This window comes from Streptomyces sp. 796.1 (assembly GCF_047525675.1).
In the GTDB taxonomy this organism is placed as follows: domain Bacteria; phylum Actinomycetota; class Actinomycetes; order Streptomycetales; family Streptomycetaceae; genus Streptomyces.
The window spans coordinates 70,313-127,983 of sequence record NZ_JBLIWA010000019.1; the positions used below are offsets into that span (position 1 = coordinate 70,313).

The 57,671-nt window shown below is 71.7% G+C and carries 44 protein-coding genes and 1 pseudogene (1 of these 45 cut by a window edge); 14 read left to right on the plus strand and 31 right to left on the minus strand.

The window, feature by feature from the left end:
* Positions 1 to 122: 122 nt before the first annotated feature.
* Positions 123 to 2,738, minus strand: a complete 2,616-nt coding sequence (locus tag ACMA1D_RS14970; RefSeq protein WP_414724456.1) for an ABC transporter permease/substrate binding protein — start codon at positions 2,736 to 2,738, stop codon at positions 123 to 125.
* The gene (locus tag ACMA1D_RS14975) at positions 2,731 to 3,996 is read right to left on the minus strand and encodes a quaternary amine ABC transporter ATP-binding protein (protein ID WP_414724457.1); all 1,266 of its coding nucleotides are present in this window, start codon (positions 3,994 to 3,996) and stop codon (positions 2,731 to 2,733) included. The genes ACMA1D_RS14970 and ACMA1D_RS14975 overlap by 8 nt, the downstream gene beginning before the upstream one ends.
* Positions 3,997 to 4,255: 259 nt before the next feature.
* Between ACMA1D_RS14975 and ACMA1D_RS14980 the strand changes: the two genes are divergently transcribed.
* A complete protein-coding gene (locus ACMA1D_RS14980; protein ID WP_414724534.1) occupies positions 4,256 to 5,194 on the plus strand; it encodes a 5'-3' exonuclease in 939 nt (312 codons plus the stop codon).
* 47 nt (positions 5,195 to 5,241) lie between these two features.
* Positions 5,242 to 6,099, plus strand: coding sequence for a siderophore-interacting protein (locus tag ACMA1D_RS14985; protein WP_414724458.1), 858 nt, complete (start codon positions 5,242 to 5,244; stop codon positions 6,097 to 6,099).
* Positions 6,100 to 6,330: 231 nt separating this feature from the next.
* On the opposite strand, the gene ACMA1D_RS14990 is transcribed toward ACMA1D_RS14985, so the two are convergent.
* The 12 genes from ACMA1D_RS14990 to ACMA1D_RS15045 all read right to left on the minus strand — a co-directional run bounded on the left by ACMA1D_RS14990 (position 6,331) and on the right by ACMA1D_RS15045 (position 18,972).
* Entirely contained in the window at positions 6,331 to 9,159 is a 2,829-nt protein-coding gene (locus tag ACMA1D_RS14990) for a DEAD/DEAH box helicase (protein ID WP_414724459.1), read from the minus strand.
* A gap of 106 nt (positions 9,160 to 9,265) precedes the next feature.
* Entirely contained in the window at positions 9,266 to 10,156 is an 891-nt protein-coding gene (locus ACMA1D_RS14995; RefSeq protein WP_414724460.1) for a diacylglycerol kinase, read from the minus strand.
* Between the two features lie 17 nt (positions 10,157 to 10,173).
* Positions 10,174 to 11,151 (minus strand): twin-arginine translocase subunit TatC, encoded by a 978-nt coding sequence (gene tatC, locus ACMA1D_RS15000; RefSeq protein WP_414724461.1) that lies wholly within the window; start codon positions 11,149 to 11,151, stop codon positions 10,174 to 10,176.
* 63 nt (positions 11,152 to 11,214) lie between these two features.
* Positions 11,215 to 11,514 (minus strand): Sec-independent protein translocase subunit TatA, encoded by a 300-nt coding sequence (tatA, locus tag ACMA1D_RS15005; protein WP_414724462.1) that lies wholly within the window; start codon positions 11,512 to 11,514, stop codon positions 11,215 to 11,217.
* 231 nt (positions 11,515 to 11,745) lie between these two features.
* A complete protein-coding gene (locus ACMA1D_RS15010) occupies positions 11,746 to 11,949 on the minus strand; it encodes a hypothetical protein (RefSeq protein WP_414724463.1) in 204 nt (67 codons plus the stop codon).
* A 154-nt stretch (positions 11,950 to 12,103) separates the two neighbouring features.
* Positions 12,104 to 12,352 (minus strand): hypothetical protein, encoded by a 249-nt coding sequence (locus tag ACMA1D_RS15015; RefSeq protein WP_414724464.1) that lies wholly within the window; start codon positions 12,350 to 12,352, stop codon positions 12,104 to 12,106.
* A 274-nt stretch (positions 12,353 to 12,626) separates the two neighbouring features.
* Positions 12,627 to 13,580 carry a helix-turn-helix transcriptional regulator gene (locus ACMA1D_RS15020; RefSeq protein ID WP_414724465.1) on the minus strand — a complete coding sequence of 318 codons (954 nt, stop codon included), beginning with the start codon at positions 13,578 to 13,580 and terminating at the stop codon, positions 12,627 to 12,629.
* 16 nt (positions 13,581 to 13,596) lie between these two features.
* Positions 13,597 to 14,601, minus strand: a complete 1,005-nt coding sequence (locus ACMA1D_RS15025; RefSeq protein ID WP_414724466.1) for a helix-turn-helix transcriptional regulator — start codon at positions 14,599 to 14,601, stop codon at positions 13,597 to 13,599.
* Between the two features lie 186 nt (positions 14,602 to 14,787).
* Positions 14,788 to 15,159 (minus strand): FKBP-type peptidyl-prolyl cis-trans isomerase, encoded by a 372-nt coding sequence (locus ACMA1D_RS15030; protein ID WP_414724467.1) that lies wholly within the window; start codon positions 15,157 to 15,159, stop codon positions 14,788 to 14,790.
* A gap of 40 nt (positions 15,160 to 15,199) precedes the next feature.
* Positions 15,200 to 16,198, minus strand: coding sequence for an FKBP-type peptidyl-prolyl cis-trans isomerase (locus ACMA1D_RS15035; protein ID WP_414724468.1), 999 nt, complete (start codon positions 16,196 to 16,198; stop codon positions 15,200 to 15,202).
* Between the two features lie 131 nt (positions 16,199 to 16,329).
* Positions 16,330 to 17,691 carry a Pup--protein ligase gene (gene pafA, locus ACMA1D_RS15040; protein ID WP_414724469.1) on the minus strand — a complete coding sequence of 454 codons (1,362 nt, stop codon included), beginning with the start codon at positions 17,689 to 17,691 and terminating at the stop codon, positions 16,330 to 16,332.
* Between the two features lie 9 nt (positions 17,692 to 17,700).
* Positions 17,701 to 18,972: an MFS transporter gene (locus ACMA1D_RS15045; protein WP_414724470.1), complete on the minus strand. Its 1,272-nt coding sequence runs from the start codon at positions 18,970 to 18,972 to the stop codon at positions 17,701 to 17,703.
* A 638-nt stretch (positions 18,973 to 19,610) separates the two neighbouring features.
* Between ACMA1D_RS15045 and ACMA1D_RS15050 the strand changes: the two genes are divergently transcribed.
* The gene (locus tag ACMA1D_RS15050) at positions 19,611 to 20,639 is read left to right on the plus strand and encodes a LacI family DNA-binding transcriptional regulator (RefSeq protein ID WP_414724535.1); all 1,029 of its coding nucleotides are present in this window, start codon (positions 19,611 to 19,613) and stop codon (positions 20,637 to 20,639) included.
* Positions 20,640 to 20,738: 99 nt separating this feature from the next.
* On the opposite strand, the gene prcA is transcribed toward ACMA1D_RS15050, so the two are convergent.
* The 5 genes from prcA to arc all read right to left on the minus strand — a co-directional run bounded on the left by prcA (position 20,739) and on the right by arc (position 26,672).
* Positions 20,739 to 21,635 (minus strand): proteasome subunit alpha, encoded by an 897-nt coding sequence (gene prcA, locus ACMA1D_RS15055; RefSeq protein ID WP_414724471.1) that lies wholly within the window; start codon positions 21,633 to 21,635, stop codon positions 20,739 to 20,741.
* Between the two features lie 56 nt (positions 21,636 to 21,691).
* Positions 21,692 to 22,537, minus strand: coding sequence for a proteasome subunit beta (prcB, locus tag ACMA1D_RS15060; protein ID WP_414724472.1), 846 nt, complete (start codon positions 22,535 to 22,537; stop codon positions 21,692 to 21,694).
* Between the two features lie 243 nt (positions 22,538 to 22,780).
* Positions 22,781 to 22,999 carry a ubiquitin-like protein Pup gene (locus ACMA1D_RS15065; RefSeq protein ID WP_176164861.1) on the minus strand — a complete coding sequence of 73 codons (219 nt, stop codon included), beginning with the start codon at positions 22,997 to 22,999 and terminating at the stop codon, positions 22,781 to 22,783.
* Between the two features lie 130 nt (positions 23,000 to 23,129).
* Positions 23,130 to 24,641 (minus strand): depupylase/deamidase Dop, encoded by a 1,512-nt coding sequence (gene dop / locus ACMA1D_RS15070; protein ID WP_414724473.1) that lies wholly within the window; start codon positions 24,639 to 24,641, stop codon positions 23,130 to 23,132.
* A 264-nt stretch (positions 24,642 to 24,905) separates the two neighbouring features.
* Positions 24,906 to 26,672, minus strand: coding sequence for a proteasome ATPase (gene arc / locus ACMA1D_RS15075; protein WP_414724474.1), 1,767 nt, complete (start codon positions 26,670 to 26,672; stop codon positions 24,906 to 24,908).
* A gap of 241 nt (positions 26,673 to 26,913) precedes the next feature.
* Between arc and ACMA1D_RS15080 the strand changes: the two genes are divergently transcribed.
* The gene (locus ACMA1D_RS15080) at positions 26,914 to 27,264 is read left to right on the plus strand and encodes a ferredoxin (protein WP_414724475.1); all 351 of its coding nucleotides are present in this window, start codon (positions 26,914 to 26,916) and stop codon (positions 27,262 to 27,264) included.
* Between the two features lie 532 nt (positions 27,265 to 27,796).
* Here ACMA1D_RS15080 and ACMA1D_RS15085 read toward each other — a convergent pair.
* From ACMA1D_RS15085 to ACMA1D_RS15095, 3 genes are all read right to left on the minus strand, one after another.
* Positions 27,797 to 28,420: a hypothetical protein gene (locus ACMA1D_RS15085; RefSeq protein WP_414724476.1), complete on the minus strand. Its 624-nt coding sequence runs from the start codon at positions 28,418 to 28,420 to the stop codon at positions 27,797 to 27,799.
* 327 nt (positions 28,421 to 28,747) lie between these two features.
* Entirely contained in the window at positions 28,748 to 29,722 is a 975-nt protein-coding gene (locus ACMA1D_RS15090; protein WP_414724477.1) for a tRNA (adenine-N1)-methyltransferase, read from the minus strand.
* A 232-nt stretch (positions 29,723 to 29,954) separates the two neighbouring features.
* On the minus strand, positions 29,955 to 31,190 hold the full coding sequence (locus tag ACMA1D_RS15095) for a site-2 protease family protein (protein ID WP_414724478.1): 1,236 nt from the start codon (positions 31,188 to 31,190) through the stop codon (positions 29,955 to 29,957).
* A gap of 312 nt (positions 31,191 to 31,502) precedes the next feature.
* Here ACMA1D_RS15095 and ACMA1D_RS15100 point away from each other — a divergent pair, with 312 nt between their 5' ends.
* A complete protein-coding gene (locus tag ACMA1D_RS15100; RefSeq protein ID WP_414724479.1) occupies positions 31,503 to 32,429 on the plus strand; it encodes a RecB family exonuclease in 927 nt (308 codons plus the stop codon).
* A 13-nt stretch (positions 32,430 to 32,442) separates the two neighbouring features.
* Entirely contained in the window at positions 32,443 to 33,114 is a 672-nt protein-coding gene (locus ACMA1D_RS15105) for a response regulator (RefSeq protein ID WP_414724480.1), read from the plus strand.
* 233 nt (positions 33,115 to 33,347) lie between these two features.
* Here the strand turns inward: ACMA1D_RS15105 and ACMA1D_RS15110 are convergent, their stop codons facing one another.
* The 3 genes from ACMA1D_RS15110 to metH all read right to left on the minus strand — a co-directional run bounded on the left by ACMA1D_RS15110 (position 33,348) and on the right by metH (position 40,269).
* Entirely contained in the window at positions 33,348 to 34,952 is a 1,605-nt protein-coding gene (locus tag ACMA1D_RS15110) for an ABC transporter substrate-binding protein (protein ID WP_414724481.1), read from the minus strand.
* Between the two features lie 624 nt (positions 34,953 to 35,576).
* On the minus strand, positions 35,577 to 36,305 hold the full coding sequence (locus ACMA1D_RS15115) for an HAD family hydrolase (RefSeq protein ID WP_414724482.1): 729 nt from the start codon (positions 36,303 to 36,305) through the stop codon (positions 35,577 to 35,579).
* Between the two features lie 457 nt (positions 36,306 to 36,762).
* Entirely contained in the window at positions 36,763 to 40,269 is a 3,507-nt protein-coding gene (gene metH / locus ACMA1D_RS15120) for a methionine synthase (RefSeq protein ID WP_414724483.1), read from the minus strand.
* 245 nt (positions 40,270 to 40,514) lie between these two features.
* Between metH and ACMA1D_RS15125 the strand changes: the two genes are divergently transcribed.
* The 5 genes and pseudogenes from ACMA1D_RS15125 to ACMA1D_RS15145 all read left to right on the plus strand — a co-directional run.
* Positions 40,515 to 41,279 (plus strand): IclR family transcriptional regulator, encoded by a 765-nt coding sequence (locus tag ACMA1D_RS15125; protein WP_414724484.1) that lies wholly within the window; start codon positions 40,515 to 40,517, stop codon positions 41,277 to 41,279.
* Positions 41,280 to 41,885: 606 nt separating this feature from the next.
* Entirely contained in the window at positions 41,886 to 42,683 is a 798-nt protein-coding gene (locus ACMA1D_RS15130; protein WP_414724485.1) for an MIP/aquaporin family protein, read from the plus strand.
* Between the two features lie 41 nt (positions 42,684 to 42,724).
* Complete coding sequence (gene glpK, locus ACMA1D_RS15135; RefSeq protein ID WP_414724486.1) at positions 42,725 to 44,284, plus strand: glycerol kinase GlpK; 1,560 nt, start codon at positions 42,725 to 42,727, stop codon at positions 44,282 to 44,284.
* Between the two features lie 2 nt (positions 44,285 to 44,286).
* Positions 44,287 to 45,888: an FAD-dependent oxidoreductase gene (locus tag ACMA1D_RS15140; RefSeq protein ID WP_414724487.1), complete on the plus strand. Its 1,602-nt coding sequence runs from the start codon at positions 44,287 to 44,289 to the stop codon at positions 45,886 to 45,888.
* Positions 45,889 to 46,404: 516 nt separating this feature from the next.
* Positions 46,405 to 47,337 (plus strand): annotated as a pseudogene (locus ACMA1D_RS15145) (PAC2 family protein); the annotation flags it as partial.
* A gap of 977 nt (positions 47,338 to 48,314) precedes the next feature.
* Here the strand turns inward: ACMA1D_RS15145 and mshC are convergent.
* The 4 genes from mshC to ACMA1D_RS15165 form a co-directional block, all read right to left on the minus strand.
* Positions 48,315 to 49,544: a cysteine--1-D-myo-inosityl 2-amino-2-deoxy-alpha-D-glucopyranoside ligase gene (mshC, locus tag ACMA1D_RS15150; protein ID WP_414724488.1), complete on the minus strand. Its 1,230-nt coding sequence runs from the start codon at positions 49,542 to 49,544 to the stop codon at positions 48,315 to 48,317.
* A gap of 96 nt (positions 49,545 to 49,640) precedes the next feature.
* Positions 49,641 to 50,540, minus strand: a complete 900-nt coding sequence (locus ACMA1D_RS15155; protein WP_414724489.1) for an SCO1664 family protein — start codon at positions 50,538 to 50,540, stop codon at positions 49,641 to 49,643.
* Positions 50,504 to 51,094 carry a DUF3090 domain-containing protein gene (locus ACMA1D_RS15160; protein WP_349994129.1) on the minus strand — a complete coding sequence of 197 codons (591 nt, stop codon included), beginning with the start codon at positions 51,092 to 51,094 and terminating at the stop codon, positions 50,504 to 50,506. The genes ACMA1D_RS15155 and ACMA1D_RS15160 overlap by 37 nt, the downstream gene beginning before the upstream one ends.
* A 150-nt stretch (positions 51,095 to 51,244) precedes the next feature.
* On the minus strand, positions 51,245 to 51,946 hold the full coding sequence (locus tag ACMA1D_RS15165; RefSeq protein WP_414724536.1) for a histidine phosphatase family protein: 702 nt from the start codon (positions 51,944 to 51,946) through the stop codon (positions 51,245 to 51,247).
* A 64-nt stretch (positions 51,947 to 52,010) separates the two neighbouring features.
* On the opposite strand from ACMA1D_RS15165, the gene corA reads away from it, so the two are divergent.
* Positions 52,011 to 53,003 carry a magnesium/cobalt transporter CorA gene (gene corA, locus ACMA1D_RS15170; protein WP_414724537.1) on the plus strand — a complete coding sequence of 331 codons (993 nt, stop codon included), beginning with the start codon at positions 52,011 to 52,013 and terminating at the stop codon, positions 53,001 to 53,003.
* 93 nt (positions 53,004 to 53,096) lie between these two features.
* Here corA and ACMA1D_RS15175 read toward each other — a convergent pair whose 3' ends face one another.
* Both ACMA1D_RS15175 and ACMA1D_RS15180 read right to left on the minus strand, forming a co-directional pair.
* A complete protein-coding gene (locus tag ACMA1D_RS15175; RefSeq protein ID WP_414724538.1) occupies positions 53,097 to 53,885 on the minus strand; it encodes a ferritin-like domain-containing protein in 789 nt (262 codons plus the stop codon).
* A gap of 384 nt (positions 53,886 to 54,269) precedes the next feature.
* Positions 54,270 to 55,319: an LLM class F420-dependent oxidoreductase gene (locus ACMA1D_RS15180; protein WP_414724539.1), complete on the minus strand. Its 1,050-nt coding sequence runs from the start codon at positions 55,317 to 55,319 to the stop codon at positions 54,270 to 54,272.
* Between the two features lie 129 nt (positions 55,320 to 55,448).
* On the opposite strand from ACMA1D_RS15180, the gene ACMA1D_RS15185 reads away from it, so the two are divergent.
* Together ACMA1D_RS15185 and ACMA1D_RS15190 are read left to right on the plus strand one after the other, a co-directional pair.
* Positions 55,449 to 56,432 (plus strand): aldo/keto reductase, encoded by a 984-nt coding sequence (locus ACMA1D_RS15185; RefSeq protein ID WP_414724490.1) that lies wholly within the window; start codon positions 55,449 to 55,451, stop codon positions 56,430 to 56,432.
* Positions 56,429 to 57,671, plus strand: partial view of a helix-hairpin-helix domain-containing protein gene (locus ACMA1D_RS15190; protein WP_414724491.1) — the 5' end (the start) only. The gene runs 1,877 nt beyond the window's last position; only the first 1,243 of its 3,120 coding nucleotides appear in the window; the start codon lies at positions 56,429 to 56,431; its stop codon lies beyond the right edge, outside the window. The genes ACMA1D_RS15185 and ACMA1D_RS15190 overlap by 4 nt, the downstream gene beginning before the upstream one ends.

Below are 57,671 nucleotides of genomic sequence, written 5' to 3' on the forward strand. Positions count from 1 at the left end.
GCCACGGCGGCGTGGGGTGCCCCGCGGCGGTGCGGCGCCGGCGCCGGCCGCGCGCGATGCGCTGCCGGCGCCGGGCCGCCTGGTGAGCGGCCGTGCCGCGGGACCGGGTTGGACCGTGTGGGTCAGGCGACCGGAGCCATCTTGTCCACGATTCCGGGGTGGGCGTCCATCCACTTCTGGACGCCTTCTTCGACCTTGCCCTTGCCGGCGTCCTGAATGGCCGCCTCAAGGCTGCCGAGTTCCTCCTCGGTCATGTGCCAGTTCTTCAGCCACCCGTAGAACTCCGGGTATTTCTTCGGAAAGGACTTGTGGCCGAGCGAATGCAGTTGGTTGTTCTCGCCGAACGCCTTCTTCGGGTCGGCGAGCTTCGTCAACTCGTACTTGCTGTAGGCCCAGTGCGGCGACCAGAGCACGGCCACGATCGGCTCGCGCTTCTTGTACGCGCGCTCCAACTCGGCCAGCATCGCGGGCGAGCCCGCGTCGGTGACCTCGTACTCCCCGTCCAGGCCGTAGGCCGGCAGCACCTTGTCCTTCAGCAGCTTCATCTCACCGGTGCCCGGCTCGATGCCGACGATCTTGCCCTTGAACTTCTTCGACTTGCCCTTGAGGTCGGCGAGCGACTTCACGTCCTTCACGTAGGAGGGCACGGCCAGTTCGAGGGAGGTCTTGTCGTACCAGGCGCCGATGTCGACGAGGTCCTTCTTGTACTTGTCCCAGTACTGCTTCTGCGCGACCGGCAGCCAGCCGTCGAATTCGACGTCGATCTGCCCGGCTGCCATTCCGGTGAACATCGAGCCGACGTCGTACTGCTTGACCTTCGGCTGGTATCCGCGGCGTTCCAGGACGTTCTTCCACAGGAAGGTGGTGGCGACGTCCTCGTCCCACGGGAAGTAGCCGATCCGCGGCGCGGCGCCGGCGTCCTTGCCCTTGGCCTCGGCGCCGTCGACCGGGGCGATCTTGTCGACCATGCCGGGGTTCTTCTCCAGCCAGGCGCGCACGCCCTGCTGCTGGTTGCCCTTGCCGGCCTCCTGGATCTCCTGCTCCAGCGTGGTGAGCTGCTTCTCGTCGAGCTTGAAGTCCTTCATCCACTGGGCGACCTGCGGCTCCTTCTGCGCGAAGCCCTTGCGCGCCAGCAGGTGGATGCCGTCGCCCGAGCCGAACGCGCCCTTGGGGTCGGCCAGCTTGGTCATCTGGTACTTGCTGTAGGCCCAGTGCGGCGACCAGAGCGCGACCGCGACCGGCTCCTGCTTGGCGTAGGAGCGCTCCAGTTGCGAGAGCATCCCGGCGGTCGAGCCGCTGATCAGCTTGTACTCCTTGTCGAGCCCGTAGCCGGGCAGCACCTTCTCCTTGAGCAGCTTCATCTCGCCCGCGCCGGGCTCGATGCCGATGAGCTTCCCGTCGAAGGTGCCGGCCTTGCCCTTGAGGTCCGCCAGCGTCTTGACGCCCTTGACGTAGGAGGGCACGGCGATCTCCAGCGACGTCGGCCCGTACCAGGCGCCGAGGTCATCCAGCTTGTCCTGGTAGCTCTTCCAGTACGACTCGTGCGTCACCGGCAGCCAGGAGTTGGTCTGTACGTCGATGTCGCCCGCGGCCATGCCGGTGTAGAGCGCGCCCACCTCGTACGACTGGGTCTTCGGCTTGAAGCCGCGCTGCTCCAGGACCTCCTTCCACAGGTAGGTGGAGGCGACGCCCTCGTCCCAGTTGATGTAGCCGATGTTGACCGAGCGGCCCTTGCCGACGTCCGCGGTGACCTGGCGGCCCTCGTCGTCGTCGCCGAAGACGTTGAGGCCGCCGGCGACCAGGGCGAGCACGACCACGCCGACGGTGGCGAGCGAGGTCGCCGGGCGCCACTGGAGGACGCGCAGGCCGTGCGTGGCGTTGGCGTTGCGCTTGGCGATGGCGCGGCGGCCCAGCGGCGAGACCCGCTCGCCGAGCGCACCGGTCATCCGGTCCAGGTACATGGCGAGGATGACGACCGCGAGGCCGCCCTCGAAGCCGAGCGCCACGTCCACCGAGCTGATCGCCTCGAAGACGGAGGAGCCGAGCCCGCCGCCGCCGACCATGCCGGAGATGACGACCATGGACAGGGCCAGCATGATGGCCTGGTTGACGCCGGCCATGATGGTCGGCAGGGCCAGCGGGAGCTGCACCCGGAACAGGGTGCGGCGCGGGCTGGTGCCGAACGCGTCGGCCGCCTCCACCAGTTCCTCGTCCACCTGCCGGATGCCGAGTTCCGTCATGCGCACGCTGGGCGGCATGGCGAAGACGACGGTGGCGATGGCGCCGGGCACCACACCCACGCCGAAGAAGAAGATGCCGGGGATCAGGTAGACGAAGGCGGGCATCGTCTGCATGAAGTCGAGGACCGGTCGCAGCACCGCGCTCACCACGCGGTTGCGCGCCGCCCAGATGCCCAGCGGCACCGCCAGGACGATGGTGATGAAGCCGGCGACCAGCACCAGCGCCAGCGTCTCCATCGCCTCGTCCCACTGCTGGATCGAGTCGATCAGGGCGAACCCGGCGAAGGCCACCACGCCCGCGACGACCCCGCGCAGCCACCAGGCGATGACCGCCAGGATGCCCGCGAACAGCAGCGGTTCGGGCGCCGCCAGCACGTCGTGCAGGCCCTGGTACATGCCGTCGACGACCTTGGCGATGAAGTCGAAGAGCCAGTCGAGGTGTTCCCGCAGGTAGGTGATCCCCGAGTCGATCCACTTGCCGATGTTGAGCCTAGGCACCCGCGGTCACCTTGCCCCCGGCCGTGCCCTTGTCCGCGCCGTCGCCGGTCTTCACTGCCACGTCTTGCTGGTCCTTCTGGTCTTGCGGGTCCTTGGCGCCCCCGGCGCCCTGTCCGCCCCCGGCGCCCGGTGCAGCGTTCGCGCCCGGTCCGCCCTGCTCGTCCTTGGTCAGGCCCGGCGAGGCGGGTTCGGTGGACCGGGTGGGCTCGCCGAGCACGGCCAGCAGCCGGGCGGCCGGCACCACGCCGATCAGCTCGCCGGCCTCGTCGACCACCGCGATCGGCTCGGAACTGGCCGAGCAGGGGACGAACAGCTCGACGATGGGGGTGTCGACGGTCACGATGGCCGGCGCGGCGGCCAGCACCTCGCGTGCGGTACGGGGCGTGCCGCCCTCGCCGGGCGTCAGCGCGCTGGCCGGGTCGGCCATGATGGCGCCGGCCGTGAGCACCCGGGTGCGGTCCACGTCCTGGGTGAAGGAGGCCACGTAGTCGTTGGCGGGGGTGACCAGGATGTCGCGCGCGGTGCCGATCTGCACGATCCGCCCGTCGCGCATGACGGCTATCTGGTCGCCGAGGCGCATCGCCTCGTTGAGGTCGTGGGTGATGAAGACGATGGTCTTCTTCAACCGCTTCTGGAGTTCCAGGAGCTGGTCCTGCATGTCGCGCCGGATCAGCGGGTCGAGCGCGCTGAAGGACTCGTCCATCAGCAACAGGTCGGCGTCGGTGGCCAGCGCGCGGGCCAGCCCCACGCGCTGCTGCATGCCGCCGGACAGCTCGTCGGGCCAGGAGTTCTCCCACCCGGCGAGGCCGGCGAGTTCCAGGGCCTCCTTGGCGCGCTCCTCCCGAGCCGCCTTCGGCACGCCCTGCACCTCAAGCCCGTACGCGGCGTTCTCCAGGACGCTGCGGTGCGGGAACAGCGCGAAGTGCTGGAAGACCATGCTGATCTTCCGCGAGCGCACCTCGCGCAGTTCGCGCGCGCCCAGTTCGGTCAGGTCCTGCCCGTCGTAGCTCACGCGCCCCGCGGTCGGTTCAAGGAGGCCGTTGAGCATCCGGAGCAGGGTCGACTTGCCCGACCCGGAGAGCCCCATGACGACGAATATCTGGCCCGCCTCAACGGAGAACGAGGCGTCGATGACGGCCGCCGTGGTCCCCTGGGAGCGCAGCTCCTCGCGGCTCGCGCCGCCTTCAAGGGCCGTCACGGCCGCCTTCGGTCGCCTACCGAAGACCATGTACAAGTGCTCGGCTCGCAGCCTGGACACATACACCTCTCGGGTCGAAGTCACATAACGACCCGGGCCCCGCCGAGGGGCTTCCCGCCGGAGCGGGAGGTCAGGTCGTGGAGCGGGCGGTTTCGGCCCGGCTGCCCAGATGCCCAATGCAATAGTTGAATGCGCTACAGGGTCCGCTCCGGGACCGCGCCTGCCCCGACCCCCCGAAGGCAAACCCCTTCGTGGCCCAGCTCACATTCCGCTCAGGTTTGCCGGGTGCGGCATGATCGGTCCCGTGACCCGACGCCTGATGCTCCTCGACACCGCCTCGCTGTACTTCCGCGCCTACTTCGGCGTGCCCGACTCGGTCCGCGCCCCGGACGGCACGCCCGTCAACGCGGTGCGGGGGCTGCTCGACTTCATCGCCCGACTCGTCCAGGACCACCGCCCCGACGAGCTCGTCGCCTGCATGGACGCCGACTGGCGGCCCCAGTGGCGGGTCGAGCTCATCCCCTCCTACAAGGCGCACCGGGTCGCCGACGAACCCGCCGCGCCGCTGGCGGCCGACGAGCACGCCCCGCACACCGGCGACTACGCCGAGGAGGTCCCCGACACCCTCGCGCCGCAGGTCCCGGTGATCGAGGAGGTGCTGGACGCGCTGGGCATCGCCCGGGTCGGCGTGGCCGGCTACGAGGCGGACGACGTGATCGGCACCCTGGCGACCGCGGCGTGCGGCCCGGTCGACATCGTCACCGGCGACCGCGACCTCTACCAACTCGTCAGCGACGACCGCGCGGCGCGCGTGCTCTACCCGATCAAGGGCGTGGGCACCCTCCAGATCGTGGACGAACCGTGGCTGCGCGAGAAGTACGGCGTGGACGGCTCCGGCTACGCGGACCTGGCCCTGCTGCGCGGCGACCCCAGCGACGGCCTGCCGGGCGTACCGGGCATCGGCGAGAAGACGGCCGCCAAGCTGCTCGCCGCCCACGGCGACCTGGCCGGCATCATGGCAGCGGCGGCCGACCCCGCCTCCAAGATCACCCCGGCCCAGCGCAAGCGGCTGATCGAGGCCCGGGAGTACGTCGCCGTCGCACCCCGTGTCGTACGGGTCGCCACCGACGTGCCACTGCCGCCGTTCGACCCCGCCCTACCCAGGACTCCGCACGATCCCACGGCCCTGGAAAAGTTGGCCGAACGCTGGGGCCTGGGCAGCTCACTGCACCGGGTGATCTCCACACTCGAAGCCTGAGCTGTTAGGTTAGGTAAACCTAACTTCTCTCTTAAAGTGGAGGAACCGTGACAGAACGTCCGGTCCGTAAGCAGCCGCAGCTCCACCGGGGCCGCGTGAGCCGCACCGAGCAGCTCACGCCCCACATGGTCCGCGTGGTGCTCGGCGGTGAGGGGCTAGCGAACTTCAGCGCGGGCGAGTGGACCGACCACTACGTCAAGTTGCTCTTCCCGATAGAGGGCGTCAGCTACCCCGAGCCCTTCGACATCCAGCAGATCCGTGCCGAACTGCCGCGCGACCAGTGGCCGGTCACCCGCACCTACACCGTACGGAGTTGGGACCCGGCCAAGGGCGAGGTGACCATCGACTTCGTGGTGCACGGCGACGAGGGCGTGGCCGGCCCGTGGGCCAGCAGCGTCAAGCCGGGCGAGGAGATCTACTTCCTCGGCCCCGGTGGCGCCTACGCGCCCGCGCCCGATGCCGACTGGCACCTGCTGGTGGGCGACGAGAGCGCGCTGCCGGCCATCGCGGCGGCCGTGGACCGGCTCGCCGCCAGCGGCGGGGCGAACGCCCACGTCTACGTCGAGGTGGCGGACGAGAGCGAGCACCAGCCGCTCGCCGATGCGCCCGGCGTCACGGTGAACTGGCTCTACCGGGACGACGCCCGGGTCGGCGCCAAGCTCACCGAGGCCGTCCAGGCGCTCAGCTTTCCGGCCGGTGAGGTGCACGCCTTCGTCCACGGCGAGGCGGGCTTCGTCAAGGAACTCCGCCGCCACCTGCGCATCGAGCACCAGATCCCCCGCGAGCGACTGTCCATCTCGGGCTACTGGCGGCTCGGCCACAACGAGGACGGCTGGCAGGCGTCCAAGCGCGAGTGGAACGCGCAGGTCGAGGCGGAGCAGGAGCAGAACACGACGGCCGGCTGACTCGGCGCCGGCCCCGGGCACCCCGCCACGCGGCGTGCCGGCGGCCGGCCCGACCCGGCTCCCCGAGGCCCTCCCGCCTCCCCCGCGACCCTCGGTCTCCGCAGTTCCTGCGTGGTGCCGAGTTCCCGCGCCGTCAGCGATTCCCGCGATCCTCGCGTCTCCCGCGTGGCCGTGGCGTGGCCCGACTGCCCGGCCACGCCACGCCCTGCTAACGCCACGCCCTGCTAGACGTCAGCCGACCGACGAGTAGGCCACGACCCCGCGCAGCAGCCCGTCGACTGCCCGGCGTGCATTGCGCGGGACCGTGCCCTCCGCAGGCGCGGCCACCGCTATCTGGCCCAGCACGTCGATGAGCTGCTTGCACCAGCGCACGAAGTCGCCGGCCGGCATCTCCACCTCGCGCAACACGTCGTCCAGGCCGTGCCCGGACGCCCAACGGTAGGCCGCCCAAGCGAAGCCCAGATCCGGTTCGCGCTGGCCGACACCCTCCGCCTGGCTGATCTTGTGGTCCTCCTCCAGGGCGTCCAGCCGGCCCCAGATCCGCACCATCTCCGCCAGCGCCTGCTTCGACGCCCCGGTCGGCACCTTGGGCGCCGCCACGTCGTCCGCCGCCCGCGCCTCGTACACCAGCGCCGAGGCACAGGCCGCCAGCTCGGCCGGCTTGAGCCCCTCCCAGACACCGTCCCGCAGGCACTCGCTGGCCAACAGGTCGAGCTCGCCGTACAACCGCGCCAGCCGCCGCCCGTCCTCGGTCACTTCCTCGTCCTGCAAGTAGCCCAGCTCCGTCAGGAGTGCGCAGATGCGGTCGAAGGTGCGCGCGATGGTGTTCGTACGGCCCTCGATGCGGCGTTCGAGCTGCCGGGTGTCCCGCTGGAGCCGGTGATAGCGCTCGGCCCACCGCGCGTGGTCCTCACGCTCCGCGCAGCCGTGGCAGGGATGCGCCCTGATCTCCGCACGCAGCCGGGCGATCTCGGTGTCGTCGGCCGCCGCCGCCCGCTCCTTGCGCCGCCGGTGCGGCTCGTGGTGGCCCGCCTTGGTACGCAGCGCGGAGGCCAGGTCGCGGCGGGACTGCGGGCTGCGCGCGTTGAACGACTTGGGGATGCGCATCCGGTCCAGCGCCTCCACCGGCACCGGGAAGTCCATCGCGGCCAGCCGCTTGACCTGCCGCTCCGCCGTGAGCACCAACGGCCGCGGCCCGTCGTGGTGTTCAAAGCCGCGGTGGCCGTTGGTCCGCCCGGCCGGCAGCCCGGGGTCGAGCACCAGCGCGAGCCCGGCGTACTTGCCCGCCGGCACGTGGATCACGTCACCGGTCTTCAGCTTCTCCAGCGCCGTGGCCGCCGCGGCACGCCGCTGCGCGGCCCCCTGCTTGGCCAGCTCCGTCTCCCGGTCGCTGAGCTCGCGGCGCAGCCGGGAGTACGCGTCGAAGTCGCCGAGGTGACAGGTCATCGAGGCGCGGTAACCCGCCAGCCCCTCCTCGTTGCGCTGCACCTGCCGGGAGATGCCCACGACCGCCTTGTCCGCCTGGAACTGGGCGAACGAGGTCTCCAACAGCTCGCGCGAGCGGTGCCGCCCGAACTGCGCGACCAGGTTGACGGCCATGTTGTACGAGGGGCGGAAGGAGGAGCGCAGCGGATAGGTGCGGGTGCCGGCGAGCCCGGCGAGCGCCACCGGGTCCATGGCGCGCTGCCACAGCACCACAGCATGGCCCTCGACGTCGATGCCCCGCCGCCCGGCCCGCCCGGTGAGCTGCGTGTACTCACCGGGGGTGATGTCGGCGTGCTGTTCGCCGTTCCACTTGACCAGCTTCTCCAACACCACCGAGCGGGCCGGCATGTTGATGCCGAGCGCCAGGGTCTCGGTCGCGAAGACCGCCTTGACCAGGCCCTTGACGAAGAGTTCCTCAACGACCTCCTTGAAGGTCGGCAACATGCCGGCGTGGTGCGCGGCGATCCCGCGCTCCAGGCCCTCAAGCCACTCGAAGTAGCCGAGGACGTGGAGGTCTTCGTCGGGGATGGAGGCCGTGCGCTCCTCCACGATGGTCCGCACCCGGGCCCGCGCCTCCTCGTCGTTGAGCCGGAGCCCGGCGAACAGGCACTGCTGGACGGCGGCCTCGCAACCCGCGCGGCTGAAGATGAACGTGATCGCGGGCAGCAGCCCCTCGGCGTCCAGCCGGTCGATCACCTCGGCCCGGCTCGGCGTCCAGATCCGGCTGCGCTGCCGGCGCTCGCGCTCCCGGTCGGCCTCGCGCATGACCTTGCCGCGCCGTTTGTCGCGGCCGAAGCTGGGCCGGCTGTTCTCCATCCGGGCCAGCCGCACCAGATCCGGGTTGACCTCGCGGCGACCGGCCCCGGGCGCGCCCTCGGGGCTGTCCTTCTCCTCGAAGAGGTCGTATATCCGGCGGCCGGCCAGCACGTGCTGCCACAGCGGCACCGGCCGGTGCTCGGAGACGATCACCTGGGTGTCACCGCGGACGGTATCCAGCCAATCGCCGAACTCTTCGGCGTTGGAGACCGTCGCGGACAGTGACACCAGTGTCACGGACTCCGGCAGGTGGATGATGACTTCTTCCCAGACGGCGCCGCGGAACCGGTCGGAGAGGTAGTGCACCTCGTCCATGACCACGTAGCCGAGGCCGTCGAGCGAGCGGGAGCCCGCGTAGAGCATGTTCCGCAGCACCTCGGTGGTCATCACGACCACCGGCGCGTCGGAGTTCACGCTGTTGTCGCCGGTCAGCAGGCCGACCTTCTCGGCGCCGTAGCGCGCCACGAGGTCGCCGAACTTCTGGTTCGACAGCGCCTTGATCGGGGTGGTGTAGAAGCACTTGCGGCCCCGGGTCAGGGCCAGGTGGACGGCGAACTCGCCCACGATCGTCTTGCCCGAGCCGGTGGGGGCGGCGACCAGCACGCCCTTACCGGATTCGAGTGCCTTGCAGGCCTCGATCTGGAAGGGATCGAGGTCGAATTCGTACATCTCGCGGAACGGAGCGAGCGCCGTGGCCTGGTCGGCCGCCCGGAGGCGGGCCTGGGCGTATCGCTCGGCGGGAGAGAGCTCGTCGGTCATCGTACGTACGAGCCTACCGGCGACCTCTGACAACGCACTCGATCTTTTACCAGCACCTGGCGAGGGACGACCCGTGCCGTCACGCCGCGCACGGGCCGGCCGGGGATCAGCCGCCCAGCAGCCGCACCGCCCCGGGCACGGTCTCGGCCGTCAGGGGCAGCGGGCCCAGCGGCTCGCCGTCCGCGTACCCGGTGAGCCCGGGCGCCGCGAGGGAGATCTTGGCCACCCGGTGCACGGTCACCGCCGGATGGCGGAGGTGGGTGCCCCGGTAGACCCGCGGGAAGACGCGCAGCAGGGTCCGCCGCGAGCAGGGGCCGACGACCGTGACGTCGAAGAGACCGTCGTCCAGCCGGGCCCCGGCGCATATCCGCATCCCGCCGCCGTACGAGGAGCCGTTGCCGACCGCGATCAGCGTCGCCTCCACCTCGGTCTCCGGCCCGTCGTCCAGGCGCATCCGGTACCGGACGGTGCGCAGTGCGGCCAGTTCGGCCAGCATCGCCAGGTCGTAGCGGAACCGGCCGGAGGGCCAGCGCATCCGGTTGCCCCGGTCGTTGACGCGCGAGTCGAAGCCGGAGGCGAGCACCGTGCCGAAGTAGCTGCCGCCGGCGGAACCGACGTCCACCGGCCGGCCGCCGTCGGACTTGAGCGCGGCGGCGATCAGGCGGGCCGCGCCGTCCGGGTCGCGCACCGGCAACCCGGCGGCCTGCGCGAAGTCGTTCCCGGTGCCCACCGCCACCACCCCGAGCGGGGTACCGGTGCCGACCACGGCCTGGAGCGCGAGCGAGACCAGGCCGTCACCCCCCACGGCCACCAGCGCCCCGGTGCCGCCGGCGACCGCCGCCCTGGCCCGCCGCAGCGCGTCAGCGGCGTCGCTGCCCAGCACGGTCCGCACCCGGAACCCCGCGTCGCGGAGCACCCGTGCGGCCGGCTGGGCGGCCCGTGCGCCGCGACCGCGGCCCGCCGTGGGATTGACGAAGAGAGTGATGTCGCTGGTCACGAACGGAATCTACCGGGTTAAGTGAAGTCGTCGTAGCCGTTGCGCCGGTCCGTATTCCGGTCCTGCGGGCCGTCGTCCGCATCGCCGGACCCGCGGCCCGCCGAGATCGGCTCGACGTCGTCGAGCGATTCGGGTACGTGGCCCTGGGACGCCTCGTCGTCATCGATGCCGAAGTCCGGATCGTTGGCCCGCCGCTTCGCCTTGCGCCGGTCGTTGATCATCGAGACGCCGACGGCCAGGAAGTAGAGCAGGGTGACCGGGCCGGCCAGCGCGAACATGCCCACCGGGTCGGTGCTCGGGGTGGCCAGGGCACCGAAGACGGTGATGCCCATGATCATCCCCCGCCACCAGCCCAACATCCGGCGCCCGGTGACCACGCCGCCGAAGTTGAGCAGCACGAGCACCAGCGGCAACTCGAAGGCGAGGCCGAAGACGACCACCATGCGGGTCAGCAGGTCGATGAAGTCATCGAGCGGCAGCAGGTTGTCGGCACCGTCCGGGGTGAAGTCGAGCAGCACCTCGGCGGTGGTGGGAAGGATCGCGTACGCGAAGAAGCCACCGCCCACGAAGAGCGGCACCCCGGCGGCCACGAAGGCCATCGAGTACTTCTTCTCCTGCTTGTGCAGGCCGGGCGCGAGGAACGCCCACAACTGGTAGAGCCAGATCGGCGTGGAGAGCACCAGGCCGGTCATGAAGGAGACCTTCAACATGATCGTGAACGGCGACAGCAGGCCGTTCACGGTGAAGTAGGCGCACTTCTGGTTGCCGTCCTTGGCCTCCAGGTCGGAGACGGAAAGTCCGCCACATCCCACCGAGTCCAATACCGGCTTCATCAAAAAGTCGACGATGTCCTTGTAGTAGAACAGCGCGACGGCCGTCACCAGACAGATCGCCAGGACCGCTTTGAGGAGCCGATTGCGCAATTCACGCAGGTGCTCCGCGAGAGGCATCCGCCCCTCTGGGTCCTTCTCCTTCTTGCGGGCAGGCTTGAGCAACCCACGTCCTCATCTCGTGCGGCAGGCGGCGGCCCTCGGCCACCGCCCCAGTCGGCCCTGGATTTAGCGCTGTGTCGTACGGTCGCTCGGCTCGTTCACCGGGCGGGAGCTGCTCACGTCGCCCGGCGCCGCCTGGATGGTGCGGTGCCCACCGGCCTGGTCGGCCTTCTCCTCGGGGTGCGCGGGCTCGGCCGGGGCGGGCTGCTTGCCCTCCGACTTCATCGCCTTCGCCTCGCTCTTCAGGATGCGCGCGGACTTGCCGAGCGAACGCGCCATGTCCGGGAGCTTCTTCGCGCCAAAGAGCAGGATGACGACGACAAGAATGAGGATGATCTCGGGAGCACCGATCTTTCCACCGAACATAAGATTTACCTTCTCACCGAGGCGGCTGGGGGTGGCTGTCCGACCGGTCGGACGCGGGAGTCCGGCAGCCGTTGTGGCAGCGATCGTAACGCGGCGGGGTAAACGGGTGGCAATGCCCGGGCGTACTCCCGATTGCGTCCCCGGGCCTCGATTCCAGGGCCGCGCCACATAGCGTACCGCTCACTTGTTCCCCAGAGGAGAGCGCCTGAACTGCGAAAACGCCAACGGCGTTCAGCGCCGGCGCCATCCGTCGACCTGTGCGGCCAGTGGTCCGGTGGCTCGTTCCAGGTCTTGCGCGGCCCGCGTGATGCGCTCCGAGCTCTCCCCCACCTGCCGTGCCAGCCGACGGACCTCCCGGTACACCCGCGCCGCGGCGAAGGCGAGAACGACGAGCCCGGAAAAGGCAAGGGCGAGAGCACACATCGGCCAGAACATGGGAGGCAACTTACCCGGCGCCGCCCGCACCCCGGCAACCACCCGTACGCCGACGCCCCCGTACTCCACCGGCCGCCCGCACCCCCACAGCCAGCCGCACCCCGGCAACCCCCCGGGCCGCCGGCCGCCCGCTCGGCCGGGCCGGGCACCGGGTTCAGAGCGTGGAGTGCAGCCGCAACGTGCTGACCCCGCCGCCGATCAGCAGCTCCACGATCCGCTCGCCCGCCGGCTTGCGGACCGCGCTGGCGCAGTCCGGGCAGGTGAAGGAGTAGAAGGTGGTGCGGCTGGTGCCGCCGACCACCAGCCGCAGGGCGTCCGCCGGGAGCTCGAAACTGCTCCGGCACTGCGGGCAGGCGGCCTTGAAGACCACCGGGGTGGCTCGCCGTGTCGTCCGCGTCGTCATCTGTGCCCTCCACTCGACGTACGTCCACTGCACCGCCCGCGCACCGGCCCCGCGTCCGCCGCGCGCCGGCCCCGCACCCGGTCCCCGGCCGCCACCGCCCGCGTGCGCCCGGGCCCGCAGGACGCCACCGCCGTGGGCGGCGCCCATCCGATCACGCGGGACGGCCACCGTGCATCCACCGCGTTCCCTTTCGCCCCGTACGCCCCGGACATCCGCACCGCAACGGCCAGCGCCGTCACCACCTGCCGCCCGGCGGTCACCTGCCGTAACGCACTCACGCGTCGTAGCCGGCCAGCGCGCTGCGCGCGGCGTCCCGGGCGCTGTCGGCCAGCTCCAGCGGGGCCACGATCCGGCCGTCCTTGCCGAGGCGGAGCGCGAGGCGGCGCAGCGAGCCCGGGTCGGGGGTGCGCAGCGTGATCCGCAGGCCGCCGTCGGCCAGTTCCTCGGCGTCGTCGTGCGGGTAGTACTCGGCGACCCAACGGCCGGCCGGCGTCACCTCGATGACCACCTCGGGGTCCTCGGCCGCCGGCTGCACCAACCCCGCGGACAGGTCGCGCAGTTCGATCGGCGGCGGGTCGGACACCTCGTCGAGCAGCTTGATCTCGGCCACCCGGTCGAGCCGGAAGGTGCGCCGCGCCTCGGAGAGCCGGCACCACGCCTCGACGTAGGTGTGCCCGACGACGAACAGCCGGATCGGGTCGACCTCGCGCTCGGTCAGCTCGTCGCGGGCGGGCGAGTAGTAGCGCAGCCACAGCCGGCGCCGTTCGGCGATGGCCCGGTCCACGTCGGCGAAGACCCCGCCCTCGGATTCGAAGATGACCGAGAGGCGGGAGCTGGCCCCGGCCGCCTCGCCGGCCGCCGCCTCCAGCTTGGCCGTGGCCCGCACCAGCGCCTGCCGGTCCCCCTCGCGCAGCCCCGGCAGGGTGGCCACCGCGCGGGCGGCCACCAGCAGCGCCGTGGCCTCGTCGGCCGCCAGCCGCAGCGGTTCGGTCTCCGCGCTGCCCGGGTTGTGCCACCAGATCCGGTCACCGTCGGTGTCTATGTCGAGCAGGTCCCCGCCGCGGAAGCTGGTGCCGCACATGGGCAGCACGTTCAGGTCGGCGATCAGCTCGTCCTCGCTGATGCCGAAGGCGCGGGCGACGTCGCTCACGTGCGCGCCGGGGCGTTCGCGTAGGTAGGTGACCAGGGAGAGCATCCGCCGGGTCTGGTCGATGGCGTTGGTAGCCATGGGTCTTCCGTCCCTCTCAGCCGTTGGCCACGGCGCGCAGCCGCTCCACCACGTCCGCCCGCAGTTCGGCCGGTTCCAGGACCACCACGTCGGGCCCGAACTCCACCAGCCAGGCGTCGAGGCCGTGCCCGTACGGAATCTCCAACTCGTCCCAGCCGTCGGCCGCCGCTGCCTCCGGCTGGCCGGCCGGCGGGTCCACAGCCGGCCGGACGCTGATCGCCTTGGCCCGCAGCGGGTAGCCGTGGCCGGCCCGCAGCCTGATCCGGGCGGTGCCGGTGGCGGTCTCGCCGGCCCAGCTCTCCACGGTCTCGCGGACCGTGACGTGGTCGGGGACCTCGGCGGTGAAGGCGCCGGCCCGCGAGCGCACCCGGCCGGTGATGCGGGAGAGCCGGAAGACGCGTTCGGCCGCGCGGTCGCGGTCCCAGCCGGCCAGGTACCAGTGGCCGCGCCAGCACTCCAAGATCCACGGCTCGACGGTGCGCCGCTCGGGGCGGGCCGCGGTGGACTTGCGGTAGTCGAAGACGACGGGGCGGCGGTCCCGGCAGGCGAGCATCAGCGGCTCGAACGCCGCCTCGTGCGCGGGGATGTGCGGCTCCAGTGCGCTCTGCGGCTGGTTCTCGTACGGCTCCTCCGCCAGCGGCATGCCCGCGGCCCGCAGCTTCTGGAGCGCGCCGCTGGCCGCGCCGGCGAGCCGGGCCTGCTGCCACACCTTGGCGGCCAGGCCGAGCGCGGCGGCCTCTTCGGGGTCGAGGGTGATGGGGGGCAGCCGGTTGCTGTCGCGCCGGGCCAGGTAGCCGAGCTCGCCGTCGATGCCGTCGACCGTCTCGATGACCAGGCCCAGCTCGCGCAGGTCGTCCTTGTCCCGCTCGAACATCCGGTTGAGGGCCTCTTCGCTGCCGGTGGCGTCGGCCTCCAGGTACGCCTCGATGGACGACCTCAACTCCCGCTTGGTGAGCGGGCGCCGGGTTTCGAGCAGACACAAGGCCAGGTTCATCAACCGCTCGGCCTTGGCAATGGCCATCGATGCCTCTTCTCGCAGTGCAGCTCCTACGACGGTGACCGTACCGCCCCCGGGAGCGCGGGGAAAAGCCGAGGGCCCGCGCCCGGGCTGGGTGCCCGGGCGCGGGCCCTTGAATCGGTCACCGTCGGCGACCGGCGTTCGGCTCGGCGCACCGCGCTGCGGCGGCCGAGCGGATCGCCGGGCTGGTCAGACCGAGACCAGGTCGCAGACGAAGATCAGCGTCTCGCCGGGGGCGATGCGCCCGCCGGCGCCCCGGTCGCCGTAGGCCAGGTGCGGCGGGATGACGAGCTGACGACGGCCGCCCACCTTCATGCCCTGCACGCCCTGGTCCCAGCCGGGGATGACCTGGCCGGCGCCGAGCTGGAAGGCCAGCGGGGTGCCGCGGTTCCAGCTCGCGTCGAACTCCTCGCCGGTGCTGAAGGCCACCCCGACGTAGTGGACGCGGACGTTGTCCCCGGCCTTCGCGACAGCGCCGTCGCCCTCCCAGATGTCCTTGATCTCAAGGCCCGCCGGCGGCTCGCCGCCCGGGAAGTCGATCTCAGGCTTGTCGATGCTCACGAAAAACTCCTCGCTTACGGTGTGGGCAACCTGGACAGTCTTACAGAATGGCCAGGATGTCGACGGTGAAGACCAGCGTGGAGTTGGCCGGGATGCCGCCCTTGGCCTGCTTTCCGTAGCCCATGTCCGGCGGTACGACGATGAGCACGCGGCTGCCGGTCTTCTTGCCGGCGAGGCCCTTGGTCCAGCCGGGCACCACCTGCTGGAGCGAGAACTGGGCGAGCTGCTTGCTGGCGTAGCTGGAGTCGAACTCCTTGCCGCCGTCCCACAGCACGCCCTTGTACTGGACCATGACGGCGTCCGACTCCTTCAGCTCGTCGCCGTCGCCCTCCAGGACGTAGTTGGAGACCAGCTTGGTCGGCGCCTTGCCCTTCGGTAGCTCGATGGTGGGGGCCTTGCCGTCGGTGTTGGTGCTGACGACCGGCAGCGCCTCGTCCTCCTGCTTGACCTCCTTGCCGTTCGCCGAGCTCTTGGTGTTGAAGGTGCCGATGATGTCCACCACGAAGACGAGGGTGTCATCGCCCTTGATGCCGGCGTCGGCGTTGCCCTCGCTGCCGTAGCCGAGCGCGGGCGGCGCCGCGAGCTGGACCCGGCTGTTCACCTTCTTGCCGACCAGCGCCTGGTCCCAGCCCGGGATGACCTTCCCGATGCCGATCGGGAAGATGGCGGGCTTGCCCCGGTCGTAGGAGTTGTCGAAGACCTTGCCGTCCTTCCAGATCTGACCGAGGTAGTTCACCTGGAGGAAGTCGCCCTTGACGACGGTCTCTCCGCGCCCGGGGATGAGCGTCTTGACGGCCAGGTCGGGCGACGGCTTGCCCGGGCCCTTGGCCACGGTCGGCTTCTGTCCGAACTCCGTGCCCTTGGTGATCTCGGGCAGCGGCCCGGTCACGATCTTCCCTGACGGCTGCGCCTCGGGGGACTTCGACGTATCGGCCTTATCGGCCTTGACCTTCTTGTCCTTGTTGTTCTCGTCGTCACCGCAGCCCGCGAGCGTGAGCAGGCCGGCGGGCACGGCGAGGAGTACGGAGCGTCGGCGCACGGAATTCCTCGATTGGTCGGGAGGGGCTGGGGGCAATGGGCGCCACTCTACGACGTGCGCAGGGCCTCGCACGATATACGCGGCGAGGCCCTGCGGGGTGCCCTGGGGCACGGTCGTAGCGGTGTGCCGGGTTACATTCCGGCGATCAGCTTCTCCACCCGGTCATCCACCGACCGGAACGGGTCCTTGCACAGCACGGTGCGCTGTGCCTGGTCATTGAGCTTGAGGTGCACCCAGTCGACGGTGAAGTCGCGGCGCTGTTCCTGGGCCCGGCGGATGAAGTCGCCACGCAGCCTGGCCCGCGTGGTCTGCGGCGGCACCGACTTGCCCTCGAAGATCTTCAAGTCGTTGCACACCCGGGCCGCTTGTCCCTTGCGCTCCAGGAGGTAGTAGAGCCCCCGGCGGCGGTGGATGTCGTGGTAGGCGAGGTCTATCTGGGCGACCCGCGGATGCGACATGGTGATGTTGTTCTTGGCTCGGTACCGCTCGATGAGCCGGTATTTCATCACCCAATCGATCTCGGTGGAAACGCGGTCGAGGTCCTCGGTGCGCACGGCCTCCAGCGTGCGGCCCCACAGTTCCAGTACGCGTTCCACGGTGCCGGTCCTGATGCCGCGCCGCTCGCAGAAGTCGACGGCCTTCTCGTAGTACTCCTGCTGGACTTCGAGTGCGGACGCCTCGCGCCCACTGGCCAGCCGCACCTTGCGCTGACCTGTGATGTCGTGGCTGACCTCGCGGATGGCGCGGATCGGGTTCTCCAGGGTCAGGTCGCGCATCACCGTGCCCGCCTCGATCATGCGCAGCACGAGGTCGGTCGCCCCGACCTTGAGCAGCATGGTCGTCTCCGACATGTTGGAGTCGCCCACGATGACGTGCAGCCTGCGGTACCGCTCCGCGTCGGCGTGCGGCTCGTCCCTGGTGTTGATGATCGGACGCGAACGGGTGGTGGCGGAACTGACGCCCTCCCAGATGTGCTCGGCGCGCTGACTGACGCAGTACACCGCGCCGCGCGGCGTTTGCAGCACTTTGCCTGCGCCGCAGATCAACTGTCGCGTGACGAGGAAGGGAATGAGAATATCGGCGAGCCGGGAAAACTCCCCGTGGCGGGCCACGAGGTAGTTTTCGTGGCAACCGTAGGAGTTGCCCGCCGAATCGGTGTTGTTTTTGAACAGATAGACGTCGCCCGCGATTCCCTCCTCGTGCAGGCGGCGTTCCGCGTCGACCAGCAAGCCTTCCAGGATGCGCTCGCCGGCCTTGTCATGGGTGACCAACTCGGTCACGTTGTCGCACTCGGGAGTTGCGTATTCCGGGTGCGAGCCCACGTCAAGGTAGAGGCGGGCGCCGTTACGCAGGAAGACGTTACTGCTGCGGCCCCAGGAAACGACACGGCGGAAGAGGTAGCGCGCCACTTCGTCAGGCGACAGTCGGCGCTGTCCCCTGAACGTGCACGTGACGCCGTACTCGTTCTCCAGCCCGAAAATGCGGCGGTCCATGACTGAACATTACGCCTGATGGTCCGCTCTGAAACCGGGTTCGACGGCACCGTTTCGATCATTTTCCGCCCGCGCGTCACCGTCCGTTGAAACCTGTGCCCCTGCGGTGTCACCAGCGAGGAAGCGTCGGCAGCAGACCAGCACCAGCAGCGCGGCGGCCCCGGCGACGCCCGGGGCGGCGAATCCGGCCACCACTCCGCCCAGTTCGACGGCGGGGCCGGCGGCGGCCGTTCCGACCGCCGCGCCCACTCCGAAGGTGGTGACCAGCCAGGAGAACGCCTCGGTGACGGTGCCGGCCGGCGCATGCCGGTCCACCACGACGAAGGCGCAGGCCAGGGCGGGCGCCAGGAAGACACCGGCGAGGCCGGCCAGCGCCGTCATGGGCACCACGCCGGGAACCAGGGCCAGCGGTAGGTACCCCACGGCCAGCGCCGCAACGAGGAACTGGAGCCGCCGTTCGGGTGCGCCGGGCCAGGTGCGCGCGCCGTACCAGACGCCGCCGAGCAGCGCCCCGAGGCCGAGGGCGGAGAGCAGGTAGCTGGAGACCATCCCGCCGCCGTGCTCGTCGGCGTACGCCACGGCCGCCACGGCGATCGAGCCGAGCGCGAGCCCCACGAAGAAGAACGAGCCGATCAGGACGCGTATCCCGGGCGAGCGCAGGGCGCCGAGCCAGTGCGCCTCGCGCGGCGCCGACCGCCAGGCGCGGGACGGCTCGGAGGCGGTGACGGAGAGCGCGCCGAGCACCCCGACCACATTGATGACCAGCAGCGCCGCCGCCTCCGACCAGGCCGCCACCAGCAGCGTGACCATCAGCGGCCCGACCGAGAACATCACTTCCTGGGCCACCGCGTCGAGCGCGTAGGCGGCGTGCACCTGGTCGGCGCGCGGCAGCACGTGCGGCCACAGCGCGCGCAGCCCGCCCTCCAACGGCGGCGTGGCCACCCCGGCGATCACCATCGCGCCGTACGCGACGGGCAGCGGATCCAAACCCACCACGGCGAAGAGCACCATGCCAAGGCCCGAGACGACCGCGGCGGGCAGCATGACGCGCGGCTGCCCGTAGAGGTCGACGGCCCTGCCGAGAAGCGGCTGCCCGATGGCGGTGCCGACCCCGTAGACGGCGGAGAGCGCACCGGCGAGCGCATAGCTGCCGCCCTCCGAACGGGTGAAGAGCACGATGGCGAGTGCGGCCGTGGCATTGGGCAGCCGCCCGATGAGCGTGCCGACGAGCAGCCGCGCCGCGTGCCTGGTCCGCAGCAGTTCGCCATAGCCGGTGGCCATGCCCCGCTCCCTCCGCTCCGCGCCGTCAAGCGTCCGGAAGCCGTACGTTTTACGTATAACTAAGTCCCGCCATACGTACCATGGCCGCTGGCGGCGGGTCTACTCGGAAAGGCGGGCCGCCCGCCCCGGCGCTGCTCGGCCGGCCACCGGCAAACAGCAGCGGCGGTCGCTGACACCGCCGGCGGTGACGGTCGGCAGGCTCCGAAGGCGAGGCGAACGAACGGCGGGTCCGATCGCGGTGGCCGGTCGGCTCGGCAGATCTGGGAGCCGAAGGCAGCCAGGGCGCGCAGGCGCCAAAGGCAGTCGGCAGCCCCGGTCGCCGAAGGCGGTCGGCGCGGGCAGGCACCCCAGGCGGCCCCGCCCGAAGGTCGCGGCCGAGGCGGCCAGCCGGTGGTCGCGTCCGGGGCACCCGCCGACGGTCGGCACCGCGCAGGGACCGGGCTACGGCCCCGGCACCCACCGCGGCACTCGGGACGGAAGAGCAAGGCGAGGCGGACCATGAACCTGGCACGGGAACGGGCACGGCGCGGAGACGGACGACGGTGACGGAAACGACGGGCCCCGGCCCCGAACACGTTCCGCCCGCGGCGGGGCGCACCGCCGCGGACCCGGACGCGGCCCGCCCCGCTCCCCCGCGCCTGCCGCCCACCCGGGCCGCCACGGGCCGCCCCACCAGCCGGGACGTGGCGCGCGCCGCGGGCGTCTCGCAGGCGACCGTGTCCCTGGTGCTCGGCGACAAGTGGCGCGGCCGGGTGTCGCCCGGCACGGCACAGGCCGTACGGCAGGCCGCGCGGGACCTCGGCTACCGGCCCAACCTGGCCGCCCGGCACCTGCGCCTCGGGCGCGCCCGTACGGCACTCCTCGTGGTGCCGGCGCTGAGCAGCGAGTTCTTCGCCCGGGTGTACACCGGCGCCGCCGAGGTCGCCGCGGCGCACGACGTCGGCGTGGTGCTCTACCCGTCGCCCGAGGGGGTCGGCCCGGCCCCCGACCCGTTCGGCCCGGCGCGGGCCGCGCTCGACGGGGTCATCGCCTCGTCCATGGCGGCCGATGCGCTGGCGGCCCTGCGCGGCGACGGGCTGCCGCTGGTCATGCTCGACAGCGACCCGGACCGCGCCGGGTCCGCCGCCACCGTGAACGTGGACATCGCGGCCGGCATGCGGCAGTTGACGGAGCACCTGCTCGCCCTCGGCCACCGCCGTCTGGTGCACGTCGCCGCCGCGGTGGACTCCTGGACCTTCCGGGTACGCGCCGGGGCGCTGGCCACGGCGCTCGGCGGGGTGCCGGGGGCGAGCGTGCACACCGAGCCGGCGCCACTGTCCGTCGCCGGCGGACTGAGCGCGGCCGAGCGCGCCCTGACCCGCCCCGGCCCCCGCCCCACGGCGCTGGTCTGCGACGACGACGTGCTGGCCGCGGGCGCGTGCAAGGCCGTACGGCGGCTCGGGCTGCGGGTGCCGCACGACGTCTCGGTCACCGGCTTCGACGACATCTCGCTGGCGACCGCGGTCGATCCCGAACTGACGACGGTACGGCTGCCCGCCGAGGCGGTGGGGGCGGCCGGCATGCGCGCCCTGCTCACGGTGGTGGACGGCGGCGTGGCCGAGGTGACCACCCTGCCGGTCGAGCTGGTCACCCGCACATCGACGGCCCCACCACCCACACCTGCCTGACCCCTCGGGGCTGCCCTGACGACCACGCGCCCCGGCACACGGGGGTGAGCCGTGTGCCGGGGCGCCGGATGATGCTTGCGGGCTGCGGCCCGCCGCGGGCTACTCCGCGGCGTCGTCCTGGTCGGCCGCGTCCGGTTCGCCCTTCGGGGTCTTGTCCGCCTTGTCGGCGGCACCCTTGGCGGCGCCCTTCGTCTTGCCGGCCGGCTTGTCGTCGGACGCCTCGTCCGCGGCGCCGGCCGCATCGCCGTCGGCCGTGGTCCCGTCCGCGGCGTCGTCGGCCGCCGGGGCGTCCGCGCCGTCCTCCTCAAGCAGCCGGGCGAGCTGGCTGCCGAGCAGGCGCTTGAACTTGCGCTGCTGGGGGCGGGTCCGGTCGAGCACCGCGACCTCTAGCTGTTCGGCGGTCAGGCTGCGCTCGCCACCGTTGTTGTCGCGCGAGAGCGACTCCACGGCGAGCTTCAGCGCCTCACCCAGGGTCATGCCGTCGCGGTGCCGCTGATCGAGGTAGCTACCGATCTGATCGGAGTTGCCACCGACGGCCACCGAACCGTGCTCGTCCACGATCGAACCATCGTGCGGGAGGCGGTAGATCTGGTCGTCCTCCGGCCCCGGCCCGACCTCGGCGACGATCAGCTCGACCTCGTACGGCTTCTCGGCGTTGCTGGAGAAGATGGTGCCGAGCGTCTGTGCGTACACGTTGGCGAGGCCGCGGGCGGTCACGTCCTCACGGTGGTACGTGAAGCCGCGCAGGTCCGCGTAGCGCACCCCGCCGATGCGCAGGTTCTCGAACTCGTTGTACTTGCCGACCGCCGCGAAGGCGATCCGGTCGTAGATCTCGCTGACCTTGTGCAGCGCCCGGGACGGGTTCTCGGCCACGAAGACGATGCCGTCGGTGTACTGGAGCACGACGACGCTACGGCCCCGCGCGATGCCCTTGCGGGCGTACTCGGCGCGGTCGGCCATGGCCTGCTGGGGTGAGACATAGAACGGCGTCGACACCGGCTATCCGTCCCTTTCTGTCAGTGGCGAATGCATTGGCGGACCTTCCCTGCCCGTCAGAGGACGTCGGCCCGGGGGCCGTCCGGCTGTTGCAGTCGCCGGTCGTAGACGGCCCGCGCGATGTCGGACACCTCGGACTCGGCGAGGCGCCTGAAGCCCTCGTCGGTGATGACGGTGACGATCGGGTAGATGCGCCGGGCCAGGTCGGGCCCACCGGTGGCGGAGTCGTCGTCCGCCGCGTCGTAGAGCGCCTGCACCACGGCGGTGGCGGCCTGCTCTTCCGTCAGGTCGGCGCGGTAGAGCTTCTTGAGCGCGCCGCGGGCGAAGACCGAGCCCGAGCCGGTGGCCGCGAAGCCGTGCTCTTCGGAGCGCCCGCCGGTGACGTCGTACGAGAAGATGCGGCCCTTGCCGCGGTCCACGTCCCAGCCGGTGAACAGCGGCACCACGGCCAGGCCCTGCATCGCCATGCCGAGGTTGCCGCGGATCATGGTGGAGAGCCGGTTGGCCTTGCCCTCCAGGGAGAGCTGGACGCCCTCGACCTTCTCGAAGTGCTCAAGCTCCAACTGGAAGAGCTTGACCATCTCGACGGCGAGCCCGGCCGTGCCGGCGATGCCCACCGCCGAGTACTCGTCGGCCGGGAAGACCTTCTCGATGTCGCGCTGGGCGATGACGTTGCCCATCGTGGCCCTGCGGTCACCGGCGAGCACCACGCCGCCGGCGAAGGTGGCCGCCACGATCGTCGTCCCGTGCGGGGCCTCGACGACGCCGCGCACCTCGGGCAGCGGGCGGTTGCCCGGCAGCAACTCGGGCGCGTGGTCGCCGAGGAAGTCCATGAACGAGGAGGACCCGGGCGTCAGGAAGGGTGCAGGTAGACGCCCAGTGATACGAGTGTTGGCTTCCACAAGTTTCCTTCCAGATATGCGACGGCCCGGCGGCGAGCCCCCCGGGCCACCTCAACGTCCCCATGGCCACATCGCGGTTGAGCACCGTACGTCCGGGACCCTACCCGCCCCATGACGTTGATCCACATGTGTGGCGGAAACGGCCGGGAGGAACACCAAGACCTCGCCCGGCCGTCGCCACCGCGGCCCGCGGCGAAGCGGACCCGCGCCCCTCCTCAGGAGGGTCGATCAGCTACGGACGGCCTACTGGCCGCCCTTCTGCACGAAGGACCGCACGAAGTCTTCGGCGTTCTCCTCCAGGACGTCGTCGATCTCGTCCAGTACGGAGTCCACGTCGTCCGAGAGCTTCTCCTGCCGCTCCTTCAGGTCCTCAGCGGCCTGCGCGTCCTGGGCCTGCTCGTCGACCTCCTCCTTGGAACGCGTCGCTCGCTGCTGCCCACCGTCGGTGTCCTTGGTCGCCATATCCCTCACCCCGCTCGGTTCGACGTACAAGATCAGACCCTACAAGCCGGGCCCGACATCGGGCCCGTACTTGCTACAACGTTCGAGAACCACCTCGATGATTCCCTGCTCACCGAGGTCTCAGACCCGCTCAGCCGCCCGACAGCACCCGGACCAGGTCCTCTGCGGTGCGACAGCGGTCCAGGAGTTCCTTGACGTGGTTGCGGGTGCCGCGCAGGGGCTCAAGCGTGGGCACCCGTTGCAGTGAGTCGCGACCCGGCAGGTCGAAGATCACCGAATCCCAGGACGCCGCCGCCACGTCGTCGGCGTACTGTTCGAGGCAGCGCCCGCGGAAGTACGCCCTGGTGTCCTCCGGCGGCTTGCGCTCGGCCCGCTCGACCTCGGCCTCGTCCAACAGGCGGGTCATCTTGCCGCGCGCCGCCAGCCGGTTGTACAGGCCCTTCTCGGGGCGTACGTCCGCGTACTGGAGGTCCACCAGGTGCAGCCGGGCCGCCTCCCAGTCCAGGCCGTCGCGGCGCCGGTAGCCCTCAAGCAGCTCGCGCTTGGCGACCCAGTCCAGCTCGCCCGCCAGGCTCATCGGATCGCGTTCCAGCCGGCCGAGCACGTCCTCCCAACGCGCGAGGACGTCCTTGGTCTGCTCGTCCGCGTCGGCGCCGTACCGATCCTCCACGTACTTGTGCGCCAACTCGAAGTACTCCATCTGGAGCTGCACCCCGGTCAGCGTGCGTCCGCTACGCAGCGTCACGAGCTGTCGCAGGGTGGGGTCGTGCGAGACCTGGTGCAGTGCACGGACCGGCTGGTCGACGGCGAGGTCGACGGCGATGAACCCGTCCTCGATCATGGAGAGCACCAGCGCGGTGGTGCCCAGCTTGAGGTACGTCGAGATCTCGGAGAGGTTGGCGTCGCCGATGATCACGTGCAGCCTGCGGTACTTCTCGGCGTCCGCGTGCGGCTCGTCCCTGGTGTTGATCAGCGGGCGCTTGAGCGTCGTCTCCAGGCCCACCTCGACCTCGAAGTAGTCCGCGCGCTGGCTGATCTGGAAGCCGTGGTCGTGGCCGTCCTGCCCGATGCCGACCCGGCCGGCGCCGGTGACCACCTGCCGGGAGACGAAGAACGGGGTGAGGTGGCGAACGATGTCCGAGAACGGCGTCGCCCGCTTCATCAGGTAGTTCTCGTGGGTGCCGTAGGAGGCGCCCTTGTTGTCCGTGTTGTTCTTGTACAGGTGGATCGGCTGGGCGCCGGGCAGCGCGGCGGCGCGCTCGGCGGCCTCGGCCATGATCCGCTCGCCCGCCTTGTCCCACAGCACGGCGTCCCTGGGGTTGGTGACCTCGGGCGCGCTGTACTCCGGGTGGGCGTGGTCCACGTACAACCGTGCACCGTTGGTGAGGATGACGTTGGCCAGGCCGATGTCCTCGTCCGTGAGCTGGCTTGAGTCCGCCGTCTCGCGGGCGAGGTCGAAGCCGCGGGCGTCCCGCAGCGGGTTCTCCTCCTCGAAGTCCCAGCGGGCGCGGCGCGCCCGGTGCATCGCCGCCGCGTAGGCGTTGACGATCTGGGACGAGGTGAGCATGGCATTGGCGTTCGGGTGGCCGGGGACGGAGATCCCGTACTCCGTCTCGATGCCCATTACTCGCCGTACGGTCATGCGGCCCTCCTTGCCCGGCGGCGCCCACCGGTGAGGTCGGCGCTCAAGTACCGCTGCGCATCCGGTGCGTATGCGGTGCCCGATCCCCACCCGCGGCGCTGCGGTACGAAGAGCCTAGAACGGCTGAGCGGCGCTGGGGAGATCATTACGGTCATTGCTCCGGTCGTTCGTTCGCCGACCGGCCGGAGAAAAGCATCCGGCTGCGGACGCCCCCAGGGTCCCCGTCGAGACGGGGATAGGACATCCGCAGCCGGAGCGCGGTTCTTACAGGTACTGGCCGGTGTTGGCCACGGTGTCGATGGACCGACCCGTGTCCGCCCCCTGCTTTCCGGTGACGAGCGTACGGATGAAGACGATCCGCTCGCCCTTCTTTCCGGAAATCCGGGCCCAGTCGTCCGGATTCGTGGTGTTCGGCAGGTCCTCGTTCTCCTTGAACTCGTCCACGCAGGCGGCGAGCAGATGGGAGACCCGAAGGCCCTTCTGGTCGTGATCGAGGAATGCCTTGATGGCCATCTTCTTGGCCCGGTCGACGATGTTTTGGATCATCGCGCCGGAATTGAAGTCCTTGAAGTACAGGACTTCCTTGTCACCATTGGCGTAGGTGACCTCAAGGAACCGGTTCTCCTCGGATTCCGCATACATCTGCTCGACGACCGACTGGATCATGCCGCTGACGGCTGCCTGCCGCGATCCGCCGTGTTCGGCCAGGTCGTCGGTGTGCACCGGCAGGGTGGCCGTGAGGTACTTCGAGAAGATGTCCTTGGCGGCCTCCGCGTCCGGCCGCTCGATCTTGATCTTCACGTCGAGTCGGCCCGGCCGCAGGATCGCCGGGTCGATCATGTCCTCGCGGTTGGAGGCGCCGATGACGATGACGTTCTCCAGGCCCTCCACGCCGTCGATCTCGGAGAGCAACTGGGGAACGATGGTGTTCTCCACGTCCGAGCTGACGCCGGAGCCACGGGTGCGGAACAGCGAGTCCATCTCGTCGAAGAAGACGATGACCGGCGTGCCCTCGCTGGCCTTCTCTCTGGCCCGCTGGAAGACCAGCCGGATGTGGCGCTCGGTCTCACCGACGTACTTGTTGAGCAGCTCCGGCCCCTTGATGTTGAGGAAGAAGCTCTTGCCCGCCGGCTTGCCGGTCACCTCGGCGACCTTCTTGGCAAGGGAGTTGGCGACGGCCTTGGCGATCAGCGTCTTGCCGCAGCCGGGCGGGCCGTAGAGCAGCACGCCCTTGGGCGGCCGGAGTTCGTGCTCCTTGAAGAGGTCGGGGTAGAGGTACGGGAGCTCGACCGCGTCCCTGATCAGCTCGATCTGGTTCCCCAGGCCGCCGATCTTGGTGTAGTCGATGTCGGGGACCTCTTCGAGGACGAGCTCTTCGACCTCGCTCTTCGGGATGACCTCGTACACGTACCCCGAGCGCGGCTCAAGGAGCAGGGCGTCGCCCGACCTGATCGTCACGTCGAGCAGTGGCTCGGCCAGTCGCACCACGCGCTCTTCGTCGGTGTGCCCGACCACCAGGGCCCGCTCGCCGTCCTCAAGGACCTCCTTGAGGGTGACGATGTCCCCGGCGCGCTCGAAGGCCATGGCCTCGACCACGTTGAGCGCCTCGTTGAGCATGACCTCCTGGCCACGCCTGAGCTCGTCGAGATCGACGCTGGGGCTGACGTTGACCCGGAGTTTCCGTCCTCCGGTGAAGATGTCTGCCGTGCCGTCCTCGTTCTGATGCAGGAAGACCCCGAAGCCGGCCGGTGGCTGGGCCAGCCGGTCGACCTCCTCCTTGAGCGCCACGATCTGATCGCGCGCCTCACGGAGGGTATTGGCGAGCCGCTCATTTTGCGCGGACACGCCTGCGAGGTTGGTCTGCAACTCGACGATCCGCTCTTCGAGAATCCTCGTGTGCCGCGGAGAGTCGGCGAGCTTGCGTCGCAGGACGGCGATTTCCTGCTCTAGATAGGCAACCTGGCCGGCTGGGTCCTCAGACCCCCGCCCCGGCCGGATGCCGCGGTTGATGTCGTCGTCGTGGGCTGCCACGGTCCTCACCTCCTCCAAGGGGAGCTGGACGCTTCCAGACCCTACCTGGGCCGGTGCAGGTTGAAACCCCTAGATCACAAACCGTTCGGGGTGTGTCCGATCTTCACCCTTGCGCACGTCCTCTCGCCTGCTGAATACCCACCCAACAACATCCGAAAGCGGGCGGTTGTATGGTCGAGATGGTCAACACCCGTCAGGGCTGGCTTCAATTGGTTCACCCCGCGCAGGAACGGCAGGCGAAATGACCGCGCAGAACACCGCGCACGACGAGGTCTCCGACACCGAAACGACGGCCGCCGCATCCGAGGCCCTTGAGGTGTGGATCGACCAGGACCTGTGTACCGGCGACGGCATCTGCGCCCAGTACGCGCCTGAGGTCTTCGAGCTCGACATCGACGGCCTGGCGTACGTCAAGGCGCCCGCGCTCGCGGGCGAGGAGGCCGAGCTGCTGTCGGCACCCGGTGCGACGGCCCCGGTGCCGTTGCCGCTGCTCATCGACGTCCGGGACTCGGCCAAGGAGTGTCCCGGCGACTGCATCCACGTACGACGGGTGGCCGACAAGGTCGAGGTGTACGGGCCCGACGCGGCCTGATCCTCTCGCCCCCCCCGCTCGACGCCCCTACTCGACGCCTCCCCTCCCTCGCTCGGTACCGGCCGCTCCCGTTTCCCTTCGCGTTCTTCGCTGTGTCCCTCTTTACGTCTGCCCAGCTCAGCGACGTGCTGACCGCTCGCTGGCCCCGTACGGCAGCGGCTGCTGCCGGGGCTGGCGGACCTGCGTCCCGGCGCTCTCGTGGGTGGGGCGGCGGCCGGCGGCGGAGCGTTGCGGTGGGCTGTGCCCGGGTGTGCACCACGGCCGGCCGTGCCGTGGGGGTGGCCTGTCGGATGGCCGGTCGGGGCGGACCGTGCGTGCTTCCCGCGGGACCGCCGCCTTGGGCGCCTGCCGGGCGTGCGGTGGTCGGCCGCGCCCGTCCTGGGCCGCCCCGGAGGTGGGTGGGAGCGGCAGGGTTACTCGTGTCGTACGGGCCCGTGGGTGGGTCGGGGGCGGCTCGCGGCGGGCGAGCTCAGTGCGGTGGGTGGGTGGTGCTCAGGGTGGTGGGTGGGTCACACCCTGAGCGGTGGGTGGGTCACACGCTGCCCGGGACGGGTGCCGCCTTCAGCTCGAACTTGCCGTTGCGCCAGCGCCAGTTGACGTCCCGCTGGAGGTCCGGGCAGCAGCGCGGGACGTCCAGCGACGAGTAGCCCACCAAGGTGGCCGAAACCGTGCCGTCGGCCACCGCGAGGCGCTGCACGCTCATCTTCTCGGTCGGTTTGAGGAAGGTGCTCACCACGCGCGGCTTGGACCCTTGCTTGCCCGCGGAGTTGCGCGCGGCGGCCACCACGTAGATCCCGCTGGGCGGAGTGCCCGCCTCCGCGTGGCAGCGCACCACGGCCACGGTCTCCGGGCGCCCGTCGCCGTCCAGGTCGCCCGAGGCGTGGCGTACGACGTCCACCGGGGCCGGTCCGCACTCCAGCGGATAGGCGACGGCGCGGGCGTCGGGGGCCGGCACCGGGCTCGGTGGCGGGGTTGCGGCGGCCTCGGGGGTCGCCTTGGCGTCCGAGGGTTGGAAGGCGATCGCGCCGGTGACGACGGCTCCGAGGGCGAGCGCGGTGGTGATCCAGTGCACCCAGCGGGTGCGGGTGTGAGGGAGGCCAGGTCCGGGGGCCGCATCGGGCGCAGGGGTGGACGCAGGGCCTGCCGAGGGCTGCACGCGGATAACTCCTGTGAGCGTCGTGGCGTCGGGGGTGGCCAGCATGGTGCCACACGTCACAGCCGGCGGATACAGCCGGGTGGGGGACGGGGGCACCTGGAGAACGAAGCGGCGCCGCCGACGGTTCCCCGGTGGGAAGTCGTCGGCGGCGCCGGGTAGTTCACGGTGGAGCGTCAGCCAGCTACCGATGCGCCGCGCGCGCCGGGCGCGCGCGGTGGTTCCGTGCGCCGGTGGTGGCCGGGTGGCCGTGGCCTGGCCGGTCGAACCGGTCGCGCCCGTTGGACTGGTCGCGCCGGTGCGGCTGGTCGCGCCGGTGGGATCGTTGGATCAGGCGTCGGTCGCCGTGGAATCGGTGTCCTTGCCCGCCGAGCCGCCGGCGGAACCGGCTGCCCGGCCGTTGGACTGGCCAGCGGTCTGGTCGCGGCCGGGGCCGGTGTAGTCCTCGCCGTACGCGCCCTTGGCCGGGCGGCGGCGGCGCAGCGGCGGCTCGACCCCGTCGGCCAGGCGGCGGGCGGTGAGCAGGAAGCCGGTGTGCCCGATCATGCGGTGGTCGGGGCGGACGGCCAGGCCCTCCACGTGCCAGGTGCGGACCATGGTCTCCCAGGCCGACGGCTCGTTGAAGGTGCCGTGCTCGCGGATCGCCTCGACGGTGCGGGCGAGCTGGGTGGTGGTGGCGACGTACGCACACAGGATGCCGCCGGGCACCAGCGCCTTGGAGACGGCCTCCAGGCACTCCCAGGGTGCCAGCATGTCCAGGATGACCCGGTCGACGTCGGTGTCCGACAGGTTGTCCTGGAGGTCGCCGACGGTGAGCTGCCAGGCGGGGTGCGGTCCGCCGAAGTAGCGCTCGACGTTCTGGGTGGCGATCTCGGCGAAGTCGGCGCGGCGCTCGTAGGAGTGCAGCATTCCCTGGTCGCCGATGGCGCGCAGCAGGAAGCTGCTGAGCGAGCCCGAGCCCACCCCCGCCTCGACGACCCGGGCCCCGGGGAAGATGTCGGCCATCGCCAGGATCTGCCCCGCGTCCTTGGGGTAGACCACGGCGGCTCCGCGCGGCATGGACAGGACGTAGTCGGGGAGCAGCGGGCGCAGCGCGAGGTAGGCGACGTTCCCGGTGGTACGGACAACACTGCCCTCGGGAGCACCGATCAGCTCGTCGTGCGGGAAGGCACCCTTGTGGGTGTGGAAGCTCTTCCCGGCTTCGAGCGTGAAGGTGTAGTGGCGTCCCTTGGGGTCGGTGAGCTGGACCTGGTCCCCGACCTGGAAGGGCCCGCGACGGCGGGCGGCACCGGTCGGTTCGGACATGTGACCAGCCTACCGGTCTGACGCGGGACCGCCGACCGGCCCCGGTAGGGCCCCGGTGTGGGCCCGGGCCCCGGCGGGCCGGCGGGGCGACTGGGGTGCGGGGCGGCCCACCGCACGTACGGCGGTGATCGGGCGCGCACGGGCGCGTACGGAGCGTTCCGGGGGCCGCAGCCGGACCAGGCGGGGCGGGCGGGCCAGCCGGGGCGAGCGGCGGACGGGGCGCGGCCCTGGGCTAGAAGGGGCGGGCCATCGCGGCCATGAAGGCGCGCTCCACGTCGACGGTGGAGAGCACTCCGTAGATCTCGCCGGTCTCCTCGACGACCAGGTATTCGGTGGCGGGGGTGGCCCGCAGGGTCTCCAGGAGTTGTTCGCCGGTCAGCTCGGCGGAGACGCGCATGCCCTCCTTGAGGTCCTGGGCGAGGCCGCTGACCGCGACCCAGGGGCGGCGGTGTTCGGGGATGCCGACGATGGCGGCCTCGCGGACCAGGGCGGTCGGGGCGCCCTGGCCGTCGACCACGACCAGCGCCCTGGCCCCGGCCTCGTTGGCGCGGCGCAGCGCCTCGGAGAGCGGGGTGTCGGCGGTGACCGGCACCGCGCGCCGGGTGAGGGTGCGGGCCCGCAGGTCCGGAAGGCGCTCGCGGAGCCTGGCCATCCGCAGGCTGTTGCCGGCGCCGGTCCAGATGATGGCGGCCAGGATGGCGGCGAGCAGCGCGTCGGTGAGGGAGTCCACGCTGCCGAAGCCGTCGGTGTCGCCGAAGCCGCCGGAGTGGGTGATCAGCGGCAGGCCGATCAGCACCGCGACCGCGAGCGCGCGGCCGGTCCAGGCCGCGGCGATGGTGCCGGTCATCGGCTTGCCGCTGATCTTCCAGACCACGGCCCGCAGCATCCGCCCGCCGTCCAGCGGCAGGCCGGGCAGCAGGTTGAAGGCGGCCACGATCAGGTTGGAGATCATCAGGCCGGCGAGCAGCACGCCCGGCACGGTGCCCGATTCCACGGTCTGCATGCCCAGGTAGAACAGGCCGGCGAGGACCAGCGAGAGCAGCGGTCCGACGAAGGCGAGGACGAACTCGCGCCCGGGCGTCTCCGACTCCTTCTCGATCTCCGATACGCCGCCGAAGAACTGCAACTGGATGCGGCGCACCGGCAGTTTGAAGCGCAGGGCGGCCACCGTGTGGGCCAGTTCGTGCACCAGGACCGACGCGTAGAAGGCGATGGCGAAGAAGAGCGAGACCAGGTAGCGCGCGGTGCCGAGCTCCGGCAGCACGCGGTCGAGCTGGCCGCCGAACACCCAGGTGATCAGGGCCGCCACCAGGAACCAGCTCGGCGCGACGTAGACCGGGACGCCGAACGGCCGGCCCATCAAAAAGCCGCCGCCGACCTCCTTGGGCCGCTCGGGCCTGCGGTCCCCGGGCTCGGTCGGGTGGTCCGGCCCCCCGCTGCCGGACTGCCGCTGCCCGCTGTTGTCCACGGTGTCCTCTCGTCTGTGCGTTCCTCGTGCCGCCGACGCTGCCGCGCGGCCATCTGGCGTGAGGTGTTCTGCCGTCGATGGTATGCGTCTGCCTGGGCTTCGCTCGGCCTCGGCTCCCCCTTTACCCGCACGGGGTCCCGCGCCCTCGCCCGTAACGGGGCCCCGCAGGGGGTCCGCCGGCGCGTGGCCCGGGCGGTGGGGGCCGTTCGCAGGGCGCATGCCCGGCGGGGCCGGGGATGATGCGCGGGTCCCGTGTGGTCCACCGGTGGTCGGTCGCCTCGATTGTCAGTGCGGGGCCGTAAGGTCGGCGCCATGGGAACCACGGAGCAGACGGAACGTACGGACCAGACGGGGCGGCCGGATCGGGCGGCGTCGCGGGCGCCGCTGTCGTCTTCGCTGTCGCCGTCGCGGGCGGCGGACTTCATGCGCTGCCCGCTGCTGTACCGCTTCCGCGTGATCGACAAGTTGCCGGAGAAGCCGAGCCCGGCCGCCACCCGGGGCACGGTGGTGCACGCCGTCCTTGAGCGGCTCTTCGACTCCCCGGCGGCCGACCGTACGGCGCCGCGGGCGCGGTCCATGGTGCCCGGCGAGTGGGAGCGCCTGCTGGCCGCGAAGCCGGAGCTCGCCGCGCTGTTCGCCACGGACGACGGCGGCCAGGACACGGAGCGGTTGGCGGGCTGGCTGCGCGAGGCGGAGCAGTTGGTCGAGCGGTGGTTCACGCTGGAGGACCCGACCCGGCTTGAGCCCGCCGAGCGCGAGCTGTACGTGGAGACGGAGCTGGAGTCGGGCCTGACGCTGCGTGGCTACATCGACCGGGTGGACGTGGCGCCCACCGGGGAGGTGCGGGTCGTCGACTACAAGACGGGCCGGGCGCCGTCCCCGCAGTACCGGGGCGACGCACTGTTCCAGATGACGTTCTACGCGCTGGTGCTGTGGCGGCTGCGCGGCGTGGTGCCCAAGCGGCTCCAGCTCGTCTACCTGGGCAGTGGCGACGTGCTGACGTACGACCCGGAGGCGGCGGAGCTGCTGGCGCTCGAACGCAAGCTGCTGGCGCTGTGGGCGGCGATCCGGGAGGCGACCGAGACGGGGAACTGGCAGCCGCGGCAGACCAAGCTGTGCGGCTGGTGCGACCACCAGGCGGTGTGCCCCGAGTTCGGCGGCACTCCCCCGCCGTACCCCCTCAAGGTCATCCCCGCGCAGTCCGACCCGGCGCGTCAGGGCAGAATGGGCCAGGTCTAACGAAGGAGATCCCGTGGCTATCCGCGTCCTGCTCGTCGATGACCAACCGCTGTTGCGCACCGGCTTCCGGATGATCCTGGAGGCCGAGCAGGACCTCGCGGTCGTGGGCGAGGCCGGCGACGGCCTCCAGGCCCTGGACCAGGTCAGGGCCCTTCAGCCGGACGTCGTCCTGATGGACATCCGGATGCCCCGGATGGACGGGGTGGAGGCCACCCGGCAGATCACCGGCCCCGGGCGGGACGGGCCGGCCAAGGTGCTGGTGCTGACCACCTTCGATCTCGACGAGTACGTGGTGGAGGCGCTGCGCGCCGGGGCCAGCGGCTTCCTGCTGAAGGACGCGCCGGCCAACGAGCTGGTGCAGGCGATCCGGGTGGTGGCCGCGGGCGAGGCCATGCTGGCCCCCAGCGTCACCCGTCGGCTGCTGGACAAGTACGCGGATCACCTGCCGTCGGGCGAGGAGCAGGTGCCCGACACGCTGCACACCCTGACCGACCGCGAGGTCGAGGTCCTCAAGCTGGTGGCCCGCGGGCTGTCCAACGCGGAGATCGCCGCCGATCTGTTCGTCAGCGAGACCACGGTCAAGACCCACGTGGGCCACGTCCTCACCAAGCTCGGCCTGCGGGACCGGGTGCAGGCGGCGGTGTACGCGTACGAGAGCGGGCTGGTCCGGCCGGGAGCGCAGTAGCGGTAGCGGCGCGGCGCCGCAGGCGCCCGGAGCCCAGTAGGCGCCCGGCACCGGCACCACCTGCCGGCAGGGCCGCTGCCCATCAGCGCGATAGCGCCAAAGCGCCCCCGGCCCCGCAGCATCGAAGCGCTGCGGGGCCGGGGGCGCACGTATCGAAGCGCCGCGAGGCCGGGAGTCGGCACAGCGCCGAAACGCTGCGGGCCGGGGGTTCGGCGGCCCCGGTGGCGGGGGCGTCAGTCCTTGACGCCGCGGCCCAGCTCCCAGAGGCGGAGCTTGCCCGCGTCGTCGACCGACCACTCGGCCCCGGTGATGCCGTCCCGGGTGGCCACGTACTGCTTGCCCTGCCACAGCGGCAGCACCGGCACCTCGTCCGCGACGACGTTCTGTACGTGCTGGAAGTCCCGCACGGCCAGGGTGCGCTGGCCCTGCTGCCGGGTGCGCGGGATCAGGACGTTCTCGATCGTGGAGTTCCGGTAGGGCGAGTTGAGGAAGTTGCCGGGGCCGAAGAAGGGGGCGACGTAGTTGTCGGGGTCCGGGAAGTCGGGGTACCAGCCCATGCCGTACACCGCGTACTTGCCCTCGGCAGCCGCCGGGCGGTAGGTGCCCCACGGGACGTCCTGGATCTTCGCCTTGAACAGCCCGCTGTCGTTGAGCTGTTGCCGCAGCGCCTGGAACTCCTTGGTGGTGACCGTGCCGTAGTGCTCCGAGGAGTAGGAGAGCGTCACCTCGACCGGCGTGGTGATGTCGGCGTCGCGCAGGATCTTCTTGGCCTTGCTGACGCTGGGCTCGCCGTAGCTGTTGTAGAAGGAGTTGGTGTGGGCCGAAGTGCCCGTCGGCACCAGCGAGTACAGCGGGACGGTGGTGCGCCGGTAGACGTCCCGGGTCAGCGCCTGCCGGTCCACGAGCTGGGCCATCGCCTGCCGGACCGCCTTGCTGCGCACCGAGGAGTCGTCGGTGTTGAAGGCGAGGTAACGAATCTCCTGCCCCGACGACTCGGTCAGCTTGACGTCGCTCTGGTTGGTGTCGCGCAGTCGGACGACCTGCTCCGGGGCGAGCGTGCGGTTGACCGTGCTCACATCGCCCTTGTCCAGCGCCTTCTGCATGTCCTTCGCCTCGGCGAAGAACTTCAGCTCGACCTTGCTGTTCCTGACCTCGACCGCGCCCTGGTACTTGGGGTTCTTGGTGAAGACGGCCTTGGTCAGCCGACGGTCGCGGGTCTCGGTGCGCAGCGTGTACGGGCCGGAGCCGGTGACGTCGAAGCCGGACCTGAGCTTGTCCTTGGCGTAGTCCTCGCTGTCGAGCAGAGCGGCGGCGGGGGTGGCGAGCTTGTGCGGGAAGGTGGCGTCGGGCGACTTGAGGTGGAAGACGACTTCCAGTTCGCCGGCGGCCTCGACCTTGTCGATGTTGCTGGTCAGCGACAGCGGGCCGTTCTTGTAGTTGATGGCCTGGGTGCGCTGGAAGGAGAAGACGACGTCCTGTGCGGTGAGCGCGTTGCCGTTCGCGAAGGTCAGTCCGGTGCGCAGGGTGCAGCGGAACTGCTCGCTCTGCTTGTCCTGGAACCCGCAGGTGCGCGCGGCGTCGGGCACCGGCTGGTTGCCCGAGCGCGGCATGCGCAGCAGCGTCTGGAAGACGTTGTGCATGAGGCTCCACGCACCGACGTCGTACGCCTGGGCCGGGTCGAGCGGCGCCGGGGCGCCGTCGGTCGCCTCGATCAGGTCGTTACTCCCCACGACGATCGAGTCGCCGTCGGAGCCCGCCCCATCGGCATCCCCGCAGCCCGCGAGAACGGATGTCAGCAGGCCCACCATCGCGGGCAACACCATCGCCTTACGGTTCATTCTCGGGGGTCTCCCTACCATCGAAACCCGGGGCCCTATCGCTGTTTGGCCAGCAGGCTACGGGGGTTGTGCTGAAGTTCTCCGGAAGACATTAGTAGGCGACCCCAGCATTACTGGAAGGCGGCGGAGTTGAGGAGATATCTCGGCACCATAACGCCGCCCCGGCGCGGGATATGCGCAACGCAGAACGATTCGTACGAGAGATGCCCAATCGGGACACAAGGCTGCGCGCCAAACCGCCCAAATCTTCCCGTCAGCACACCCAACGGCGCCCTGTCGACGGCCGGTTCGGTGAGATATGTCACGCCAATGATCACGCCGTGACGCCCGTTTACGGCCCGGTCAGCGCCGCCGAAGCTAAGCGGAATTCGATCAGCGCATTCCACAACCCGGGCTGCACACGCGCTGCATATGCCGTGATCAATTTCCGTAACCGATCCGCGGCCGGCGACCGACCGGGCCGCGCGGGCAATCGCGAAGTACCGCACCCGCACGGCCCGTTGGGACGGTAAGCATTACCTCACCCAAGGAAGATCATTTCCCCTAGTTCCGCTATCCCATTGCGCTCCGTCGCACGGTTATGACGCACCGCCCGCGAAGGGAATACGACATGCGACCGATCGATTACGGAATCGACGTCCCGACCTGCTCGCGCGGGGTGATCAGGGTGCGCAGGAACGCCAGGTCCACCTGGAGCAGCGAGGGGGCGACCGTGCGGCCGGGCGCGGGCTCGATGGGGGCGACGGACGGCACCGCGAGCACCGGGCAGCCGGCCGCCTCGGCAGCCGCCACGCCGGTCGCGGTGTCCTCGATGACGACGCAGCGCCGGGGGTCGGCGCCGAGGCCGGCGGCGGCGAGCAGATAGGGGTCCGGGTACGGCTTGGTCCGCTCCACCTCGTCGCCGGCGACGGTGAGCGCGAAGTGCTCGGGGCCGAGCGACCGCAGCACCTGGTCGATGATCCGCCGGTGCGAGGCGGAGACCAGCGCGGTCGGCACGCCGTGCGCGGTCAGCTCGGTCAACAGGCGTCGGGCGCCCGGCATCAGCGGCACGCTGCCCGCGATCAGTTCCGTGAAACGGGCGTTGAGCAGCGGGACCAGCGCGTCGAGCGTGATGGCGGCGCCGGTGGTCTCGATCAGATAGGAGGCGCTGCGGGTCATCGGGCCGCCGACGACGACCGCGCGGTCCGCCTCGTCGAGCACGTGCCCGAGCTCCGCGAAGATCGCGGCCTCCGCCGCCCACCACAGGCCCTCGGTGTCCACCAGCGTGCCGTCCATGTCGAGCAGCACGCCCTCCAGCGCCGGGGCGGACTCCGCCCCCGCCGGCGTGTCGACCGCGGGGATGCTACTGGTCATCCATCCACCTCCGTGACGAGTGGCCCACAGCGGGCCGTGCCCGGCGGGAAGGCCCCGCGAGGACAAGGGAGCCGGTCACTCTCCGTTGGGCAGAGGATGACTGGCTGTACTGGACCGACAAGTGTACGTCCGGCGCACTCCCGGCGCGCCCGGATATCTCACGGTTCGGCCCCACCCGGTGGCCGTCGCCACGCCCCCGTGCGCCGCCCGCCCGTCCCGCCCCGGGCCCGGCTCACCCCGGCCGGGCCCGCTCCTGCCCGGGCCGCACTCCGCCACACGGGGCACGGCCGCCCGCACCCACCCGCCCGTCGGGGCCGGGCCACGGCAGGGCCCAGGCAGCGCCGGGCCCGCCCCGCGGGAGAAGGAGCAGCAGAGCGCCCGGCACCGGACGTCAAGGTCTGGTGCCGGGCGCTCGGCTACGCGTCCGGTGGCGGGCGCCGGCCGCCCGCGGTGGCCGTCAGCGGGCGTTGAAGTACTTCGCCTCCGGGTGGTGGATGACGATCGCGTCCGTGGACTGCTCCGGGTGGAGCTGGAACTCCTCGGACAGCTTCACGCCGATCCGCTCGGGTTCGAGGAGCTCGGCGATCTTCGCGCGGTCCTCCAGGTCGGGGCAGGCACCGTAGCCGAGCGAGAAGCGGGCGCCGCGGTACTTCAGGTCGAACATGGCCTGCACCGAGTCCGGATCCTCGCCGGCGAAGCCGAGTTCGGCGCGCACCCGGGCGTGCCAGTACTCCGCCAGCGCCTCGGCGAGCTGCACCGACAGGCCGTGCAGCTCCAGGTAGTCGCGGTAGGAGTTGGCCGCGAACAGCTCGGCCGTGGCCTCGCCGATCTTGGAGCCGACGGTGACGACCTGGAGCCCGACCACGTCCCGCTCGCCCGACTCCTCCGGGCGGAAGAAGTCGGCCAGGCACAGCCGCCGGCCACGGCGCTGCCGCGGGAAGGTGAAGCGGGTGCGCTCGGTGCCGTCCTCGTGCAGCAGCACCAGGTCATCGCCCTTGGACACGCACGGGAAGTAGCCGTAGACCACGGCCGCCTCCAGCAGGTTCTCCGAGCGCAGCTTGTCCAGCCAGCCGCGCAGCCGGGGCCGGCCCTCGGTCTCCACCAGCTCTTCGTACGTCGGGCCCTCGCCGGTGCGCGCCTGCTTCAGGCCCCACTGGCCCTTGAACAGCGCGCCCTCGTCCAGCCAGGAGGCGTAGTCGACCAACTGGATGCCCTTGACCACCCGGGTGCCCCAGAACGGCGGCTCGGGCACCGGGTTGTCGACGGCCACGTCGGAACGGACCTGCCCCTCGTCCGGCTCCGGCTCGGCGACCTCGACCGCGCGCTTGGCGACCCGGCGCTGGCGCAGCTCGGGCAGGGTCGCGCCGGGCACGCCGCGCTTGACCGCGATCAGCGCGTCCATCAGCCGCAGCCCCTCGAAGGCGTCCCTGGCGTAGCGGACCTCGCCCTCGTAGATCTCGTGCAGGTCCTGTTCGACGTAGGCCCGGGTGAGGGCGGCGCCGCCGAGGATGACCGGGTAGTCGGCGGCCAGCTTGCGCTGGTTGAGCTCCTGGAGGTTCTCCTTCATGATCACGGTGGACTTCACCAGCAGCCCCGACATGCCGATCACGTCCGCCCGGTGTTCCTCGGCGGCCTCCAGGATCGCCGAGACGGGCTGCTTGATGCCCAGGTTGACCACGTTGTAGCCGTTGTTGGACAGGATGATGTCCACCAGGTTCTTGCCGATGTCGTGGACGTCGCCGCGTACGGTCGCGAGCACGATGGTGCCCTTGCCCTCCGCGTCCGACTTCTCCATGTGCGGCTCCAGGTGGGCCACCGCGCTCTTCATCACCTCGGCGGACTGGAGGACGAAGGGCAACTGCATCTGGCCGGAGCCGAAGAGTTCGCCGACCACCTTCATGCCGGCGAGCAGCGTGTCGTTGACGATGTCGAGCGCCGGGCGGGAGGTGAGCGCCTCGTCCAGGTCGGCTTCCAGGCCCTTGCGCTCACCGTCGATGATGCGGCGCTGGAGCCGTTCTTCGAGCGGCAGGCTCAGCAGCTCTTCCGACTTGCTGGCCTTCAGCGACTTGGCGGTGGCGCCCTCGAAGAGCTCCAGGAGGCGCTGGAGCGGGTCGTAGCCCTCCGCGCGCCGGTCGTAGATGAGGTCGAGCGCGGTCTTGACCTGTTCCTCGTCCAGCCGGGCGATGGGCAGGATCTTGGAGGCGTGCACGATCGCCGAGTCCAGGCCGGCCTTGACGCACTCGTCGAGGAAGACGGAGTTGAGCACGATGCGGGCGGCCGGGTTGAGGCCGAAGGAGATGTTCGACAGGCCCAGCGTGGTCTGCACGTCGGGGTGGCGGCGCTTGAGCTCGCGGATGGCCTCGATGGTGTTCAGGCCGTCCTTGCGGGACTCCTCCTGCCCGGTGCAGATGGTGAAGGTGAGGCAGTCGATGAGGATGTCCGACTCCTGGATGCCCCAGTTGGTCGTCAGGTCCTCGATCAGCCGCTCGGCGATGGCGACCTTGTGCTCGACGGTGCGGGCCTGGCCCTCCTCGTCGATGGTGAGCGCCATCAGCGCCGCGCCGTGCTCCTTGGCCAGCGCGGTGACGCGGGCGAAGCGGGATTCGGGGCCCGCGCCGTCCTCGTAGTTGACCGAGTTGATGACGGCCCGGCCGCCCAGCTTCTCCAGCCCGGCGCGGATGACGTCGACCTCGGTGGAGTCGAGCACGATGGGGAGCGTGGAGGCGGTGGCGAAGCGGCCGGCCAGCTCGCGCATGTCGGCGGCGCCGTCCCGGCCCACGTAGTCCACGCACAGGTCGAGCAGGTGGGCGCCCTCGCGGATCTGATCGCGGGCCATCTCCACGCAGTCGTCCCAGCGGCCCTCCAGCATGGCCTCGCGGAACTTCTTGGAGCCGTTGGCGTTGGTGCGCTCGCCGATCGCCAGGTAGGAGGTGTCCTGGCGGAAGGGGACGGTCTGGTAGAGCGAGGCGGCGCCGGGCTCGGGGCGCGGGTCGCGCTCGGTGGGCGTCATGTCCCGGACCCGCTCGACCACCTGGCGCAGGTGCTCGGGCGTGGTGCCGCAGCAGCCGCCGACCAGCGAGAGCCCGTACTCGCGGACGAAGACCTCGTGCGCGTCGGCCAGCTCCACCGGGCTGAGCGGGTAGTGCGCGCCGTCCTTGCCGAGCACGGGCAGGCCGGCGTTGGGCATCGCGGAGACCCGGGTGCGCGCGTGCCGGGCCAGGTAGCGCAGGTGCTCGCTCATCTCGGCGGGACCGGTGGCGCAGTTGAGGCCGATCATGTCGATGCCGAGCGGTTCGAGCGCGGTGAGCGCGGCGCCGATCTCGGAGCCGAGCAGCATGGTGCCGGTGGTCTCGACGGTGACCTGGACCAGCAGCGGCAGGTCGGCGCCGGCGGCGGCCAGCGCGCGCTTGACGCCGATGACGGACGCCTTGGTCTGGAGCAGGTCCTGGGTGGTCTCGACGAGCAGCGCGTCGGCGCCACCGGCGATCAGCCCGGCGGCGTTCTCCTGGTACGCGTCGCGCAGTGCCTCGTACGGGGCGTGGCCGAGGGTGGGGAGCTTGGTGCCGGGGCCCATCGAGCCGAGCACCCAGCGGGGCCGGCCGTCGGCGGCGAACTCGTCGGCGACCTCACGGGCGATGCGGGCGCCCGCCTCGGAGAGCTCGTAGATCCGGTCGGCGATGTCGTACTCGCCCAGTGCCGAGAAGTTGGCGCCGAAGGTGTTGGTCTCCACACAGTCCACGCCGACGGCGAAGTACTCCTGGTGGACGCTGCGCACGATGTCGGGGCGGGTGACGTTGAGGATCTCGTTGCAGCCTTCGAGCTGCTGGAAGTCGTCGAGGCTGGGGTCCTGCGCCTGGAGCATCGTGCCCATGGCGCCGTCCGCGACCACCACTCGGGTGGCCAGGGCCTCGCGCAGGGCGCGGACGCGGTCGGTGCTGGTGGACGATGGCGTGTACGAGGCCATGGGCGTGCTCTCCCTGAGGTGCGACGGCTGTCGGCTTTGCGTCTTCCGGTGGAAGGCGCACCCGGCCAGCCTAGCCCTCAGTGCCGAAGTGGCGCCGGACGTCCCGCGTGACGGGACGGTACGCGGCGGGTTCAACGGCCGAATCTCGACGTGCTCCGGTCCGTTGCTCAGTATCCGCAGGTCGACATGGGCCGATAGTGTTCAGCATTGTCGAACCGTAGGTATGGACCCGAGGAGGTTGCGCGATGGCACGGACCATCCAGTCGCTGGAGCGCGCGGCGGCGATGCTCCGGCTGCTGGCGGGCGGCGAGCGCAGGCTCGGCCTCTCCGAGATCGCCGCCTCACTCGACCTGGCCAAGGGCACCGCGCACGGCATCCTGCGCACGCTCCAGCAGGAGGGTTTCGTCGAGCAGGACCCGGCGTCCGGACGCTACCAACTGGGCGCCGAACTGCTCCGCCTGGGCAACAGCTACCTCGACGTCCACGAGCTGCGCGCCCGCGCGCTGGTGTGGGCCGACGACCTGGCGCGGGCCAGCGGCGAAAGCGTCTACCTGGGGGTCCTGCACCAGCAGGGGGTGCTGATCGTGCACCACGTCTTCCGCCCCGACGACAGCCGCCAGGTGCTTGAGGTGGGCGCGATGCAGCCGCTGCACAGCACGGCGCTCGGCAAGGTGCTCGCCGCGTACGACCCGGTGGCCCACACGGAGGCCGCCGAGGGCGAACGCCGGTCGTACACGGCGCGCACGGTGACCGAGCTCAAGGAGTTCGAGGGCGTCCTCGATCTGGTCAGGGCGCGCGGCTGGGCGGCCGACGTGGAGGAGACCTGGGACGGCGTGGCCTCGCTCGCCGCCCCCATCCACGACCGGCGCCGGATGCCGGTGGGCGCGGTCGGCGTCACCGGAGCGGTGGAGCGGGTGTGCGCGGACGGCACGCTCCGCCCCGAGCTGGTCGCCGCCGTGCGGGACTGCGCCCGCGCGGTCTCCCGCGACCTGGGAGCCGGCCGCTTCTAGGGGCGTACGGGCCCAGCCGCATCAGCCGGGGCCGGGTCAGCCCCGGCCCACCCCGCTCCGGCCGACCACCCGCCCCACCGCGAACCTCCGCGTACGCGGTTCGACCACCGCGACGGCCGGTCGCCCCGTACGAGCCGATCACGGTGCCGCTCCCGCGTACGCACCGGCCACGGGTTCCCGCCCAACGGGCGACCGGACGCGGCCCCACACCACGGCGCGACCGCCCCCGCCCACGCACTCGTACGGCCCCGCGCCTACCGCCCCCGCGGACGTCCCGCCCGCGCGCGGGGCCATGCGGCGGTGGCGCGTCGCCGATCCGGGGGGATGCGCGGGGTGCCCGCGGGTTCCGGTGGGCGCGGCCGGGTAGGGCTAACCACCCCGTACTCGACAGTCACTTACCCGCGAGTTTTGAGTCACAGGGCTCTTGACGGGGTGGAAGGCGTCGAGAAAACTGCCGTTCACCGGTCGGCATTGTCGAACACCTAACGACAGTATTCGCTATGGTGGGCAACGTCACGGGCCGGCCAAACGCGCTCACCGAGCGCGCGAACCTCCGGAAGGGACCCGGGGTTCGCCTTCCCTGGACGAACGACAAAGGAGTCGCGGGTGTCCAGCTCCGACATCTTCATCGGCGAAACCATCGGCACCGCCGTACTGATCCTGCTCGGCGGCGGCGTGGTCGCCGCCGTCACGCTCAAGCGGTCGAAGGCACTCAACGCGGGCTGGCTCGCCATCACCTTCGGGTGGGGCTTCGCCGTGCTGACCGGCGCGTACATCGCGGGCGGGGTCAGCGGAGCGCACCTGAACCCGGCGGTCACCGTCGGCCTGGCCATCAAGGGCGGCGCGGGCGGCACCCAGTGGAGCGACGTACCGCTGTACGTGGCCTCACAGCTCCTCGGCGCGATGATCGGCGCCGTCCTGGTCTGGGTCAGCTACTACGGCCACTTCCAGGCCCATCTGACCGACCCCGAGGTCATCGGCGCCCAGGGCGGGCAGGAAGGTCTCGTCGACCAGTCGGCCGCCCCCGCCGCCGGCCCGGTGCTCGGCATCTTCTGCACCGGCCCGGAGATCCGCAACGTCGTCCAGAACCTGGCCACCGAGATCATCGCCACCACCGTCCTGGTGCTCGCCATCCTCACCCAGGGACTGACCGAGGGGCTCGGCGTCTCCGGCACCGGCGCCCTGATGACCGCGCTGGTCGTGGTCGGCCTCGGGCTCTCGCTCGGCGGGCCCACCGGGTACGCCATCAACCCGGTGCGTGACTTCGGCCCGCGCCTCGTGCACGCCCTGCTGCCGCTGCCCAACAAGGGCGGTTCGGACTGGGGCTACGCCTGGATCCCCGTCGTCGGCCCCCTTGCTGGTGGGGCGCTCGCCGGCGGACTCTACGAACTCGCCTTCGCCTAACGCCCCGCCCACCGACGTCACTTCCGCAGGAGCCGCACACCATGACCGACACCCAGGACTACAGCTCGGCCCCGGGCGCCACCTCGCACGGCCACGGCCCGTTCATCGCCTCCATCGACCAGGGCACCACTTCGAGCCGCTGCATCGTCTTCGACCGGGACGGCCGCATCGTCGCGGTCGACCAGAAGGAGCACGAGCAGATCTTCCCCAAGCCCGGCTGGGTCGAGCACGACGGCGCCGAGATCTGGACCAACGTCCAGGAGGTCACCGCCGGCGCCATCAGCAAGGCCGGCATCACCGGCGCCGACGTCAGGGCGATCGGCATCACCAACCAGCGCGAGACGACGCTGCTGTGGGACAAGAACACCGGCGAGCCGGTGCACAACGCGCTGGTCTGGCAGGACACCCGTACCGACGGGCTGTGCAAGGAGCTGGGCCGCAACGTCGGCCCCGACCGGTTCCGCCGCGAGACCGGCCTGCCGCTCGCCTCCTACTTCGCCGGCCCCAAGATCCGCTGGCTGCTCGACCACGTGGACGGCCTGCGCGAGCGCGCCGAGGCCGGCGAGATCCTCTTCGGCACCATGGACTCCTGGGTCATCTGGAACCTGACCGGCGGCCCCGACGGCGGCGTCCACGTCACCGACGTCACCAACGCCTCGCGCACCCTGCTGATGAACCTGGCCACCCTCGACTGGGACGAGCGCATCCTGGCCTCGATGGAGATCCCGGCCGCGGTGCTGCCGCAGATCCGTTCCTCCGCGGAGGTGTACGGGACGGCCAAGGGCGGCGCGCTGGACGGCGTGCCGGTGGCCGCCGCGCTCGGCGACCAGCAGGCCGCGCTGTTCGGCCAGACCTGCTTCGCCAAGGGCGAGGCGAAGTCCACCTACGGCACCGGCACCTTCCTGCTGATGAACACCGGCAACGCACCGGTCAACTCGTACAACGGGCTGCTGACCACCGTCGGCTACCGGATCGGCGACCACGACCCGGTCTACGCCCTGGAGGGGTCGATCGCGGTCACCGGGTCGCTGGTGCAGTGGATGCGCGACCAGATGGGCCTGATCAACAGCGCGGCCGAGATCGAGACGCTCGCCAGCTCCGTGGACGACAACGGCGGCGCCTACTTCGTGCCCGCCTTCTCCGGCCTGTTCGCCCCGTACTGGCGCGCGGACGCGCGCGGGGTGATCGCCGGGCTCACCCGGTACGTCACCAAGGCGCACATCGCGCGCGCCGTCCTGGAGGCCACCGCCTGGCAGACCCGCGAGATCGTGGACGCGATGACCAAGGACTCCGGCGTGGAGCTGACCGCGCTCAAGGTCGACGGCGGCATGACCTCCAACAACCTGCTCATGCAGACCATCTCGGACGTCCTGGACGCGCCCGTCGTGCGCCCCATGGTCGCCGAGACCACCGCACTCGGCGCGGCCTACGCCGCCGGTCTGGCCGTCGGCTTCTGGCCGGACACCGACGCGCTGCGCGCCAACTGGCGCCGGGCCGCCGAGTGGACCCCCCGTATGGATGCGGACGTACGCGACCGCGAGTACAAGAGCTGGCTCAAGGCCGTCGAGCGGACCATGGGCTGGATCGAGGACGAGGAGTAATCATGACCACCCTGCAGAGCGTCCCCGAGCCCGGGACGCACTCGGCTGCCGGTCCGCGCCAGGACCGCGCCGAAACCCGGGACCGGCTGTCCAGCGCGACGTACGACCTCCTGGTGATCGGCGGCGGCATCCTGGGCACCTCGGTGGCCTGGCACGCCGCGCAGTCCGGACTGCGGGTCGCCATGGTGGACGCCGGTGACTTCGCCGGCGCCACCTCGTCCGCCTCCTCCAAGCTGGTCCACGGCGGTCTGCGCTACCTCCAGACCGGTGCGGTCAAGCTGGTCGCGGAGAACCACCACGAGCGCCGGGTGCTGGCCAAGGACGTGGCCCCGCACCTGGTCAACCCGCTCACCTTCTACCTGCCGGTCTACAAGGGCGGGCCGCACGGCGCCGCCAAGCTGGGCGCCGGCGTCTTCGCGTACTCGGCGCTCTCCGCGTTCGGCGACGGCGTCGGCCGGGTCATCTCGCCCAGCCGGGCCGCAGCCGACAACCCGGCGCTGCGCACCGAGAACCTCAAGGCCGTCGCCGTCTTCGGCGACCACCAGATGAACGACTCGCGGGTCGCGGTGATGACGGTGCGCGCGGCCGTCGAGTCCGGCGCCGTGGTACTCAACCACGCCAAGGTCACCGGGTTGCGCTTCACGCACGGCCGGGTCACCGGCGCCGACCTCCAGGACGGCCTGGACGGCAGCGAGTTCGGCGTGAACGCGCGCATCGTGCTCAACGCCACCGGCCCCTGGGTCGACCACCTGCGGCGGATGGAGGATGGCGGCGCGGCGCCCAGCATCCGGCTCTCCAAGGGCGCGCACGTGGTGCTCAAGCGGAAGGCGCCGTGGAAGGCCGCGATGTCCACGCCGGTGGACAAGTACCGCATCACCTTCGCGCTGCCGTGGGAGGACCAGCTCCTGCTGGGCACCACGGACGAGGCGTACGAGGGCGACCCGGGCGAGGTGCGGGCCACCGATTCCGACATCGACCAGATTCTGGCGGAGGCCGCGTTCTCGGTCCGCGACGAGCACCTGACGCGCGACCTGATCACCTACGCGTACGCGGGTCTGCGGGTACTGCCCGGCGGCCCGGGCGGCACCGAGTCCGCCAAGCGGGAGACGGTGGTCACCGAGGGGCGCGGCGGGATGCTGTCGGTGGCCGGCGGCAAGTGGACCACCTACCGGCACATCGGCCGCACCGTCATCAACAAGCTGGCCAAGCTGCCCGGCGGGTCGCTCGCCGAAGACATGGAACCGCTGTCGCAGCTCCCGCGCCGGGTGCCGCTGCCCGGCATCGCCAACCCGAACGCGGTCGCGCACCGGCTGCTGGTGGACCGCGAGCCCGGCGTGCGCATGGACCCGCTGACCGCGCGCCAACTCGCCACCCACTACGGCTCGCTGGCCTTCGAGATCGCCCGGCTGGTCGCCGACGACCCGGCGCTGGGCGAGCGCATCCACCCGGACGGCCCGGAGATCTGGGCCCAGGCGGTCTACGCGCGTGACCACGAGTGGGCGGAGACCGTGGACGACGTGCTGCGCCGCCGCACCACGCTGACCATCCGCGGTCTGGACACCGATGAGGTACGGGGCAAGGTGGCGGAGTTGCTGCGCCGCTGAGGGATGGCGGGTGACCACGGGCTGCCGCTGGGCGGGGCTGGTCGGGGCTGGTCAGCCGGTGGTCCGGCGAGGGGAGGGACCCGGGAGGGGGTCCCTCCCCTTGTTGCGTCCGGCTGGGGCCACGGCGGTTCGTACGGCTGGGGCCACGGCGCGCGGGGGTACGCGGTGTGCGCGGGGGTCGGAGAAATTCGGGCGGTACGACGTGGTGCGGGTGCCGAGCGGCCTCAACTAGCCGTGCGCAGCGACGAGTTCGGCCGGTCGGAAAGTCGGCCTTCGATGGCGGGTGCTGCGGGTGCGGGGCTTCGCGGGGCAGCGGCCCCGGACACGGCGCGGGCCTGCGGGTTGACGGCGCGTCCCGGGCCGGCCGGAACCGGTGGGCGCGCCTCGCTGAGAGCTGAAGGCGATGCTCCCCCAGGGCTGCGGCCGGGGGCGGGGGAAGCCGTAGGCTGGGGCCGCACGCAATGGAACTGGAACCGGCGGGGTCACCCGACCACCCCGGTCGGAAGGAGGCGCTGGGTGATCGAGCTTGAGGGGGTTCCCGAGCTGATCGACCCGGTCATGATCTGTGCCTTCGAGGGCTGGAACGACGCCGGAGACGCCGCCTCCACCGCGGTCGGGCACCTGGACCGGGAGTGGAAGGGCGAGGTGTTCGCGGCGCTGGACGCCGAGGACTACTACGACTTCCAGGTCAACCGGCCGACCGTGTGGCTGGACGGCGGGGTGCGCAAGGTCACCTGGCCGACCACCAGGCTCTCTGTGGTGCGGACCAGTGGCGACAAACCGCGCGACCTCGTCTTGGTGCGGGGCATCGAGCCGAGCATGCGCTGGCGTTCGTTCTGCAACGAACTCCTGGGCTTCGCGCACGAGCTGGGCGTGGAGATGGTCGTGGTGCTCGGAGCGCTGCTCGGCGACACCCCGCACACCCGGCCGGTGCCGGTCAGCGGCGTGACCTCGGACCCGGATCTGGCCCGCAGCCTCGACCTGGAGGAGTCCCGGTACGAGGGGCCGACCGGCATCGTCGGCATCCTCCAGGAGTCGTGCACGCACGCCGGCGTCCCGGCGGTGAGCCTGTGGGCCGCGGTGCCGCACTACGTCTCGCAGCCGCCCAACCCGAAGGCCACCCTGGCCCTGCTCAACCGGCTCGAAGACCTGCTGGAGCTGCGCATTCCGCTCGGCGAGCTGCCGGAGGACGCGCGGGCCTGGCAACTGGGCGTGGACCAGCTCGCCGCCGAGGACAACGAGGTCGCCGAGTACGTGCAGTCGCTGGAGGAGGCCCGGGACACGGCGGAGCTACCGGAGGCGTCGGGCGAGGCCATCGCGCGCGAGTTCGAGCGCTACTTGCGCCGCAGGGACGGCCAGCCGGGCCCGGCCGGCCACGCCACGGAGGGCGGCACCGTCTCCGACGGCCGCGACTCCTACCTCCGCGACCCGTCCAGCGGCCGTACGCGCAGGACGACGGCGCGGGAGGAGGGACCCGAGGACGCACCGGACGAGGCGCTGCCGGACGAAGCGGCAACGGATCCGGACGAGGCGCAGGCCGAGACGCCGGGCGACGGGACGGCGCCGGTCGAGGCGACGGAGGTGGGCGGCGGGGCCGCCCCGGCCGGCGACGGCGAACGGCCGGCGGGTGGGTCGCCCGAGGCCGAGCAGGACCGGCCCGCGGCTGATGCGGAATCGACGGCATCGGCCGAACCCACTGAACCGGCTGAACCGGCCGCATCGACCAAGCCGGCTGCGTCGGCCGAACCTGCCGGGCCCGCGAAGGGCACGGCGGCCCGGCGGAGCCGCCGCAAGCCGAAGGCCGCGGAGCAGGGCGAGGAGGCCGCGGGCTCCGCGGACACGGCGGACGCCGATGGTGCCGTGGGTTCGACCGGCCCGACTGGCTCGCGCGGTACGGCCGGCCCCGACGGTGCGGGCGGTGGTCGCGGCAGCCGGGGCGGTCGCCGTGGGCGCGACGACCAGGCCGCGGACGAGGGCGAGTCTCCGGACCCGGAAGGCTGATGCACCGCGGCGGGGCGGGCCGCACCACGGGCCCGCCCCACCCGGGCGTGAGCCACCGTGGCCCGCCCCACTCCTGCGCCAACCACGCCGGCGCGAGCCACACCGATCGACAGCCGGGCGACCTTCACGGGCCCGGCACGGGCGTCGCCTGCCGCCCCCACCACCACCGAAGCGGTGCCCCGGCGGGCGGGCCCCATCACGCCCCGATCGGCCCCGGCCCACAGCCCGAGCGAAATCGGCGCTACGGCCGAAGCGAACCGCCACCACAGCCCCACCGAATCGGCACCGCGGCCGAAGCGAACCGGCACCACGCCCCGAGCGAACCGGCACCGCGGCCCCAGCGGACCAACACCACGGCCCGGCCCCGAACGATGTCGGAGCCGGGCCGGTGCCAGCGTCGCTGCGGCGACCGTGCTGCGCTGCGCCTACAGCGCCACGCCCAACAGCGCGTCGACCGCACGCGAGACCACGCCGGGCGCGCCCTCGTCCGTGCCGCCCGATGCGGTCTGCCGGTCCACCCAGCGGTCGACCGCCGCCAGGGCGGTCGGGGCGTCCAGGTCGTCGGCGAGCGCCGCGCGGATCTCCTCGACCAGATCGTCGGCCGCCGGCCCGTCGGGCCGGGAGACGGCGGCGCGCCAGCGCGCCAGCCGCTCGACGGCCGTGCGCAGCACCTCGTCCGTCCACTCCCAGTCGGCCCGGTAGTGGTGGGCGAGGAGGGAGAGGCGGATCGCGGCCGGGTCCACGCCCTCGCGGCGGAGCTGCGAGACGAAGACGAGGTTGCCCTTGGATTTGGACATCTTGGCACCGTCCAGGGCGACCATGCCGGCGTGCACGTACGCCTTGGCGAACGGGCGCTCGCCGGTGAGCACCTGTGCGTGCGATGCGCCCATCTCGTGGTGCGGGAACGCCAGGTCGGAGCCGCCGCCCTGGACGTCGAAGCCCATGCCGAGGTGTTCCAGGGCGATGGCGACGCACTCGATGTGCCAGCCGGGGCGGCCGGGGCCGAGCGAGCCGCCGTCCCAACTGGGCTCGCCCGGGCGGGCGGCCAGCCAGAGCATGGGGTCGAGCGGGTTCTTCTTGCCGGGACGGTCCGGGTCGCCGCCGCGCTCGGCCGACAGCAGCCGCATGGCCTCGGCGTCGAGCCCGGAGACGCCGCCGAAGCCGGGGTCGGACTCGATGGAGAAGTAGATGTCACCGTCGACCTCGTACGCGGCACCGAGCTCGCGCAACCGCTCCACCAGCGGCACGATCCGCGGTATGGACTCGACCGCGCCGATGTAGTGGCGCGGCGGCAGCATCCGCAGGGCGGTCATGTCCTCGCGGAAGAGGGCGGTCTCGCGCTCGGCGAGCGCGGTCCAGTCATCGCCGTTGGCCACCGCGCGCTCCAGCAGCGGATCGTCGATGTCGGTGACGTTCTGGACGTAGTGCACCTGCCGCTTGGTGTCGAGCCACACGCGCTGTACGAGGTCGAACGCGTTGTAGGTCGCCGCGTGTCCCATGTGGGTGGCGTCGTACGGAGTGATGCCGCAGACATAGATGCGGGCGACGGGACCGGGGTCGATGGCGATCGACTCCCCGGTCGCGGTGTCGTGAATCCGGAGGTCGCGGCCCTGACCGGGCAGGGCGGGAACCTCAGAAGCGGGCCAGGCATACATGTCATGAGCGTAACCGGACGCGGCATCCGGCTACGAACCGGATGGCGCGTCTTGGCGTGATACGCGGTCTTGCGGAGCCGGCCTCCACGTGCTGCGTCAGACCGGCGGCCAGGGGATCGGGGGCCACTGCCCACTGGGCTCGGGATGCCTACCGCTCCGTACCAGATCGGCTATTCGGCCGCGGAGCGCCTCGATCTCGGCCGCGGTGATCAGTTCGGCCAAGCGGGCGGCGAGCGGCGCAGTGTCGGCCAGTTCGGCCGAAAGCCGCCGTAGGACCTGACGGGCCTCGTCGGGCAGCGGCTCCCCCGCCCAGCCCCAGAGCAGCGTGCGCAGCTTGTCCTGGACGTGGAAGGCGACGCCGTGGTCGATGGCGTAGAACCCGCCGTCCGCGGTGGGCAGCAGGTGGCCGCCCTTGCGGTCGCCGTTGTTGATGACCGCGTCGAGCACGGCCAGCCGGCGCAGCCGCGGCTGGTCCGCGTGGACGAGGAGCGCGGTGCGGCCCCCGCCGACGTCCGCCTGCCCGACCGCCTTCCAGCCGGGGCCCGGCTCACCGCCCTCGACCAGCGCCAACAGTTGCGGACCCGGGTGATCCTCACCGCCCTCCCCGTCGCCGTCGTCCGGGGCGTCGACCCACAGTTGGCACATGCCCTCGCCGTAGGGCCCGTCGCGCAGCACCGTCGGCGGGATCAGCCCCCACCCGGTGGCCTCGGAGACCTCGTACGCGGCGACCTCGCGCCGGGCCAGGTTGCCGTCGGGGAAGTCCCACAGCGGCCGTTCCCCGACCACCGGCTTGTAGACGCAGGTGAGGCTCTGCCCGCGGTGGCTCGCCGTGCACAGCAGGACCGCGTTGGAGGCGTCGGTGACCTGGCCGCGCACGGTCAGCTCGCCGGCGGCCAGCACCTCGGCCGGGGTGGGCGCGTCGGACGCCGCGGGGGCGGTGGTGGCCGCGCCCTGGGGCGTCAGGCCCCCCTGCGGTAGCCGTTCTGGCGCGGGCATACGTGTCCCTCCGGGTCGAGCGGCAGACTGCACAGCGGGCACGGCGGACGGCCGGCGTTGACGACCTCAAGGGCGCGCTTGGCGAAGGCCCTGGCCATCGTGCCGGTGAGCCGCACCCGCAGCATCGGCGGCCCGTTCACGTCGTCTTGCAGCAACCGTTCCTCGGCCTCGGCGAGGTCCTCGTCGGTGTCGGCTTCGAGCTCGACCAGCGCCTGTGCCTCGACCACCATGCGCTGCTCTTCGCCGTCCCAGGCCAGCGCCATGGTGCCGACCCGGAACTCCTCCTCCACCGGGGCGTCGAGCGGCGCCGTGTCGGTCATCTCGGCCGGCGCGACGGCGGGCACCGGCGCATTGCCGCCGGTGCGCCGCACGACCTCGTCCAGCAGCTCGTCGATCCGCTCGGCCAACGCCTCGACCTGCGCCTTCTCCAGGGCGACGCTGGTGGTCCGGCCGGCCGCCGACGCCTGGAGGAAGAAGGTACGGCGGCCAGGTAGCCCGACCGTACCGGCGACGAAGCGGTCCGGCGGGTCATAGAGGAACACCTGACGGGACAACGTCCTGCTCCATTTTGTTTCGACGGATCGGCTCGGGGTGGGTCTGCGCCGCTGGGGGCACGGGCCCGGCCGCTGGTGGCCGCTGATCCCGCCGTCCTGGGTGCCAAGACCACGGTCTCATGCGCGGAACCACCCTACTGCGCGCGGAGATCACGGTGCTCCCGCGCCACCCCCCACCGCCGCGTCCCCGGCCGCAACGGGCCCTTCTTCGGTGCGCGGCGCCAGTCCTGCGAGGTTCCCGGTGTCCCCGAGCCGCAGCAGGAAGGGGCGCAGCCTGGTGTAGCTGATGGCGGTGATCGAGCACGGCTCGACGGAAATCCGCTGGAAGAGGTCGAGGTGCATGCCCAGCGCGTCGGCGACCAGCGACTTGATGATGTCGCCGTGCGAGCACATGACGTACCGCGCGTCCTCGCCGTGCTCGGCCGCCACCCGCGCGTTCCAGTCCCGCACCGCCTCCACGGCCCTGGCCTGCATGGCCCGCATCGACTCGCCCTCGGGCCCGGGGAAGACGGCGGCCGACGGGTGCCGCTGGACGACCTCCATCATCGGCTCGTCGTTCAACTCCGCGAGTTTGCGGCCCGTCCAGTCGCCGTAATGGCACTCGCCGATCCGCTCGTCGGTGTGCACGGTCAGCTCCGGGCGTGCGGCGAGCAGCGGGGCGAGGGTGTCCGCGCAGCGCGGCAGCGGGCTGCACACGGCGGTCGCCAGCGGCAGCTCCGCGAGGCGTTCGGGCAGGCCGGCGGCTTGCGCGAGGCCGCGTTCGTCGAGCGTCACACCGGGCGACCAGCCGGCGAGCACGCCCGAGGTGTTGGCGGTGGACCGACCGTGTCGGATCAGGATCAGCGTGGGCATGTCGATCAGCGTACGACGCTGATCGGTCGTGCTCACGATGCATATGCGCCGCGGTCGGGGAAGAATCCCCGGCGTGATCGTGGACTGTGCCCTCTACCGTGACGGCCGCCGTGCGGCGGACCCCGCGGACATCTCCGACGCCGTCGAGCAAGCGCGTAGAAGCGGCGACGCGTTCTTGTGGATCGGCCTGTACGAACCGACCGAGGAGGAGTTCAGCGAGGTCACGGGCGAGTTCGGGCTGCACCCGCTGGCCGTGGAGGACGCGCTCAGCGCCCACCAGCGCCCCAAGCTTGAGGTGTACGACGACTCCCTCTTCCTGGTGCTCAAACCGACCCGGTACGAGGAGGGCGGCGCCACCCTGGTCACCGGGGAGCTGATGGTCTTCGTCGGCGACTGCTTCGTGGTGACGGTGCGGCACGGTGCGGCCAACCCGCTCGGTGCGGTGCGCGCACGGCTCGAACAGAGCCCGGAGGTGCTGCGGCACGGCCCGACGGCGGTGTTGTACGCGGTCGCGGACGCGGTGGTGGACCACTACCTGGAGGTGGCCGACGCGCTGCACACCGACCTCGACGCACTGGAGGCGGAGGTGTTCACGCCGGACGGCGCCGGCGCGAGCGGCTCGGCCAGCCGGATCTACGCGTTCAAGCGCAAGGTCCTGGAGTTCCGTCGGGCCACCGCCCCGCTCACCGAGCCGATGGCCCGGCTGGCCAGCGGCACCGTGCCCTTCGTCCACCCCCCGTCCCAGCCCTTCTTCCGCGACGTGAGCGACCACCTGACGCGTACGAACGAACACGTGGAGGGCCTGGACCGGCTGCTGTCGGACATCCTCGCGGCCCATCTGGCGCAGGTGGGCGTCCGGCAGAACGACGACATGCGCAAGATCTCCGCCTGGGCCGCCATGGTGGCCGTGCCGACCATGGTCGCCGGCGTCTACGGCATGAACTTCGACCACATGCCCGAACTGCACCAGCCGTGGGGCTACCCGGCGGCGCTCACCGTCATGGTCGGCTCGATCGTGGTGCTGTACCGGATGTTCAAGCGGCGCGGTTGGCTGTGAGGGCGGCGCGGGTACGCGGGCGCGGGCGCGCGGAGCGGCGCGGAACGACCGGGCGAGCCAGCCGGGGCGGTCGCGGCGGACGAGCCAGCCGGGTCAGGCGAATTCGGCGGCCGTGGTCGCCGGGCCGCCGAGCGCGTTGCGCCGCTCGGGCATGCGCAGCGAGACCATCCGGCGCCAGCCGCCGGCCGCCTCGTACCCGTACACGCCGTGGATGCCGGCGGCCAGCAGCGCGCCCTTGGCCCGCGGCCAGCCGAGCAGCCGTCCCATGTGGTCCGTCACGGCCAGGCTGACCCGGCGGTAGACGCGGATCTCGGCGCGGGCGCTCTCCCGCAGCAGGGCCTGGATCATGCGGCCGTAGCCGGCGCCGGCGAGGCGGAGGAGTTCTTCGTGGCAGTAGGCGAGGTGGTTGTCCTCGTCGTCCGAGATCATCCGGACCGCGCGGCCGATGTCGGGGTCGTCGGCGAAGTACCGGCGCAACAGCCGCATCTGTTCCGCGGCGCGCTGCTCGGTGACCCGGCTGTGCGCGAGGTAGGCGACGATGTCGCGCTCGGTCAGCGGCTGGTCGCCGCGCAGCTTCTCGTGGGCGAGGCCGATGCCGCGCCGCTCCAGGAGCATCGTGTAGTCGGTCTCCGGCGGTACGTCGACGGGGTCGAGGCCGCGCTTGCGGAGCAGGGCCCGGAAGATCCGCCCGTGCTTGTCCTCGTCCGCCCCGTGCCGGGTGATCTTCCCGGTCATGGCCCGCTCCCCCGCCGGCACCAGCGCGGCGATCCGGGCGTTCTCCCAACCGCCCTGTGACTCGCCGCTGGCCGCGATGGAGCAGAACAGCCGGAAGGACTCGTCGTCATCGAGGATCTCCTGGAAGACGCTGCGCGCCGAGAGCACCATCGCCACCTCCATGAAGCGCCGCACGACAACCGTGCGGAACCACCGGGAACACCAGCAACACCGGAACGTCCCCGCACCAGAACCAGTCGAAGGCCGCGGGCCCGCGGCGGCAACAGGGGCCGCGGACGGCTACGCCGGTCGGGTGAGTGCGCCCGGTGCCGCCACGCCCGTAACCGTGTGGCGGGCCCGGCGTTGTGTTGGGTGACGGCCGTGGCGGGGAAGACCCCCGAGCCCCCACCACGGCCGCAGACTTCTCCCCCACCGCGCCGCAGCCGCGCCGCACTCTCGCCGGCGCCCCCTCCCCGCCCCGGGGCTCCTGGCCCTCGGTCCCGGTTTCCCGGTCGGGGCGTCCGAGGGGGCGTGCCAGGGGTCGTACGAGGCTCAGGCCAGCCCGGCGCGCTCCAGGGCCGTCACGCCCGCCCGCAGGCCCGCGAGCCGCTCCTCCAGCGTGAAGCCGGCCGGCATCAGCGACAGGGTGGTCACCCCGGCCTCGGCGTAGGCTCGCATCCGGTCCGCGATCCGCTCGATGGGCCCGACCAGCGTGGTGGCGTCGATCAACTCGTGCGGTACCGCGGCGGCTGCGCCCTTCTTGTCGCCGGCCAGGTACTTCTCCTGGATCTCGGCGGCTGCCTGCTCGTACCCCATGCGCTGGGCGAGCTTGTTGTAGAAGTTCTGCTTGGCGCTGCCCATGCCGCCCACGTACAGCGCGGTGTACGGGCGGAAGTGGTCGGCGAGGGCGGACACGTCATCGCCCACGGCCATCGGGACGGTCGGCACCACGTCGAAGCCGGCGAGGTCCTGGCCGGCCTTGGCCCGCCCGGCGCGCAGCGCGCCCAACGTGGTCTCCTCGGCGTGCTCGGGGGCGAAGAAGACCAGCAGCGCCCCGTCGGCGATCTCGCCGGTCTGCTCCAGGTTCTTCGGGCCGATGGCGGCGACGTAGAGCGGGATGTGCTCCCGGACCGGGTGCACGGTCAGCTTGATGGCCTTGCCCGGGCCGTCCGGGAGGGGCAGTTGCCAGTGCTCGCCCTGGTGGCTGAGCGGTTCGCGCCGCATGGCCTTGCGGATGATCTCCACGTACTCGCGGGTACGGGCCAGCGGCTTGTCGAACTTCACCCCGTACCAGCCCTCGGACACCTGCGGGCCCGAGACGCCGAGGCCGAGGCGGAACCGGCCGCCGGAGAGGGAGTCCAAGGTGGCGGCGGTCATGGCGGTCATCGCGGGCGTGCGCGCGGGGATCTGGAAGATGGCCGAACCGATGTCGATCCGCTCGGTCTGCGCGGCGACCCAGGACAGCACGGTGGGCCCGTCGGAGCCGTACGCCTCGGCCACCCAGCACACGGAGTACCCGAGCCGGTCCGCCTCCTGCGCGACGGCGAGGTTGTCCGCGTCCATTCCCGCACCCCAGTAACCGAGGTTGATGCCCAGCCGCATACCGCTCCCCTTACTCATCAGTAACGTCCCTGTGGCGGGGACTCTAGCGCGCATGGCGTGGCCGCGGCAGTGCCAGGGTTATCCACAGGCCCACCACGGGTCGCGGCGCGGCCAGTAAGGTCAGCGCCCATGGAGCAGAGGCACCTCGGCCGTACGGGCCTGCGCGTATCCCGGATCGGGCTTGGCACGCTGACGTGGGGACGGGACACCGACGAACACGATGCGGCGGACCAACTCAAGACGTTCTGGGACGCGGGCGGCACGCTGGTGGACACGGCCGACGTGTACGCCGACGGCAGCGCCGAGTACCTGCTCGGTCAGTTACTCGACGGGCTGGTGCCGCGGCGCGACCTGCTGATCGCGACCAAGGCGGGCAGCGTGCCCGACCCCGACCGGCGGTTCGACGGCTCCCGCGGGCACCTGCTGGCCGCCCTCGACGCCTCGTTGCAGCGGCTCGGCACGGACTACGTCGACCTGTGGCAGATCCACGCCTACGACCCGGCGACGCCGCTGGAGGAGACGCTCCAGGCCCTGGACATCGCGGTGAGCAGCGGCCGGGCGCGGTACGCGGGGGTGTCCAACTTCTGCGGCTGGCAGTTGGCGAAGGCGGCCACCTGGCAGCTCGCCGCGCCGGGCCCGCGCGCCCGGCTGGCCAGTACGCAGATGGAGTACTCGCTGCTCCAGCGCGGCGTGGAGCGCGAGGTGCTGCCGGCGGCGCAGGACCTCGGCATCGGGCTGCTGCCCTCCTCGCCGCTGGGCCGTGGCGTGCTGACGGGCAAGTACCGGCACGCCACGCCGGCGGACTCGCGGGGCGCGTCGGAGCAGTGGGCGCCGTTCGTCGCGCCGTACCTGGACGACACGGCCAGCCGCATCGTCGACGCGGTGGCCACCGCTGCCGACGGGCTGTCCACGACCGCGCTCCAGGTGGCGCTGGCCTGGGTGCGCGACCGACCCGGGGTGGTCGCGCCGATCGTGGGCGCGCGCAATGCGCAGCAGCTCAGAGCGGCTCTGTCGGTGGAGGCCCTTACGCTTCCTGACGAGATCTGCCAGGCGCTCGACGACGTCTCTGCGCCGCTGCACCGCTATCCCGATCACGACTGGAGCACGCTGTGAGTTCCGACCGCCCCGCGGGCGAGGCCACCTCCCCATCCGAGGGAGACACCGCACCGCAGGGGGACCCCGCGCCCGACCCGACCCCGACCGCGGGCGACCCGACGGCCGACCCCGCCGCGCCGGACGCCCGACCGGACGGCGTCCCCGCGCAGGCGGCGGCAGCCGAGCCGGAGGCCCGCCCGACGGCGGCCGACGCCGCGGCGCCGACGGACGGCGCGCAGTCGGCCTCGGGCGCGGGCGAGCCGGCGGCGGTGCGGGAGGCGGCTGCCGGGGCCCACGGGGCAGGCGCCGCTGCGGCCTCCCCGGTCATGGCCGGGAAGGCGGGGCAGGACGGGGAGGCGCCCGCGGCCGATGCCGAGCCGGCGGAGCCGGCGGCGGACGCAGCGGACTCAACAGATGTGGCCGAGACGGCGGGTCCAGCAGGCTCAGCGGGGGCGGCGGACACGGACGCGGCGGGCGGTGCCGAAGCCGGCGTTGCGGACAGCACAGCGGGCCCGGGTGCGGAGCCGGCGCCGGCTGCGGTTGCGGCTACGGCTGCGGCTAACGGACGTGTGCCGGCAGGCGCGGGCGCGTCCGCCGAGCAGGGCGCCCCTGACGGCCAGGAAGAGCCGGCGGGCGCGGGCGGGGCCGCGGCCGAGGCGGGCGCGGCTGCCAGCGCGCCGTCGAACGCAGCGACGGGTGCACCGGCCGGCGCCGCGCCCCGCGGCTCCGGTGGCGCTCGGGCCGACGGGGGCGGCAAGCGGTCGGCCGCCGCCGAGGCGCTGGCGGCTGCGGTGCGTGCCGTCGAGCGCGGCGAGGCGGACGCTGCGTCGTTCTTCACCGAATCCTCCCGGCGAACCCGGCCGGCCACCGCGCCCCGCCCCGCCGGCGCCGCCCCCGGCGGTCCCGCACCGGCGGCGACCGGCCCGCAGCGGCCGGGCAGCGCCGACGACAGCGGCCACGGCCCCCAGCCGAGCGGCCCCACCGGCCGCCCCGTACACCCGGCGGCTCCACAGGGCGGCCCGGCTGCCCCGTACGAGGCGGTGGCCGGCGACGACACCTCGCACGCGGGCCCGGACGCGTACCGGGCCAGCCCGACCGACGGCACGGGCAGTGCGGGCGGTACGACGTACTCCGGGCCGCAGGCCGCGGGGCCCGGCGGACCGGCCGCTGGTGGCGGACGATCCCCGCAGGCCGGGCCGGCAGCACCGACAGCACCGACGACATCAGCAACACCGGCCGCACCGTTCGACGGCCCCG

Bases quoted from the DNA above. Each gene is read 5' to 3' on its own strand.
- ACMA1D_RS14980 (WP_414724534.1), top strand. From the start codon at position 4,256: ATGCTCCTCGACACCGCCTCGCTGTACTTCCGCGCCTACTTCGGCGTG.
- ACMA1D_RS14990 (WP_414724459.1), bottom strand. From the start codon at position 9,159: ATGACCGACGAGCTCTCTCCCGCCGAGCGATACGCCCAGGCCCGCCTC.
- tatA (WP_414724462.1), bottom strand. From the start codon at position 11,514: ATGTTCGGTGGAAAGATCGGTGCTCCCGAGATCATCCTCATTCTTGTC.
- ACMA1D_RS15010 (WP_414724463.1), bottom strand. From the start codon at position 11,949: ATGTTCTGGCCGATGTGTGCTCTCGCCCTTGCCTTTTCCGGGCTCGTC.
- ACMA1D_RS15015 (WP_414724464.1), bottom strand. From the start codon at position 12,352: ATGACGACGCGGACGACACGGCGAGCCACCCCGGTGGTCTTCAAGGCC.
- ACMA1D_RS15020 (WP_414724465.1), bottom strand. From the start codon at position 13,580: ATGGCTACCAACGCCATCGACCAGACCCGGCGGATGCTCTCCCTGGTC.
- ACMA1D_RS15025 (WP_414724466.1), bottom strand. From the start codon at position 14,601: ATGGCCATTGCCAAGGCCGAGCGGTTGATGAACCTGGCCTTGTGTCTG.
- pafA (WP_414724469.1), bottom strand. From the start codon at position 17,691: ATGGACCGCCGCATTTTCGGGCTGGAGAACGAGTACGGCGTCACGTGC.
- ACMA1D_RS15045 (WP_414724470.1), bottom strand. From the start codon at position 18,972: ATGGCCACCGGCTATGGCGAACTGCTGCGGACCAGGCACGCGGCGCGG.
- ACMA1D_RS15065 (WP_176164861.1), bottom strand. From the start codon at position 22,999: ATGGCGACCAAGGACACCGACGGTGGGCAGCAGCGAGCGACGCGTTCC.
- dop (WP_414724473.1), bottom strand. From the start codon at position 24,641: ATGACCGTACGGCGAGTAATGGGCATCGAGACGGAGTACGGGATCTCC.
- ACMA1D_RS15080 (WP_414724475.1), top strand. From the start codon at position 26,914: ATGACCGCGCAGAACACCGCGCACGACGAGGTCTCCGACACCGAAACG.
- ACMA1D_RS15090 (WP_414724477.1), bottom strand. From the start codon at position 29,722: ATGTCCGAACCGACCGGTGCCGCCCGCCGTCGCGGGCCCTTCCAGGTC.
- ACMA1D_RS15100 (WP_414724479.1), top strand. From the start codon at position 31,503: ATGGGAACCACGGAGCAGACGGAACGTACGGACCAGACGGGGCGGCCG.
- ACMA1D_RS15110 (WP_414724481.1), bottom strand. From the start codon at position 34,952: ATGAACCGTAAGGCGATGGTGTTGCCCGCGATGGTGGGCCTGCTGACA.
- ACMA1D_RS15115 (WP_414724482.1), bottom strand. From the start codon at position 36,305: ATGACCAGTAGCATCCCCGCGGTCGACACGCCGGCGGGGGCGGAGTCC.
- metH (WP_414724483.1), bottom strand. From the start codon at position 40,269: ATGGCCTCGTACACGCCATCGTCCACCAGCACCGACCGCGTCCGCGCC.
- ACMA1D_RS15125 (WP_414724484.1), top strand. From the start codon at position 40,515: ATGGCACGGACCATCCAGTCGCTGGAGCGCGCGGCGGCGATGCTCCGG.
- glpK (WP_414724486.1), top strand. From the start codon at position 42,725: ATGACCGACACCCAGGACTACAGCTCGGCCCCGGGCGCCACCTCGCAC.
- ACMA1D_RS15140 (WP_414724487.1), top strand. From the start codon at position 44,287: ATGACCACCCTGCAGAGCGTCCCCGAGCCCGGGACGCACTCGGCTGCC.
- mshC (WP_414724488.1), bottom strand. From the start codon at position 49,544: ATGTATGCCTGGCCCGCTTCTGAGGTTCCCGCCCTGCCCGGTCAGGGC.
- ACMA1D_RS15155 (WP_414724489.1), bottom strand. From the start codon at position 50,540: ATGCCCGCGCCAGAACGGCTACCGCAGGGGGGCCTGACGCCCCAGGGC.
- ACMA1D_RS15165 (WP_414724536.1), bottom strand. From the start codon at position 51,946: ATGCCCACGCTGATCCTGATCCGACACGGTCGGTCCACCGCCAACACC.
- ACMA1D_RS15180 (WP_414724539.1), bottom strand. From the start codon at position 55,319: ATGCGGCTGGGCATCAACCTCGGTTACTGGGGTGCGGGAATGGACGCG.
- ACMA1D_RS15185 (WP_414724490.1), top strand. From the start codon at position 55,449: ATGGAGCAGAGGCACCTCGGCCGTACGGGCCTGCGCGTATCCCGGATC.